Origin of the sequence: Sorangium sp. So ce887 (genome assembly GCF_051521455.1) — a bacterium.
In the GTDB taxonomy this organism is placed as follows: domain Bacteria; phylum Myxococcota_A; class Polyangia; order Polyangiales; family Polyangiaceae; genus Sorangium.
The window spans coordinates 10,158,769-10,215,543 of the sequence record NZ_CP150354.1; the positions used below are offsets into that span (position 1 = coordinate 10,158,769).

General features: G+C 72.7%; 48 protein-coding genes (2 of these 48 cut by a window edge). 28 read left to right on the forward strand and 20 right to left on the reverse strand.

Translation table 11 applies throughout. The features are described from left to right. Both WMF36_RS37960 and WMF36_RS37965 read right to left on the reverse strand, forming a co-directional pair. On the reverse strand, positions 1-40 hold the 5' portion of the coding sequence (locus WMF36_RS37960; protein ID WP_437575712.1) for a hypothetical protein. It extends 1,010 nt beyond the left edge of the window; the window shows 40 of its 1,050 coding nt (coding positions 1-40); the start codon lies at positions 38-40; its stop codon lies off the left edge, out of view. Between the two features lie 81 nt (positions 41-121). Further along, a complete protein-coding gene (locus WMF36_RS37965; RefSeq protein WP_437575713.1) occupies positions 122-1,120 on the reverse strand; it encodes an NAD(P)H-dependent glycerol-3-phosphate dehydrogenase in 999 nt (332 codons plus the stop codon). Between the two features lie 109 nt (positions 1,121-1,229). Between WMF36_RS37965 and WMF36_RS37970 the strand changes: the two genes are divergently transcribed. The 4 genes from WMF36_RS37970 (at position 1,230) to WMF36_RS37985 (ending at position 6,055) form a co-directional block, all read left to right on the forward strand. Continuing rightward, positions 1,230-2,303 carry a hypothetical protein gene (locus WMF36_RS37970; protein ID WP_437575714.1) on the forward strand — a complete coding sequence of 358 codons (1,074 nt, stop codon included), beginning with the start codon at positions 1,230-1,232 and terminating at the stop codon, positions 2,301-2,303. A gap of 213 nt (positions 2,304-2,516) precedes the next feature. Next, a complete protein-coding gene (gene lepB / locus WMF36_RS37975) occupies positions 2,517-3,971 on the forward strand; it encodes a signal peptidase I (RefSeq protein WP_437575715.1) in 1,455 nt (484 codons plus the stop codon). 113 nt (positions 3,972-4,084) lie between these two features. Next, positions 4,085-4,768 carry a hypothetical protein gene (locus tag WMF36_RS37980; protein ID WP_437575716.1) on the forward strand — a complete coding sequence of 228 codons (684 nt, stop codon included), beginning with the start codon at positions 4,085-4,087 and terminating at the stop codon, positions 4,766-4,768. Between the two features lie 117 nt (positions 4,769-4,885). Continuing rightward, positions 4,886-6,055, forward strand: a complete 1,170-nt coding sequence (locus tag WMF36_RS37985) for a zinc-binding dehydrogenase (protein ID WP_437575717.1) — start codon at positions 4,886-4,888, stop codon at positions 6,053-6,055. A gap of 5 nt (positions 6,056-6,060) precedes the next feature. On the opposite strand, the gene kbl is transcribed toward WMF36_RS37985, so the two are convergent. After that, positions 6,061-7,251, reverse strand: coding sequence for a glycine C-acetyltransferase (gene kbl, locus WMF36_RS37990; RefSeq protein ID WP_437575718.1), 1,191 nt, complete (start codon positions 7,249-7,251; stop codon positions 6,061-6,063). A gap of 266 nt (positions 7,252-7,517) precedes the next feature. Between kbl and WMF36_RS37995 the strand changes: the two genes are divergently transcribed. Together WMF36_RS37995 and WMF36_RS38000 are read left to right on the forward strand one after the other, a co-directional pair. Beyond that, positions 7,518-8,582, forward strand: a complete 1,065-nt coding sequence (locus tag WMF36_RS37995) for a hypothetical protein (protein ID WP_437575719.1) — start codon at positions 7,518-7,520, stop codon at positions 8,580-8,582. A 32-nt stretch (positions 8,583-8,614) separates the two neighbouring features. After that, positions 8,615-10,027: a DUF4331 domain-containing protein gene (locus WMF36_RS38000; RefSeq protein WP_437575720.1), complete on the forward strand. Its 1,413-nt coding sequence runs from the start codon at positions 8,615-8,617 to the stop codon at positions 10,025-10,027. 39 nt (positions 10,028-10,066) lie between these two features. Here WMF36_RS38000 and WMF36_RS38005 read toward each other — a convergent pair whose 3' ends face one another. After that, complete coding sequence (locus tag WMF36_RS38005) at positions 10,067-11,080, reverse strand: hypothetical protein (protein ID WP_437575721.1); 1,014 nt, start codon at positions 11,078-11,080, stop codon at positions 10,067-10,069. Here WMF36_RS38005 and WMF36_RS38010 point away from each other — a divergent pair. Beyond that, on the forward strand, positions 11,080-12,621 hold the full coding sequence (locus WMF36_RS38010; RefSeq protein WP_437575722.1) for a tetratricopeptide repeat protein: 1,542 nt from the start codon (positions 11,080-11,082) through the stop codon (positions 12,619-12,621). The genes WMF36_RS38005 and WMF36_RS38010 overlap by 1 nt on opposite strands. A 91-nt stretch (positions 12,622-12,712) precedes the next feature. On the opposite strand, the gene WMF36_RS38015 is transcribed toward WMF36_RS38010, so the two are convergent. Next, positions 12,713-13,174, reverse strand: coding sequence for a hypothetical protein (locus WMF36_RS38015; RefSeq protein WP_437575723.1), 462 nt, complete (start codon positions 13,172-13,174; stop codon positions 12,713-12,715). A gap of 14 nt (positions 13,175-13,188) precedes the next feature. On the opposite strand from WMF36_RS38015, the gene WMF36_RS38020 reads away from it, so the two are divergent. After that, on the forward strand, positions 13,189-14,256 hold the full coding sequence (locus WMF36_RS38020) for an endonuclease/exonuclease/phosphatase family protein (protein WP_437575724.1): 1,068 nt from the start codon (positions 13,189-13,191) through the stop codon (positions 14,254-14,256). A gap of 42 nt (positions 14,257-14,298) precedes the next feature. Here WMF36_RS38020 and WMF36_RS38025 read toward each other — a convergent pair whose 3' ends face one another. Next, complete coding sequence (locus WMF36_RS38025; protein WP_437575725.1) at positions 14,299-15,012, reverse strand: hypothetical protein; 714 nt, start codon at positions 15,010-15,012, stop codon at positions 14,299-14,301. 250 nt (positions 15,013-15,262) lie between these two features. Then, entirely contained in the window at positions 15,263-16,300 is a 1,038-nt protein-coding gene (locus WMF36_RS38030) for a polysaccharide deacetylase family protein (protein WP_437575726.1), read from the reverse strand. Positions 16,301-16,687: 387 nt separating this feature from the next. Here WMF36_RS38030 and WMF36_RS38035 point away from each other — a divergent pair, with 387 nt between their 5' ends. After that, a complete protein-coding gene (locus WMF36_RS38035) occupies positions 16,688-17,338 on the forward strand; it encodes a hypothetical protein (RefSeq protein ID WP_437575727.1) in 651 nt (216 codons plus the stop codon). Here the strand turns inward: WMF36_RS38035 and WMF36_RS38040 are convergent. After that, entirely contained in the window at positions 17,304-18,044 is a 741-nt protein-coding gene (locus WMF36_RS38040) for a ComF family protein (RefSeq protein WP_437575728.1), read from the reverse strand. The two genes, WMF36_RS38035 and WMF36_RS38040, sit on opposite strands and share 35 nt — an antisense overlap. Positions 18,045-18,196: 152 nt before the next feature. Here WMF36_RS38040 and WMF36_RS38045 point away from each other — a divergent pair, with 152 nt between their 5' ends. The 3 genes from WMF36_RS38045 (at position 18,197) to WMF36_RS38055 (ending at position 23,692) form a co-directional block, all read left to right on the forward strand. Continuing rightward, a complete protein-coding gene (locus WMF36_RS38045; RefSeq protein WP_437575729.1) occupies positions 18,197-21,169 on the forward strand; it encodes a GYF domain-containing protein in 2,973 nt (990 codons plus the stop codon). Beyond that, on the forward strand, positions 21,166-22,011 hold the full coding sequence (locus tag WMF36_RS38050) for a hypothetical protein (RefSeq protein ID WP_437575730.1): 846 nt from the start codon (positions 21,166-21,168) through the stop codon (positions 22,009-22,011). Before WMF36_RS38045 ends, WMF36_RS38050 begins: the two co-directional genes overlap by 4 nt. A gap of 211 nt (positions 22,012-22,222) precedes the next feature. Next, a complete protein-coding gene (locus WMF36_RS38055; RefSeq protein WP_437575731.1) occupies positions 22,223-23,692 on the forward strand; it encodes an alginate export family protein in 1,470 nt (489 codons plus the stop codon). Between the two features lie 222 nt (positions 23,693-23,914). Here WMF36_RS38055 and ftsH read toward each other — a convergent pair whose 3' ends face one another. The 7 genes from ftsH to mnmA all read right to left on the reverse strand — a co-directional run bounded on the left by ftsH (position 23,915) and on the right by mnmA (position 33,069). Then, positions 23,915-25,861: an ATP-dependent zinc metalloprotease FtsH gene (gene ftsH / locus WMF36_RS38060; protein ID WP_437575732.1), complete on the reverse strand. Its 1,947-nt coding sequence runs from the start codon at positions 25,859-25,861 to the stop codon at positions 23,915-23,917. A gap of 162 nt (positions 25,862-26,023) precedes the next feature. Beyond that, entirely contained in the window at positions 26,024-27,025 is a 1,002-nt protein-coding gene (tilS, locus tag WMF36_RS38065) for a tRNA lysidine(34) synthetase TilS (protein ID WP_437575733.1), read from the reverse strand. After that, entirely contained in the window at positions 27,022-27,258 is a 237-nt protein-coding gene (locus WMF36_RS38070; protein WP_437575734.1) for a hypothetical protein, read from the reverse strand. Before WMF36_RS38070 ends, tilS begins: the two co-directional genes overlap by 4 nt. A gap of 148 nt (positions 27,259-27,406) precedes the next feature. Further along, a complete protein-coding gene (locus WMF36_RS38075) occupies positions 27,407-28,804 on the reverse strand; it encodes a class I SAM-dependent RNA methyltransferase (protein WP_437575735.1) in 1,398 nt (465 codons plus the stop codon). Then, positions 28,801-31,071 carry a protein kinase domain-containing protein gene (locus tag WMF36_RS38080; RefSeq protein ID WP_437575736.1) on the reverse strand — a complete coding sequence of 757 codons (2,271 nt, stop codon included), beginning with the start codon at positions 31,069-31,071 and terminating at the stop codon, positions 28,801-28,803. Before WMF36_RS38080 ends, WMF36_RS38075 begins: the two co-directional genes overlap by 4 nt. A 190-nt stretch (positions 31,072-31,261) precedes the next feature. Next, positions 31,262-31,912: a hypothetical protein gene (locus tag WMF36_RS38085; protein ID WP_437575737.1), complete on the reverse strand. Its 651-nt coding sequence runs from the start codon at positions 31,910-31,912 to the stop codon at positions 31,262-31,264. Next, on the reverse strand, positions 31,912-33,069 hold the full coding sequence (gene mnmA / locus WMF36_RS38090) for a tRNA 2-thiouridine(34) synthase MnmA (RefSeq protein WP_437575738.1): 1,158 nt from the start codon (positions 33,067-33,069) through the stop codon (positions 31,912-31,914). Before mnmA ends, WMF36_RS38085 begins: the two co-directional genes overlap by 1 nt. Positions 33,070-33,215: 146 nt before the next feature. Here mnmA and WMF36_RS38095 point away from each other — a divergent pair, with 146 nt between their 5' ends. After that, a complete protein-coding gene (locus tag WMF36_RS38095; protein WP_437575739.1) occupies positions 33,216-34,538 on the forward strand; it encodes a response regulator in 1,323 nt (440 codons plus the stop codon). 94 nt (positions 34,539-34,632) lie between these two features. Here WMF36_RS38095 and WMF36_RS38100 read toward each other — a convergent pair whose 3' ends face one another. Then, entirely contained in the window at positions 34,633-35,241 is a 609-nt protein-coding gene (locus WMF36_RS38100; RefSeq protein ID WP_437575740.1) for a CPBP family intramembrane glutamic endopeptidase, read from the reverse strand. A gap of 93 nt (positions 35,242-35,334) precedes the next feature. On the opposite strand from WMF36_RS38100, the gene purQ reads away from it, so the two are divergent. The 4 genes from purQ to WMF36_RS38120 all read left to right on the forward strand — a co-directional run bounded on the left by purQ (position 35,335) and on the right by WMF36_RS38120 (position 38,595). After that, a complete protein-coding gene (gene purQ, locus WMF36_RS38105; RefSeq protein WP_437575741.1) occupies positions 35,335-36,054 on the forward strand; it encodes a phosphoribosylformylglycinamidine synthase subunit PurQ in 720 nt (239 codons plus the stop codon). Beyond that, positions 36,051-36,863 (forward strand): zinc ribbon domain-containing protein, encoded by an 813-nt coding sequence (locus WMF36_RS38110; RefSeq protein ID WP_437575742.1) that lies wholly within the window; start codon positions 36,051-36,053, stop codon positions 36,861-36,863. The genes purQ and WMF36_RS38110 overlap by 4 nt, the downstream gene beginning before the upstream one ends. Continuing rightward, positions 36,841-38,142, forward strand: coding sequence for a DNA methyltransferase (locus tag WMF36_RS38115; protein ID WP_437575743.1), 1,302 nt, complete (start codon positions 36,841-36,843; stop codon positions 38,140-38,142). Before WMF36_RS38110 ends, WMF36_RS38115 begins: the two co-directional genes overlap by 23 nt. A 108-nt stretch (positions 38,143-38,250) precedes the next feature. Further along, positions 38,251-38,595 (forward strand): hypothetical protein, encoded by a 345-nt coding sequence (locus tag WMF36_RS38120; RefSeq protein ID WP_437575744.1) that lies wholly within the window; start codon positions 38,251-38,253, stop codon positions 38,593-38,595. A 50-nt stretch (positions 38,596-38,645) separates the two neighbouring features. Here WMF36_RS38120 and WMF36_RS38125 read toward each other — a convergent pair whose 3' ends face one another. Further along, positions 38,646-39,914, reverse strand: a complete 1,269-nt coding sequence (locus tag WMF36_RS38125) for an NAD(P)/FAD-dependent oxidoreductase (protein ID WP_437575745.1) — start codon at positions 39,912-39,914, stop codon at positions 38,646-38,648. A gap of 123 nt (positions 39,915-40,037) precedes the next feature. On the opposite strand from WMF36_RS38125, the gene WMF36_RS38130 reads away from it, so the two are divergent. From WMF36_RS38130 to WMF36_RS38155, 6 genes are read left to right on the forward strand one after another with little or no spacing between them, the layout of a single operon-like run. Then, positions 40,038-40,349 carry a 2Fe-2S iron-sulfur cluster-binding protein gene (locus WMF36_RS38130; protein ID WP_437575746.1) on the forward strand — a complete coding sequence of 104 codons (312 nt, stop codon included), beginning with the start codon at positions 40,038-40,040 and terminating at the stop codon, positions 40,347-40,349. Between the two features lie 32 nt (positions 40,350-40,381). After that, a complete protein-coding gene (locus WMF36_RS38135) occupies positions 40,382-40,549 on the forward strand; it encodes a hypothetical protein (protein ID WP_437575747.1) in 168 nt (55 codons plus the stop codon). Positions 40,550-40,553: 4 nt separating this feature from the next. Continuing rightward, positions 40,554-41,066, forward strand: coding sequence for a thiamine pyrophosphate-binding protein (locus tag WMF36_RS38140; RefSeq protein ID WP_437575748.1), 513 nt, complete (start codon positions 40,554-40,556; stop codon positions 41,064-41,066). Next, entirely contained in the window at positions 41,063-41,626 is a 564-nt protein-coding gene (locus WMF36_RS38145; RefSeq protein WP_437575749.1) for a thiamine pyrophosphate-dependent enzyme, read from the forward strand. The genes WMF36_RS38140 and WMF36_RS38145 overlap by 4 nt, the downstream gene beginning before the upstream one ends. Beyond that, a complete protein-coding gene (locus tag WMF36_RS38150) occupies positions 41,623-41,805 on the forward strand; it encodes a hypothetical protein (protein WP_437575750.1) in 183 nt (60 codons plus the stop codon). The genes WMF36_RS38145 and WMF36_RS38150 overlap by 4 nt, the downstream gene beginning before the upstream one ends. 53 nt (positions 41,806-41,858) lie before the next feature. Then, on the forward strand, positions 41,859-42,227 hold the full coding sequence (locus tag WMF36_RS38155) for a PDZ domain-containing protein (RefSeq protein WP_437575751.1): 369 nt from the start codon (positions 41,859-41,861) through the stop codon (positions 42,225-42,227). 16 nt (positions 42,228-42,243) lie between these two features. On the opposite strand, the gene WMF36_RS38160 is transcribed toward WMF36_RS38155, so the two are convergent. After that, positions 42,244-42,639 carry a YbjN domain-containing protein gene (locus WMF36_RS38160; RefSeq protein WP_437575752.1) on the reverse strand — a complete coding sequence of 132 codons (396 nt, stop codon included), beginning with the start codon at positions 42,637-42,639 and terminating at the stop codon, positions 42,244-42,246. A gap of 342 nt (positions 42,640-42,981) precedes the next feature. Here WMF36_RS38160 and metK point away from each other — a divergent pair, with 342 nt between their 5' ends. Then, the gene (gene metK, locus WMF36_RS38165) at positions 42,982-44,229 is read left to right on the forward strand and encodes a methionine adenosyltransferase (protein ID WP_437481392.1); all 1,248 of its coding nucleotides are present in this window, start codon (positions 42,982-42,984) and stop codon (positions 44,227-44,229) included. A gap of 343 nt (positions 44,230-44,572) precedes the next feature. Further along, positions 44,573-45,877, forward strand: coding sequence for a hypothetical protein (locus WMF36_RS38170; RefSeq protein WP_437575753.1), 1,305 nt, complete (start codon positions 44,573-44,575; stop codon positions 45,875-45,877). Positions 45,878-45,958: 81 nt separating this feature from the next. On the opposite strand, the gene WMF36_RS38175 is transcribed toward WMF36_RS38170, so the two are convergent. Then, positions 45,959-46,594 carry a phenylalanine--tRNA ligase beta subunit-related protein gene (locus WMF36_RS38175; protein ID WP_437575754.1) on the reverse strand — a complete coding sequence of 212 codons (636 nt, stop codon included), beginning with the start codon at positions 46,592-46,594 and terminating at the stop codon, positions 45,959-45,961. 268 nt (positions 46,595-46,862) lie between these two features. On the opposite strand from WMF36_RS38175, the gene WMF36_RS38180 reads away from it, so the two are divergent. Both WMF36_RS38180 and WMF36_RS38185 read left to right on the forward strand, forming a co-directional pair. Further along, entirely contained in the window at positions 46,863-49,511 is a 2,649-nt protein-coding gene (locus WMF36_RS38180; protein ID WP_437575755.1) for an O-antigen ligase family protein, read from the forward strand. Between the two features lie 59 nt (positions 49,512-49,570). Beyond that, positions 49,571-50,836, forward strand: coding sequence for a hypothetical protein (locus tag WMF36_RS38185; protein ID WP_437575756.1), 1,266 nt, complete (start codon positions 49,571-49,573; stop codon positions 50,834-50,836). 47 nt (positions 50,837-50,883) lie between these two features. Here the strand turns inward: WMF36_RS38185 and WMF36_RS38190 are convergent, their stop codons facing one another. After that, positions 50,884-54,321, reverse strand: coding sequence for an FG-GAP-like repeat-containing protein (locus WMF36_RS38190; protein ID WP_437575757.1), 3,438 nt, complete (start codon positions 54,319-54,321; stop codon positions 50,884-50,886). Positions 54,322-54,719: 398 nt separating this feature from the next. On the opposite strand from WMF36_RS38190, the gene WMF36_RS38195 reads away from it, so the two are divergent. Further along, on the forward strand, positions 54,720-56,775 hold the 5' portion of the coding sequence (locus tag WMF36_RS38195) for a GumC family protein (RefSeq protein ID WP_437575758.1). Its footprint extends 149 nt past the window's final position; only the first 2,056 of its 2,205 coding nucleotides appear in the window; it begins with the start codon at positions 54,720-54,722; the stop codon falls past the right edge of the window.

The window sequence follows — 56,775 nt, forward strand, 5'->3', positions numbered from 1 at the left end:
GGAGCGCGGAGAGGAGACTCACGAGAGGTCGCGTGTGCATCGCGCCGCCACTTTACACGCTCGCAAGGCGAGGCGCGCGGGCCGCGCGAGAAAGCGCCTTCCGGCGAGCCAGCCCCGCGCCTCACTCTTTCGTGAGGGCGCGCGTCATGAGGTCGACCACGGCCTGCGGCGGCGGCTTTCCCTCGTAGAGCACCCTGTACACCTCGACCGTGATCGGCGCGCTCACGCCCAGCTTGTCCGCGAGGTCATACGCGCTCTTCGCCGTCTTCACCCCCTCGGCGACGTGGCCGAGCCCCTCGAGGATCTGCTCGAGCTTCCGTCCCCTGCCCATCTCGAGCCCGACGGTGCGGTTGCGCGACAGCTCGCCCGTGCACGTGAGCACCAGGTCGCCCATCCCGGAGAGCCCCGCCAGGGTGAGCGGGTTCGCCCCCTTCGCCGCCGCCATGCGGCCGATCTCCGCGAGGCCGCGCGTGATGAGCCCGGCGCGCGCGTTGTGGCCAAGGCCGAGGCCGTCGCAGATGCCGGCCGCGATGGCGACGACGTTCTTGAGTGCGCCGCCCACCTCGACGCCCACGACGTCATCGGACGAGTAGACCCGGAACCGATCGGTCGCGAGCATGCGCTGCACCGCATGCGTCTCCTGCGGGCTCCTGCCCGCGACCACCACGGTGGTCGGCTGGCCGGCCGCGACCTCCCGCGCGAAGCTCGGGCCCGACAGGTACGAGAGCCGTGGCTCGGCCTCGCGCCCGAGCTCGTCGACGAGCACCTCGCTCATCAGCATCAGCGAGTCGTTCTCGATGCCCTTCGTCGCGCTGCAGACGAGCGCGTCCCGCGGGATGTGGGGCTCGGCCTCGCGGACCACCTCGCGCAGCGCGTGCGACGGCACGACCACGACGACGAGCTCCGCGCCGCGGAGCGCGCCCTCGAGATCGCTCGTCGCGCGCAGGCTCGCGGGCAGCGCCACGCCCGGCAGGTACCGGGGGTTCTCGCGCTCACGGCCGATGCGCTCGGCGAGCTCCCCCTGGTGCGCCCAGAGCGCGGTGGGGTTGCCCTTGTCCGCCAGCAACTTCGCCAGCGCCGTCCCCCAGGCGCCGGCCCCGATCACTGCGACGTTCGCCATGGAGGCGACCCTACCATCACCCGCGCGCCCCGCCGAAAGCGACGTGCCCCGCCCGCGCGCTGTGTACGCGCGCCGCTCGATCCGCCGGTGTTTCGACTATGCTGCGCCCATGCTCTTCCGCACCGCCGCGCTGCGCGCGCTCGGCCTCGCGCTCTGCCTCTCCCTGCTCGGGACGGTGTGCGGCGCGTGCGGCCAGGGCGCGCTCGGCGTCATGCCGGGCATCGTGAACGATCCGGGGAACCTGTCGCTGCGCAGGGCGATCCTGTCCTTCGCGACGAGCCAGCTCTGCAGCGAGATGCGGAAGCGGAGCGTGCCGCTGCGCCTCCGCGACGAGGATCCGGTGACCGGCCGGTTCTACCCGGGCTCGTGCGTCGCCCAGGAGCTCGCGAACGGCCACCTCTTCCTCCAGTTCGGGGGCAGCGGCGTGGTCTGGACGAACCTGACGAAGCGCATGAGCTTCGATGCGAGCGCCGCCGTCGAGTACGATCACGACTTCCTGATGGATGACGACACGATGTACGTGTACTTCCGTCAGCGATCGACCACGGCGGCGAGCTTCACGACCAAGCTCGTCGAGCAGCCCGCCGCGATCTCGCTCGGCGGCGTGTCGCTGGCCCAGGGCAGCGCGTACGCCAACGCGCTCGGCGCCCAGCTCGTGAAGACCGAGATCGCCCGGGGATTCACGGTCATCCGCGACGACGACGGCGCGGTGCAGTTCGGCCTCGGCATCATCGAGAAGGGGCAGCGGCCCCACGCTCCCTACGCGCGGCGCGAGAACGGCAGGCTGCTCCTGGCGAACGAGCGCACCGAGGTGCACCAGGGCCAGCGCGATTACATCGGGCCGCTGGAGATCACGGACAGCGGCGAGGCCATGACGCTCACGATCGCCGTCGACGGCGCGCCGGGCGTGGACGTGATCCTCGTGCCCCGGGGCACCGGGGAGCAGTGGCTCCAGGCGTACCTGACGCAGCCCGCGCCGCCGCCGCTCTCCGCGGCGCCCCTGCTCGACGAGCCGGTGTACTCCGGCGCCCCCTGGCGGCGGACGGTGCCGCTGCCCGAGGGGCAGTACTACCTGATCATCGACAACACGAACGCCGCTGGGCGGACGCAGCCGACGACATACGCCCGCGACGACCGGGCCGCCCTGGTGAGCTACGCCGTCGAGATCGGGGACGCGCCCTGACGAGGGTGACGACGAGGCTGACGACGAGGGTGACAACGACGGACCGCTCGTCGCCTGCCGCGCCTGCGCACTTGCCGCGGCGAGGAGCGGCGTATACATAAGCTCTCTCTTGCCGCCGCGCCCCGATGAATGCCGCCGCGCCCCGATGAACAACCCCAGAGCGTACCGTCGGTCGCGGCCAATCGGCCCGCTAGCTCGGAGTTCAGACCCTCGATGAGGGGAAACGCTAGCTCGGAGCCCCGCGTCAGCGCGGCCAAGGCGACCGGAGGCGCGGACCCGCGCGGGCCCGGCAGCGCTCCTCCGCCGGGAGGCAGGGACGGCCGGGTGCTGCGCTTCCTGTTCCACCTCGTGTGGATCTGCCTCGTGCCGTTCGCGCTCGCGGTCGTGAACGTCTGGCTGCTCACCCCGTCGTCCGAGAGCGGGAGCACCCAGCCGCTCCGCGTCTTCGTCGGCGAGCAGCAGATCCCGGCCGGCATCGTGCTCTTCACGATCTTCGCGATGATCTTCTGGCGGTTCCGCCACGAGCTGCCGTTCGCGTCGGCGATCGGCGTCGGCGGCCGCAGGGACATCCCGCCGAAGGCGCGCGCCCGCTTCGAGGACGCCGCGGCGCTCCTCGAGGAGGCCCACCGGATCCTGCGCAGCCGCAAGCGCGACGTCGAGCGCGAGCTGACGAGCGGCGAGCGCGAGCAGGTGATGCAGGCGATCGCCGCCCTCGAGCGCACGATGAGCTCCGAGACGTTCGACGCCGACGAGTTCGACGCCGCCCACAGCCGCGCCGATCGCGCGGTCGGCGAGCACCTCGGCCGCTGGCGCAAGGGCGAGATGCGCGAGTACGCCGAGTCGATCGGCATCGCCGTCGCCGTGGCGCTCCTCCTGCGCGCCTTCGTCGTCGAGGCGTTCAAGATCCCGAGCGGCTCGATGATCCCGACCCTCATGGTCGGCGACCACATCTTCGTCAACAAGTTCACCTACGGCCCGCTCATCCCCTGGACCGACCAGCGCCTCTTCCCTCGCCTGCCGCCGACGCGCGGCGACGTGATGGTGTTCAAGTTCCCCGAGAACAAGGAGCAGGATTTCATCAAGCGGACGATCGCCGTCTCGGGCGACACGCTGGAGGCGATCAACGGCCGTCCCATCCTCAACGGCTGGCTCGTCCCCCACTGCCACGTCGGCCCGTACCGCTACGAGGGCCGGCAGGCGGAGCTGTTCGTCGAGTTCCTCGGGGAGAAGTCGTACTTCACGCTCTACGACATGAACCCGGACGAGACGATGTGCGTGGCGAACGACGACTGCACGCCGGGCTCCACGTGCCGGGGCGGCGTCTGCGGCATGCTCCAGGGCCCCTTCAAGGTGGCCGCCGACGAGGCGTGGGTGATGGGCGACAACCGCAACAACAGCCACGACTCGCGCAGCTGGCGCGGCGGGCTCGGCGCGGGCGTGCCCTTCGAGAACATCAAGGGGCGCGCGATGTTCGTGTGGATGAGCTTCGGTCCGGGCGGCGGCATCGCGCAGGATCGCCTCTTCGTGAACGTGATGGGCCGCCCGAAGCTCCCCGGTGCCCACGAGGCGACCCTGCAAGAAGGCCTCGACAAGTGCCTGCGCGAGCGGCCTCCCGTCTCCGAGACGACCCCGCCGCCGGCGCCCGCGCGCGTGCCATCCAAGCGCTGAGGCCGCCAGGACGAGCGCGCGGGGGGAGCTGCGCTCCCCGCGGGGCTCGTGTACGGTGCCCCGGCCTCAGGCCAACGCAGCGAGTCCCCCGGCCCGAGGCGACGGAGGAGACGATGGCACGTGCGGTCGAGATGTGGAGCCTTGTGCTCGCGGGCAGCTTGCTCGCTGGAGCAGGGTGCAACAGGGAGGAAGCCTCGACGACGAGCGCAGCGACCTCGGCGGAACCCCCGGCGCCCCCGGCGCCCCCGGCGCCCCCGGCGGCGCCCGCCGCGACGGACCTCGTCGGGTACGTGGCCACCTACCCGACCATGGAGCCCCAGCCCGGGCGCCGGCGCCTGCTGCAGCAGTTCGCCGTGCACCCGTCGGCGGACGCCCAGTCGAAGGAGCTCGCGCGGCTCGACAGCGGCGCGCTCGTCGACCTCAAGGCGAGCTACAAGGACTGGATGCTCGTCGCCTTCCAGAGCGGGGGCCAGCCCACGCTCGGATGGATCGAGCTCAAGACGAACGACAGCCGCGCGACGACCGCGACGGACGCCGACGTCCACCAGGCGACGGCGACCCCTGCGCCCAAGACGGCCGATGCGGGCGCCCCCACCGGCGGGGCCACCGGCAGCGACGCGGGCACGACCGGCAGCGACGCAGGTGCGACCGGCGCCGGCACGACCCCCGACGCCGGGGCGACCGGCGATGCAGGTGCGGCCGGCACCGCCACGACCCCCGACGCGGGCGCGGCGGACGCCGGCACGGGTCGGCGCAAGATCGAGCTGAAGAGATCGGTAGAGCTGCTGAAGAAGTGAGCAGCCCGAGCGCAATTTTCTGATGGGCGCTCGCTTGTCCACGCGCCACGCTACACACGCCTGAGGCGCCCGAGCGCCAGCTGCGCGCCTCGGAGCCGTGAGACAGGAGCCAGGTGCATGAGCGACGCGATGTGGGCGCTGACGTACAACCGCGAGAGACAGCCGTGGGAATCCACCGTCGGGCTGTCGAAGGACGAGGTCGAGCGCCCGGCGATCGACGAGGCCAAGGACTACCACGACCGCGCGAGCGTCCTCGTGAAGCCGATCATGACGGGCTTCTGCGGCTCGGATCGCGGCATCTGGTTCCGCAGCGCCTTCAAGGACATGATCTTCAAGTCGCTCGATCGCGACCGGAAGGCGGCGCGCACGATCGGCCACGAGCTGCTCGGCCGCGTCGTTGACCTCGGGACCGACGCGCGCCGGACGTTCGGGCTGGAGGTCGGCGACATCGTCTCGACCGAGAGCCACATCGCCTGCGGCGCCTGCTACCAGTGCCGCGTCGGCGACACCCACGTGTGCGCCGACGACAAGATCATCGGGATCAGCGAGGATGGCTGCTTCGCCGAGCTCGTCAAGCTGCCGGCGAAGAACCTGTGGCGCACCGACATCGCCAGGATCCGGCCCGAGGTCGCCGCGGTGCAGGAGCCGTTCGGCAACGCCGTGCACGCTTGCACCAAGGTGAACCTCCGCGGCAAGCGCGTGGCGATCTTCGGCTGCGGCACCATCGGCCTCTTCGCGGTCGCGATCGCGCGCGCGATGGGGGCCATCTACATCATCGGCGTGGAGCCTGCGGAGCGGAACGCCGAGATGGCCGGCCGCCTGGGCGCCGACGCGGTCCTGCGCCCGCACCGGGCGAGCCCCGACCGGCCCCACGCGAGCGATCCCGAGCTGACGGAGCAGGTGCGCAAGCTGACGGACGGGGTCGGCGTCGACGTCGTGCTCGAGATGAGCGGCGTGAACAGCAGCGTGAACAACGCGATCCACGCGGCGAGGCGCGGCGGCGACGTCATCCTCTTCGGCCTGAAGAGCGGCGACGCGGTGATCGAGAACTTCGACCGCCTCATCGTGGACGGCATCAGCCTCCACAGCGTGATCGGCCGCCGCATCTTCGAGACGTGGCACATCACGCGCCACCTGCTCGAGTCGCGCGATCCGAACATCCACGACCTCATCTGGGAGGTCATCCTGAACCGGGGCCAGGGGACGGTGTTCGACTTCCAGGACTACGACGCGGCGGCCTTCCAGGAGGCGATCTCGAGCCACCCGAAGGTGATCCTCCGGTACTGAGCCGGTCAGCCGACGACGCCGAGCTGCCGGCCGACCTTCCGGAAGGCCTCGATCGCCCGGTCGACGTGCGCGGGCTCGTGCGCGGCGGAGAGCTGCACCCGGATGCGGGCCTCGCCCTTCGGCACGACGGGGTACGAGAAGCCGATGACGTAGATGCCCTCGGCGAGGAGCGCCTTTGCCATCTCGTTCGCGAGGCGCGCCTCGCCCAGCAAGATGGGCACGATCGGGTGGATGCCCGGCCTGATGGAGAACCCGGCCTGCGCCATCCCCTGCCGGAACCGGCGCGCGTTCTCCATCGCTTGCTGGCGCAGCGAGGGCTCGGCGTCGATGAGGTCGAACACGGCGATCGAGGCGCCGGCGATCGCGGGGGCGAGCGTGTTGGAGAACAGGTAGGGACGCGAGCGCTGCCGCAGCAGGTCGACGATCTCCTGCCGGCCGGTCGTGAAGCCGCCGCTCGCGCCGCCGAGCGCCTTGCCCAGGGTGGAGGTGATCACGTCGATGCGGTGCAGGACCCCGCAGAGCTCCGCGGTCCCGCGCCCCGTCGGCCCGATGAACCCGGTCGCATGCGAGTCGTCGACCATCACCATCGCGCGGTACTTGTCGGCGAGATCGCAGATGGTATCGAGCTTCGCCAGATATCCATCCATCGAGAACACGCCGTCGGTGGCGATGAGCCGGAGCCGCTTGCCGGCGGTCCTGCGGAGGATGTCCTCGAGAGCGGCCATGTCCCCGTTCGGGTAACGGTGCCGCTCGGCCTTGCAGAGGCGGATACCGTCGATGATCGAGGCGTGGTTCAGCGCGTCCGAGATGACGGCGTCCTCGTCGCCGAGGAGCGTCTCGAACAGGCCGCCGTTCGCGTCGAAGCAGGACGAATAGAGGATCGCGTCCTCGGTGCCGAAGAAGCGGGCAATCCTGGACTCCAGCCGCCGGTGCAGGTCCTGCGTGCCGCAGATGAAACGGACGCTGGAGAGGCCGAAGCCGTGCGAGTCGATCGCCTGCTTCGCCGCGCCGATGACCGCCGGGTGCGACGACAGGCCAAGGTAGTTGTTCGCGCAGAAATTGAGGACCTCGACGCCCCCCTCGGTCCGGATCGCCGGCCCCTGCGGCGTCGCGAGGATCCGCTCTTCCTTGTAGAGGCCCGCCGCACGGATGTCCTCCAACGCCTGTGCGTACAATGACCGAGCGACATCGAACATGGCTGTCGTTATAAAACGGGGCTGTCAGCGGGTCGACGGGGGAACGCCGTACGGCCGTCCCGCGCGGCGCTGCTCACCGGCCTGAGCGCCGGCGGGCGACCCCGGACACGAGAGGCAGGGTGCGCGGGGCTTTGTCGCGCGTGGCGCGGCCGCGGCCTACTCGATCCGGGAGGGCCGTGGCAGAACGGGCGCGTTCGGCGCCGCGCGATCGCCGTGCGGCTCGCGCGAGCCGGGCGCACGAGCGACGCTGCCGGGGAGGAGCAGGCATGACGGAAGCCAGGGGGGACTTCCGGCGGAGCGCCGGTGTGCTGTGCGCTGTCGCGTCGCTTGCGGTCGCCACGGGCAACCCGGGTTGCAGCCGCGCGGAGGACGCGCCTGGACGGACCATCGCGCCCTCCGCCGCGGGGACGGGGGGCGCGGCCACGACGAGCGGTACGGGCGGCGGGGGCGGCGCAGGAGGCGATGCTCCCTATGCGATCTCGACCCTTGCCCCGGCGACGGCGTTCGACGCGACGCCGGACGCCGGCGCGGCGTACGTGTACTTCACGGGCATCGACGCGGGCGGCAGGGCCGGCGTCTTCAGGACCAGCGCGCACGGCGGCGCAGGCTCCACCGAGATCGCGGCTGGACCGCCCTTCGTCGCGCCGCTCGGGATCGCGGCGAGCGCGGACGGCGGCCGGCTCTTCGTGGCCGATCCGGGCGCGAGCAGCGCGGCGCTCGACGACGCGGGCGCCCTGTTCGCGATCGACCTGCCCGGCGGCGCCGTCGCGCCGGTCCGCGGCGGCGAGGGGATGCGTGCGCGCGGCCTGGAGGTCGTCCGCGGCGCGGACAGCGAGGAGCGGATCGTCTTCTCGGGGCGCGATCGCGAGGGGGGCCAGCCCGGCGTGTTCGCCCTGCCGTCCGGCGGCGGCGAGGCCTCCGCGATCGCGAAGGGGAGCCCGCTCGTCGATCCCAGCGGCGTCGCCGTCGCCAGCGGGGGCGACATCTTCGTCTGCGACACCCTCGCGAGCCCCGACAGGACGGCGACCCTCTTCAGGATCGAGGACGGCTTCGTGAGCGTGTTCGCGACCGGGCTCCACGTCGGCTATCCGTGCGGCCTCGCGCTGACGCGCGACGACGCGGCGCTGCTCGTGCTCACGCGCAACGTGGCCCGAGGCGCCGACGAGGTCGTGCGGATCGAGGTGGCGTCCGGGGCCCGCTCGGCGACGGCCACCGGCGCCCCGAGCCACGACGAGCCCGGCGGGCTGCACCGGGCGAAGGGCGCCGACGTCTTCGCGTTCGTCGATCACAGGGCCCAGGAGCAGGGCTCGGTGTTCCTGCTCAGGCAATGAGCCGCAGAGGAGCGATGGGAGGACCCGCACGCATGATCCAAAGACCATCGCGCGCCGCCGCCGTCTTCGCGGCGTGCGTCGCGCTCAGCGCACCCGGCCTTGCTGCAGCGTCGAGCCACCGCGAGGCGCCGGCGATCGCGGGGGATCCGGCCGCCGACAACACCGATCTGTACGCGTGGGTGGAGGGCGGAAACCTCGTGATCCTCGCGAGCTACATCCCGCTCGAGGAGCCCGCCGGCGGGCCGAATTTCCACGGCTTCTCGGACGACGTGCTCTACGAGGTGCACGTCGCCCGCGGGCCGTCGAGCCTCGAGGACGCGCTGACCTACCAGTTCCGTTTCTCGACCACGCCGTACCGCGCGCAGGATCCGGCGGGGCTCACGCCGGCGCCGAGCGGCGGCAACGAGTTCTTCGCGCAGCTCGCCGGCGCGGAGCAGACGTACACCATCACGAAGATCGAGGGCGGGGCGTCGATGGTCATCCTCGCCGACGCCCCGGTCACGCCGCCGAACATCGGGAGGCGGACGAACGAGCTCGCCTATCAGATCACCGGCGGCGGCTACCCTGCCTTCGCGACGTCCTCGAAGTTCCTCAAGCGGATGGCCGGCGGCGAGGGGCGCGCCTGGGCCGGGCCGCGCGACGACGGCTTCTACGCGGATCTCGGCCGGGCGTTCGACCTCGCGGGGCTGTGCCCGCTCCTCTCGGCGCCGAACCCGTCGTGCACCGCGCGCGACAACCTCGCCGGCTTCAACGTGCACACGCTCGCGCTCGAGATCCCGCTGGCGATGGTCAACGGCGGAGCGGAGCCGACGCGGGGGCCGAGCGACCGGCAGACGCTCGGCATCTGGGCCTCCGCGAGCCGACGCAAGGTGCGGATCCTGCGCGCGAACGGCAAGGAGGACGGCCTGGGTCCCTGGGTGCAGGTGTCGCGCGTCGGCCTGCCGCTCATCAACACGTGGATCATCGGCCTGCAGGACAAGGACAAGTACAACCGCGCGCACCCGCGCGACGACCTCGCCCACTTCGGGGCGTACTTCCTGAACCCGATCCTGGTGCGTGACGCCGAGTTCGCGGGCCTCTACCGGGCCGGCCAGCCGCTCGCGGCCTTCGATCCGGAGGCGCTCAAGCAGAACCGGACCGATCTCATCGACAGGTTCAACCTGAAGCCATCGAGCCTCGGGGGACACAGTCTGGAGACCGTCGGCGACGTGCTCCGGATCGATCTGGGCATGCCGTCGGGCTTTCCGAACGGCCGCGCGCTGGTCCCCGGCGCGGACCACGAGCAGACCGACGTCACCGACGCCCTGTTCACGCTCCTCCTGACCGGCGCTCCCGGGGCGACGGCGGGCGACGGGGTCGCGGCGAACGACGCGCGGTTCCTGCCGGCCTTCCCCTACCTCGCGACGGCCTGGGAAGGCGCGACCCAGGGGCATTTCCGGCCCTGAGCCGCCCGGCGCGGCACAGCGCGGCACGCCGCTCGCCTGTCACGGCGCCGCGCACCGCATCCCGCACACGCCGCCTGCGCGCCCGCCCGGTCGAACGCACGCGGCGCGGCACTCGCTGTCGCGCGCGCAGGCCGCGCCCTCGGCCCTGGGCGCGGCGCAGCGCCCGTCCACGCAGCGCGCGCCGGGCGCGCAGAGCCCGCCGAGGCAGGCGGCGCCGGCGGGAGGGAGCGGCGCCGCGCTGCAGCGCGCATCGACGCAGCGGCGGCCCCGCCCGCAGTCGGCGTGCGCCTCGCAGCGGCCGCCGGGCGGGACGTCGTCCGCGCACGCGCGCCCGGCGCAGTGGCCGCGGCACTCGGGGTGCGACTCGGCGGAGCGCGTCTGGCGGGTGACCGCGGCGAGCGCGTCGACGGAGAGGCCGCAGGGGCCCGCGGCGCGCGGGGCGCGGCAGATGCCCGCGTCGGTGGGCCCGGCGCCGTCGCAGCGCAGCCCGTCCGCGCACTCGAGCGACGACCGGCACCGCACCCCCTCGCCGAGCGCCCCCCGCACGATCCCCTCGCAAGCAGGTGGGACCGGGGCGGCGAGCGGAGAGACCCAGTCGCACCCCTCGAGCGATCGCTCCATCGCCTCGACGCAGCGGCTGACCTCGTCGGCCGAAAGCGTCACCGCCTTCGCGCGCGCCGCGAAGCTCAGCGCGCGCGCGCACTCCGCGCCCGCGTGGAAGCCCGCGCCGCCGCCGCAGCACGCCGCCTTGCGCCGCGCGGGGAGCGCGTGCAGCGCCTCGCACAGCCGCGCCGTGAGCGGATCCGGCTCGCCCTCGGCCTTCGGATAGACGGGGGCGATCTCGTCGCCGGCCAGGGTGTCGGCCGGCGCCGTCGTCGCGGAGCCGGCGTCCGACGAGGGCGCGGCGGTCACACCCGCGTCCGGCGAGGGCGCGGCGGTCGCACCCGCGTCCGGCGAGCTGCGCTGCGCGCGCGCGCAGGCGGCGACGAGCTGCAGGAGCAGCGCCGCGGCGCAGCGCCGTCGCAGGCGGTCGCCATCCGTCGAGACAGGCAATGCGATCTCCTCCGCGCCGCGCGCTGCTGGTCGATCGAGCGATGCGCTGGAGCGGCGAGCTTGCCGGCGCAGACCGGCGAGGCAAGCTCTTTCACGACCGGATCGAGGTCGCGACGCCCCGGCGAGAGGCGCGGCTCGCCCCGGGCGGAGCTCCAGCGCGCCAGGAGGTCAGCGCTCCGATGCTGCGACGAACGGGTCTCCTCTTCGCCTGCGCTGCCCTGAGCGGAAGCCCCGGTTGCACCGAGCGATCGCGCGCCGAGGCCGTCCCGGCCGCGCCGGCGTCGCTCGAGCGCCCCGCCGCGGCGCCGGCGCCCTCGAGCCTCGACGCGGCGCGCGGGCTCGCCCTCGCGGCCCCGGCGGGCGCGAGCGCCGTCGATCGCGAGCTCGAGACGCTGTCGCGGCGGCTCACGAAGGCGCCGGGGGGCGCGGATCTCTGGAGCGCGCTGGGCTACGCGTGGATCAGGAAGGCGCGCGCGTCGGGCGATCCGTCGCTCTACCTCCGCGCTCACGCGTGCGCGGAGGTCGCGCTCGCGCTGGCGGACGGCGATCGCGCGTCGCTCAACCTGCTCGGCCTCGTGCTGCTCCACGATCGCCGGTTCGCCGAGGCGCGCGACGCCGCCGAGCGGATCCTCTCGCGCGATGAGGGCGACGCGCTCGCGCTCGGGACGCTCAGCGACGCGGCGCTCGAGCTCGGCCACTTCGAAGCGGCGGCCGCGGCGGCGCAGCGGATGGTCGACCAGCGGCCCGGCCTGCCGTCCTACGCGCGGGCCGCGCACCTGCGCTGGCTCCAGGGCGACGTGGCGAGCGCGAAGCGGATCCTGCGCCTCGCGATCGACGCCGGCGATCCGCGCGAGCCCGAGGCGCTCGCGTGGACCCTGGCGCAGGCGGCCGCGATGTTCTGGCACGAGGGCGACCACGAGGCCGCGGACCGTGGCTTCGAGCGGGCGCTCGCCGCGCAGGACGCGTATCCACCGGCGCTCGCCGGCAGAGCGCGCGTCGCGCTGGCCCGCGGCGCCTTTGGGCGCGCCGTCGAGCTGCTCGAGCGGGCCCACCGGCGGAGCCCGGAGGCGGAGATCGCGTGGCTGCTCGGCGACGCCAGGACGGCAGCCGGCGACCACACCGGCGCGGCGCAGGCTTACGCCAGCGCGGTCGACGCGGGGCGTAGGTCGGACCGCCGGACGCTCGCGCTGTACTACGCGACAAAGGGTCTCGAGCCCGACGAGGCCCTGCGGCTCGCGACCGCGGAGCGCGCCCTCCGCGGGGATGTCTACACCGAGGACACCCTCGCCTGGGCGCTGTACCGCGCCGGCAAGCTGCCCGAAGCGCGCGCGGCGAGCGACAGAGCGCTGGCGCTCGGCACCAGGGACGCGCGCCTGCTCTACCACGCGGGGGCGATCCGGATCGCCCTGGGCGACCTGAAGCAAGGCGAGCAGCTCGTGCGGGCTGCGCTCGATCTGAACCCGGCGTTCGACAGCACAGGGGCCGCCGAGGCCGAGCAGCTCCTTGCGCGGCGCAAGCCCCTCGGCGGCTCGGCCCGCTGACGGGCTCGATGTGGCTGAACACGCGAGGTGCGCCGTGGTCGAGCGCGCGAGTCAGGCCGAGGGAATCTCGACGTCAGCGACGTCAGCGACGTCAGCGGTCGTATTTCACCGTCGACGGGACCACCAGCGGTGGAGGAGCGATTGCGGGCTGCGACGGCGCCGGAGCGGACTCATCGGTGTCTCCCGAGCCCGGCTGGCTCTTGGGTGGTTGGCCGTGGAGCTCGCGGAGCCGGGCGGGCGCGGGCTCGACCGCCGTCGGGGCCTCCTCGGTCCCCTCGCCCTCCCCTGTCGCGACAGGGGGTATGCTCACGGCGGGCGGAGGTGGGACGAACATCCTCGGCACCCGGATGGAACGGGCGATCGACGCGACCTCGGGGAAGCTCGTGGCCATCCGCTCGACAAACGCTGCACGGGCCGCATCATCGGGGGCGGTCGCCGACGCCTTCGCGACCCGCAGCGCCGACCAAAGCTCATAGTACCAGGCGGAGAGGGAGGCATGCGCTTCCAGCAGGTCACGAATGGTATCCTCGGAAACGATGATGTTCTTGCCCATGGGCGAGAGGATACATGACCGAGCGGCGCCTCCCACCTGGTTCGAACGGCACAATCCCCGAGGGCTCGGCGCCGGGCGGCCGCTCCGCGAGCGCTGCGGTGCACGGCGCTCGCCGCGGCGCCGAGGCGCCGGTGGACGGCGGCACGCCGCTCAGGATCATCACCTATAACGTCCGCTATTTCGGGCACGGCACGCGGGGCATCGCCTCGACCAGCGCCGCGATCACCCGGATCGCGACGACGCTGGCGGGGCTGTCCCCGTTGCCCGATCTCGTGTGCCTCCAGGAGGTGGAGACGCAGTCGCTGCGCTCCTCGACGATGAACCCGCGGTGGCACCCGGAGGAGACGCAGATCGAGCGCCTGATGAGCGAGCTGCACGCGGCGCTGGCGCATGCAGAGCGGCCCGAGCGCTACGTCGCCTACTACTTCCCCGCGCACACCTACAGGCTCACCTCGCGGACGAACATCTACACGACCGGGCTCGCGGTGATCGCGCGCGACACGTTCCGCATCGGACACCACAACGCAGAGCGCCCCCACGACATCACCCACCGGCGGAGGGTCAAGAGCCTGAAGCAGACGCGCATCTGCGCGCACGTATCGTTCGAGCACGAGAGCGGGCAGAGCTTCGATGTGTTCAACACCCACCTCAGCCTGCCGAGCGTGTTCTCGAGGGAGTTCTGGACGGGCGAGGCGCGGATGGGGTTCGGACCGAACCAGCTCGAGGAGGCGCGGGTGCTCGCCGACTTCGTCCGCCGCGAGCAGCGGACCGACAACTTCGTCGTGGTCGGCGACTTCAACTCGCTGCCAGGCTCGCCGGTCGATCGCTTCCTGCGCGAGGAGATCGGCTTCGTGGACGCGTTCGCCAGGGTCCGCTGCCTCTCCGAGCGCGAGGCGCGCGCCTTCCCGACGGCCGGCTTCATGAACCTGCGCATGCACCTCGACCACGTGTACTCGTCCGAGCGCCTCGAGTGGATCGACTTCGCGGGCACGCACCCGTTCGGGCACAAGGGCGCGTTCGCCGGGCTCTCCGATCATGTCCCGCTGATCGCGCGCTGCCGCCTGCCGGGCGACTCCGGCTGATCGCCGCGCCGCGCTGCCCGCCCCGAGCGCGGCGCCGGGCGCTCACCCCGGCAGCCAGAGCAGGTCGTCCATGATGGGCTCGAGGCACGCGGAGATCTGCGGGCCGAACTCGCCGCCGCACGCGAGCTTGCCGAAGCAGGCGCGGACCTCCTGACGGCCGCGGCTGTTCATCGCTCCGATCGCCCGCTCGAGCTGCGGGCCGAGCCCCTCCTCCAGGCTCTGCCGGCAAGTGTCGTAGTCGAGGTCTCCGCACCCCGCGAGGCGGCCGCAGAGGACGGCCATGAACGGGGCGAGATCGGAGCGCGGGAGCGTGGTGGCCGTCATCGCCTCGGAGCCGCAGCGGCTCACCTCCTGCGCGTAGGCGGCGGTGAAGGGATCGCCCTCGAACCGCCGCAGCGCTGCCAGCGAGCACTCCGAGGTGGCGCGGAGCATCGCCGGCGAGGCCATCGTCGTCATCTGGGTGCATTGCTCGAACTTCGGCCAGCCCTTCGCCTGCTCGGTGGCCCGCTCGTAGAGCTCCTCGAGGTACACGCACCACGCGCGCTGCGCCTCGCGCTGCTGGCGCTGCTCGACGGTCGCCTTCCGCTCCCCCCGGCCGTCGCGCGCCTCGGGCGCGGGCCGCGCGGGCGCCTTCGCGGAAGCCGCAGGCGGCGGTGAGCCACCGCATCCCGAGGCGAGGGCTGCAGAGATCAGCGAGGCCGCGCCGAGCATGGAGAAGGCGACGCGGGAGCTGCGACCACGGATTGTGCCTTTCACGAGAGCCTCCTTCGTCGGACAGGCTGCGAAGCAGCTTTCCTGGCCATCGAGGCCATGCGCGTGCAGAACCGGCCCAGCGACGGTGCACGTGCACAGCCCAGGCCACGCGCGCGCCGGTCGACGCGGCCGCGAGCGAGCGGGAGCGCTCCGGGAGCGCCGCGGCGGACGCGGCGAGCGCCGCGGCGGACGCGGGAAGCGCCGCGGCGGACGCGGGGAGCGCCGCGGCGGAGCGGCGGGGGGCTTTGCTCGATCAGCGGCCGGCCCGAGAGCCGGGCCGCTGGCCGATGAGCAGCTTGAGCTTGAAGAGGGCGCCGATCTGCCCGCGGTCCATGGCGATGCGCGGGAAGTTCAGGGGGTCGAAGGACGAGAGCATGCAAAGGCCGGAGTTGTTGGTGAAGCCGATCTCGAAGCCGGCCTCCTTCACGGCGCGATGGAACGCGCCGCACAGGCTGTATCCGACGGGGTACGCGACCGCGTGCACCGCCTCGTTCAGGGCCTCGGAGAGGACGCGGCGGGAGCGCGCGAGGTCGCGCGTGGCCTCGTCGGGCGACAGGGTCTGAAGGACCCGGTGGCTGTGGGAGTGCGACTGCACGTCCATGCCCGCCCGCCGCAGCGCCGCGATCTGGTTCCAGTCCATGATCGTCCTGGCCGCGAGCGCGCGCTCCTCGCAGAGATCGATCGACACCCCCGTGGCGCGCTCGATCTCGTCCCACAGGCGCCCGATGTCGACGCCGGACGTGCGCTTGAAGGTCTGGCAGACGCGCGTCGCCGCGGCGATCGGGTCGCGGAGCGGCTCGAGCACGAGCGTCGTGGGGTAGGCGATCTCGACGCGCGCTCTCCGGCACCGGTGCATGAGGAGCGCGACGCGGTCCCACCAGAAGAGGCGCCCCCTGTCAGGGTACTCGGTGGCGATGAAGAACGTGGCCGCGACGCCGGCGCGCTGGAGGAGGGGCAAGGCGACGTCGTGGTTGTCGCGGTAACCGTCATCGAACGCGACCATGACGGGGTTCGGCGGGAGCTTCCGGCCCTTGGCGAAGAGCCGCACGTCCCGGAGCGACACCACCGTGCAGTGCGCCTTGATGACCGCGAGCTGCTCCTCGAACTCGCGCGCGCTCACCTCGGCGACCCCCGGATCGAGCTCGTCCACGTCGGAGAGCTCCGCGATGCGGTGGTAGGTGAACACGGAGAGCACGGGCAGCCGGAGCTTCGCGCGCAGCCACAGGAAGCGATCCAGGAGCCCGAGGGTGTCGAGCACCCCGGCGGCCAGCGCGCGACGACCGCGCGGCATCCCCCTGCGAATCCACGTCAGTGGATGTGCGGCGACGTACACGAATGTATTCCAGCACACAAACAGCGTCGGTGCTTGCTTTCCGGAGCGGCTCCGAAGGAAACGCTCCTGTGCGCCGTCTGGTGGGCCGCCGAGCGGGAGAGTTCGGTTCGGCAGCGGACGATGCGGCTAGACTGACGGCCGATGTTCTCGACGGACGCGCCCCAACCTGATTCGGCCGAGAAGGCGTCCCAACCTGGGTCGGCTGGGGACGCCCCCCAACCTGGGTCGGCTGGGGACTCGCCCCAACCTGGGTCGGCTGGGGACGCGCCCCAACCTGGGTCGGCTGGGGACGTGCCCCAACCTGGGTCGGATGGGGACGTGCCCCAACCTGGGTCGGATGGGGACGTGCCCCAACCTGGGTCGGCTGGGAACCATCCGTCGAAGCCGATCTCGCCGCTCGGCACCATCGGAGTTGCGCTCACGACGGCAGCCGTCGTGTTTGCGCTGGGGATTTACGCGGTCGAGACGAGCCTGACCGGGCTGGAGACGCGCAGCCGAGAGGCTCTGCCGGCAAAGACGGCGGTCGGCGGCCCTGCGCGCGCCATCGCCGCAGCATCGAAGCAAGCGGCCGCCCCCGAGCAGCTGGCAGCCCCGCCCCCGGCGAGCACGACCGAAGCTGCGGCACAGGCCGCACCACCGCCGTCGGGCGCCGAGCCGCCGGCGCCTCCACCACCACCGAGCGCCGAGCCGCCTGCGCCTGCAGCACCGCCGAGCGCCGAGCCGCCTGCGCCTCCACAGCAGCCGGCCGTCGAGACCGGAGCGAGCGCTCCGCCGATCCCACGCCCCGGCTACGGCTTCCTCAAGCTCAACTCCTCCCAGAACGCGATCGTGTACGTGCTGGGCGTGGCGGTGGGGCCCAGCAATCAGCCCATCGAGGTGCGCTGCGGGCGCCGCTTCGTGCGGATCGGGGAACCGACGCCCGACGGCACGCGATGGCTCACCGAGGGCAGGAGCGTCCGCATCAAGTGCGGGGCGCTGACGGAGGCGAGCTTCTGAGCTCGTCCGCGCCGCTCTCGGCGGTGGCGAGGACGAGATAGGTGACCGAAGCAGCCCCCGCGCCGAGGAGCGCTTCCCGGCACGCCGCGAGCGTGGCGCCGGTCGTGGCCACGTCATCCACGAGCGCGACCCTCCGGCGCTGGACGCGCTCCGGCGCGCGGACCCGGAATGCCCCCGCCACGTTCTGCAGGCGGAGATCGCGCGAGAGCTGCGCCTGCTGCGCGGTGGACCGGACACGGCAGAGGGCCCGCGGGGCCAGCGACGCCGGAAGTCCATCAGCGACGTGCGCGGCCAGCAGGGCCGCCTGGTTGTACCCCCGCTCGGCGAGACGGCGCGGATGCAGCGGCACCGGGACCACAAGGTCGACGCTCATCCCCGCCTCACGCGCCGCGCCGAGCAGCAACCGGCCGAGCGGACGCGCGAGATCCGGGCGATCTCCGTACTTGAAGCGCCGGATCCCCTCCGCGAGCGACCCGCCAAACGGGGCGAACGCGACGAGAGCGGCACCCGCGGCGGCGCTGGAGCCCACCGCCTCTCGCGCCGGGCGCTCCGCGTAGGGCACGGCGGTCCGCGCGCAGTCAGAGCAAAACACCGCGGCATCTGCGATGAGCGCGTCACAGCCAGCGCAGGACGGCGGGCTGAGCGCACGCGCAGCGGCGGCGGCCAGGAAACGGACGGCGGCGACGAGGGCGTGGGAGGGGCTCATGGGCTGCCAGCCCCATCGTCGTCAGGAGCGGGCGCGCGGTTGCGCGAGCGGACGAAAGAAGATCTCTTTGCAAAGAACGCGCGGTACGATCGCGGAGCCGTGGATCACGTCCTGAAATTCAGGCGCTCTCGCAGGGGGAGGAGGGGCCGCCGTTGAACGCGTGGCGATGGACGGATGAGCGCGGCGTCCAGCGGCTCGTGAGCACCGCCGAGCTGCGCAGCGCGCTGGCCACCGGGGTCATCCCGGGCTCCACGCTCGTGTGGCGCCAGGGTATGGAGGTGTGGGCGCCGGCTTCCAGGCTGCCGGAGCTCGCCGACGCCGCGCAGCTCCGGCGCACGCCGGAGGCGAGCGCCGCTGCGCTCGAGGAGCCGCGCGCCGGGGAGTCGGCTCGCGACAGCAGCGCGACGCTGGAGCTCGAGCTCGTCGAGGAGCTGGACCCGGCGCCCGCCCACCCCGGTCAGCGCACCGGCCCAGCGTCCCCGGACAGGTCCGCGAACGAGCGGAGACCGGCGGCGCAACCGAGCCGTGCCACAGCGCGCCCGCAGCCGCCGCCCCCGCCGCCGCGGAAGCGCGAGTCCATGAGGACGCTCACGGGGGTCGATGTTCCGGCGAGCGCGCCAGCCAGCGGACAGAGCGCTCCGATCGTCGTGCCAGCGGCGGGCGGAACGTTCGACGCGGGGGTCGCTCGCGCGATCACGCAGCTGCCCCGCTACGACGGTTCCTCGACGGGCGACGAGGGAGCGCCCGCTATCCCGCGCGCGCCGAAGCTCCCCTCAGCGTCGGAGGAGCACGAGGACACGTCGTCCGGTCAGCGTCCGGCCGGCGACACAGACGTGGCCGCGGGCGGCGCCGGCGCGACGAGGGACGGCGACGAGCCCCCGGCGCCGAAGCGCGCGCCGGGCGCGGCAGCACCCAGCAGGCCGGGCGCAGCGCCGAGAGCCGCGGGCTCGTCGCCGCGCGCTGCGAGACCGCCCCGGCCCCCGCCTCTCCCTGTCGGCCGCGACGCAGCGCCCGCCGGCGCTGCGCCGCAGAACGATGGGCGCAGCAGCGCGGATCCGGGCGCGGTCAAGCCTCTCTCGGCAACGCCGCCCGCGCCGTCGAGCTCCAGCCGCGGCACGAAACGGCCCGCGCCAGCGGTGGGACGCACCGTGCCGCCGCCGCCCGTGCCGGTCCGGTTCCCCGCGGTTCCGGCGAGGAGGCCTTCGGGCGCGCAGGCGCCCGAAGCGCAGGCTCGGACGGCGGCAGGCGCGAAGGCCCTCGTGCGCCTCGGCTCGCTCCCCGCGCCGCCGCCGCGCCCTCCCGCGGAGGCTCCCCACGCGACGCCAGTGGCGCCTCCGCCGCTGCCCGTGCAGCCGGCGATAGCGCTCCCGTTGCCCCCGGTTGCCCCGAGCCCCCCGGCCGACGCAGCGCCCATCTCGAGCGCCGTCGCCACCGCGGCGCTCGATGCCAGTGGACCTCGCCTTGCGACCCCCGCGATGTCCGGCGACGCTCTCCTGTCCCGCAGCGCCGAGAGCACGTCGGTCGACGACGGCCGGGATCCCTCGGCGAGCCGCGCCGGCAGCGAGGCCCCCGAGCCCTCCACCACGACGGTACCGCACCGCGAGGCCAAGGAGCACTCCGCTGCGCCCGTGCCCAGCGAGACGAAGCGCTCCCCCCTGCCCGGCGATCCGTCGACGGGGCGCCGCGAGTACGCGACGATCCCTTCGGCCGGCGTCGGCGCAGGCTCGCCGCAGGGGAGCCCGGCCGCGCGCTCATGGCCAGGCTTGCTGCCCGGGCTGCAGAGCTCGCAGCGCGGTCCGGCAGCCGCCGACGCGCCGCTTTCGCCGGGCCAGCGCTCCGATCGCGGCTCCGTTCCGGGATCGAGCGGCGACCCGCCCGCGCTCGATCCGCGCGCGCTCGCGGCGCGACGCGCTCAGCCGCCCCTCGCGGGCTCGTCGAGCACGCTGGCGCGGGGCGATGGCAAGCGCTTGTCCACGGCGGTGTCCGTGCCGGTCTCGTCGCTCATCGGCATCTGCGGGGCAGCGGTGCTCATGAGCGTCGCCACCTTCTTCGCGGGGCGCCACTCCGTCGCAACCCCACGGCGGCCGCCGGTCGCGACGGCGCGCCCCGCGCTCGGCGCCGCGCAGGACGTCGCGCGCTCGGCCATCCCCGTCCCGCTGAAGCCCTGCTGGGTGGCACGCCAGCCGCAGCAGTGGGCGCCGCTCGTTGCGAAGAGCATCCCCTTCGAGGTCACGGCGACGAAGGGCGGCAAGCTCCTGGTGGGCTACGCCAAGAGCGCCCTGGAGGCCGTCGGCCTCGAGGTCGATCCCGCGACCGGGGAGCGGAGCGAGCGGTTCTCGAACCGAGAGGCCGCCGACATCGTGAGCATCTCGCCGGTCGAGGACGCCTTCACCGTTCTCACGTCAGCGCAGCAGGCCATCCGCTCCCCGGTCAACGTCCCGGGGCCACGGCCATTCGTCGTCGGTCTGGCGGACGGCGCCGTGGTGGCGGCCGACAACCCCGGCGCCACGCCTTCCCGGCTCTGGCCGGTGCAAGGCGACGAGCCGCTCGAGTCGCCGCGCGCGCTCGCGGCCGGGGCCCGCGGTTACGCCGTCGCGTTCCGCCGCGAGAAGACCGTGTGGACAGGCTGGCTCGACGCCGAGCGCAGGCCCGCCGGCGAGCTCACCCGCGTGACGGGCTCCGGAGGCGCGATCGGCAAGCCGTCGCTCGGATGGAACGAGCGCGCGCTCGCCGTCGTCTTCGCCGATCGGCCGATGGACGGGCGATGGGAGATCCGCGCCGGGCAAGCCGCGTCGGGCGATATCCCCGCGTCGACCCAGGTGATCCCGCTCCCTTCCGGCGGCCCCGGCGGCGACGCGTTCGCGCCGGACATCGCGGGGCTCAGCGATGGCCGCTGGCTCCTCGTGTGGACCGAAGGCCCTCCAGGGAGCCGCGCCATGCGCGCGCAGACCTTGGCGCCCAATTTCTCCCCGATTGGAGATCCGATCGCGCTCTCGCCCCCCGCCGGGAACTTCGGCCAGGGCGTGCTCGGCGTCTCGCCGCGATCGGGCTACGTGGGCGTGGTGTTCCTCTCGAAGCCCGCCGCGAGCTACGAGCTCTGGGGGGTCATCCTCCAATGTGGATGACGAGGACCTCGGACGGCGCGAGCCGGCTCCGGGCGGCGGCGCTGGCGCTGCTGCTCGTCGCGCCGCACGCGCCAATGATCGCGTGCGCCGCGCAGATATCGCAGATCGAGCAGGGTCGGGCCCTGCGCACGGGCAAGCAGCCCTACGACGAGTTCTTCGAGGCCGCGCGCGCGCTCCGCGAGGAGTCGCTGAAGGCCGAGGAGCTCGCGGACGCGGCGCAGACCGAGCTCGCGCGCGCGCTGGGGGTCGATCGGAGATCGGCCGACGATGCGATGCTCGACGCGGCGCGCGCGCGCGCGGCGAAGCTCCGCGCGTCGGGCGTGCGGCTCCACGTCGAGCTCGTGCCAGAAGCGCGGCTCGTGAACGCCCGGGGCGGGCGCTCGCCCGACGCGGACGACAGGGGCGTCATCGAGGCGTTCGAGGCGTCCTTGAAGAGCTCCCTCGCGGCGGCGAAGCAGCTCGACGAGCTGTCGAGGCGCGCCGCGGAGCTCGAGAAGAAGCGGGCGTCGCTGGCAGCCGAGTCGGCCGAGGTCATGGCGGGCGATCCGCAGCGCCGCGATGTGAAACGCGAGCTCGCGGCGGCCGAGCGCGTGCTCGCCGAGGCGGGCGCATCCGCCGAGCGGCACGCCGGCAGGGCGTCGAAGCTCGCGCTCGATCTGGTGCTCGCGGTCGATGCGGGCAGCGCGAGCGGCGCACCGGCGCGGCGAGGCTCGGCGAGGCGACCCCTGTCGAGTCAGCCTGCCGGCAGCGCCAAGGCGCCGCCGCAGCGCGGGAGCGGCGCAGGGGCCGCGCCGAAGCCGCCGAAGCCGCCGCCGCACGGCGAGGACGATTTCGATCCCTGACGCCGCCGGCGCGGCGGCTCGCCTTGCCCGACGCCTCGCCTTGCCCGACGCCGGCACCGCCGAACAGGAGCGGCGCTGCTTCCCCACTTGTCCGACGAGCGTCGGGACGCCTATCCTCCGCGAGCGATCCAGGAGCGCGGCCCGCCTGAACGCCGCGCGCCGGGCCGCGTATCTGCCGTTCGACGACCCCGCGCTCCGGCCCTCCTCGCTGATGATCCGATCCCTGCCGTTCGCCTCCATCGCTCTGGGATCGGCGCTCCTGGCGATCGCGCTCGCGCCCCGGACTGCGGCGGCTCAGGCGCCGCCGCAGTCGGAGGGCGTGCCCCTCGGCGGGTTCACGTTCCGCCCGTCGGTGGAGCTCCGGCTCCGCGGCGAGTTCCGCCGGTACCCCGTGGACACGGGCGGCGACGTCTACAGCTCGAACGCTGTGCTCGCCGAGGGCTTCGGGGGCGCGCTGCCGCCGCTCCTCGACACCGGCAACGTCGTCAAGACCCAGTGGTTCTTCGCCCAGCGCGCGCGCCTCGGTCTGGCCGTCGATCACGGGCCCGTCACGGGCGTCCTCACGCTGCAGGACGCGCGGGTGTGGGGGAGCGACGACGCGATCTTCGTCGGGGCGGGCGAGCCGTCCCTCCCGGAGACGGCGCCCTACGAGGCTTACATCGACCTGCACACGCGCTCGGGGCGCCGCGCCTTCGTCCGGCTGGGCCGGCAACGGATCGCGTGGGGCGACGGTCGCCTGATCGGGGCGGACGACGAGACGCTCACCGCGCGCTCGCTCGATGGCGTGCGCGCAGGGGTGCAGCTCGGCAACGTCGACCTCGAGGCGATGGCCGTGCTCCTCGCGGCGCCTGGCGGCGCTCCGCCCGAGGTGGCCGGGACGCGCAAGCCCATCTCCGCCGGGACGGGGACGCAGCTCTATGGCCTGAACGCGATCTGGCGCGTCGCTCCCCTGCTCCACCTCGAGGCCACGGCGCTCGCGCGTATCGCCCGCGAGCCTCGGCCGAGCTGGCTCACGCCCGGAGATACCGTGGTCCTCGACGCGCGCGTCTCCGGCGAACGTCGGGGCTTCCGCTATGCGCTCGAGGGGGCCTACGAGCTCGGCCGCGTCGCCACCTTCGGGGCCGACCGCCCGCTCGGCGCGTTCGCGGCCGCCGCGCGGGCAGCGCTCGAGACCTCCCTCCCCGCCCGCCTCACCTTCAGCGCCCGCGGCGCCTACGCGACGGGCGACGACGGCGCGCTCGAGGAGGGCGAGACGCAGCGCCGCTTCGATCCGATCCTGCCCGACGCGCAGGACAACCACGGCCCCATGGGGCTCTACGCGTGGTCCAACATGATCGAGGCGGGCGGAGGCGTCCGCGCCTCCCCCCTCGACGCGATGACGGTCGCCGCCGGGTATACGTTCGTCGGCCTCGCCTCGTCCGGGGGCAGGTGGGTGACCGCGCGCCTCCTTCCAGTCGGCGCCGCCGCTGACAACGAGAGCCGGACGCTGGGCCACGAGATCGACATCTCGCTCGCCTTCCAGCCGTGGGAGCCGCTGCGCTTCGCGCTCGGCTACGGCCTGTTCATCTTCGGCGACGGCGCCCAGGCGATCGTCGGGAAGGCGAACCGCGCGCACGACGACGGCCGCCCGGTAGACCTGCAGCAGTGGGCGTTCTTGCAGACAACCCTGAGCGCCCCCTGAGACGAGCCAGCGCTGCGCTGGGCCGCGCGCACCGCCGTGCTGAGCGCCCCCTGAGACGAGCCAGGGCTACGCTGGGTCGCGCGCGTCAGTGTGCCGCGTACGCCGCCGTTCGGAGGTGAGGGGGATTCGAGGCGTCTCGAGTGCCGCGCCGTGCCGTGTGGCACCGCGGCGGTGCGGGGGGCTCGCCCTGTTGGCCGGGCGCGGCCCCCGCGCGCTTCGCGATCAGGTGCTCGGGGCAGGCTTCGGGGTGCCGAAGATGCTGGCCGCGCGGCGCTTCTCCTTGGCTGCGCGATCGCGATCGCTGTAGCTCGGGATCACGACGCGCTGGCGCTGCGGCAGCTCGCGGCCGGAGACGATGGCGTCGACCTCCTCGGCGTCCAGCGTCTCGCGCTCGAGGAGCGCCGTGGCGAGCCGCTCGAGGATCTCGCGGTTGTCGGTGAGGAGTTGCCGCGCCTCGGCGTGGGCGTCGAGGATGAACCGCCGCACCTCATCGTCGATCTGGTTGGCGATCGTCTCCGAGTAGTCGCGGCGCCGGCTCGTGAAATCGCGCCCGAGGAACACGCTCTCCTCGTCCGAGCCGTACGAGATCGGCCCGATGACGTCGCTCATACCGAACTCGGTCACCATGCGCCGCGCGAGGTTCGACGCCTGCTTGATGTCGTTGCCCGCGCCGGTCGTGAACTGGCCGAAGATGATCTCCTCCGCGACGCGGCCGCCCATCAGCACCGAGAGCCGCGCCTTGGCGAAGTCCCGCGACATGCTGAGCCGGTCCTCCTTCGGCAGCTGCTGCGTGAGGCCGAGCGCCGGGCCGCGCGGGATGATCGTCACCTTGTGGACCGGATCCGAGAACTTCTCCAGGAGCGTCGCGACCAGCGCGTGCCCGGCCTCGTGGTAGGCCGTGGTCCGCTTCTCCTCGTCGCTGATGACCATGCTGCGGCGCTCGGCGCCCATCATCACCTTGTCCTTGGCCATCTCGAAGTCGCTCATCGTGACGACGTCCTTGTCCTGACGCGCCGCGAGGAGGGCCGCCTCGTTGACCAGGTTCTCGATGTCGGCGCCGACGAAGCCGGGCGTCCCGCGCGCCAGGATCTCCATGTCGACGTCCGGCCCGAGCGGGACCTTCTTCGTGTGGACCCGGAGGATGCCCTCGCGGCCACGCACGTCGGGGCGGTTCACGACGATGCGCCGATCGAAGCGGCCAGGCCGCAGGATCGCAGGGTCGAGGACGTCGGGGCGGTTCGTCGCGGCGACGATGATCACGCCCTCGTTCGACTCGAAGCCGTCCATCTCGACGAGCAGCTGGTTCAGCGTCTGCTCGCGCTCGTCGTGACCGCCGCCGAGGCCCGCGCCGCGGTGGCGGCCGACCGCGTCGATCTCATCGATGAAGATGATGCACGGCGCGTGCTTCTTGCCCTGCTCGAACAGGTCGCGCACCCGGCTCGCGCCGACGCCGACGAACATCTCGACGAAATCCGAGCCGGAGATCGAGAAGAACGGCACCCCCGCCTCGCCGGCGATCGCGCGCGCGAGGAGCGTCTTGCCCGTCCCGGGGGGGCCCATCATCAGGACGCCCTTCGGGATCCGGCCGCCGAGCTTCTGGAACTTCTTCGGGTCCTTGAGGAACGCGATGATCTCCTCGAGCTCGTCCTTCGCCTCGTCGATGCCCGCGACGTCGGCGAACGTCACCTTGTTCTGCGCCTCGCTGAGCAGCCGGGCGCGCGACTTGCCGAAGCTCATCGCCTTGCCGCCGCCGGCCTGGAGCTGGCGCATGAACAGGTAGAACATCACGAGCAGGAAGATCGTCGGCAGGAGGTACATGATGGCCCCCGGCCAGAACGGAGAGGCGTCCTCCTTCTCGAAGAACACCGCGACCTTGTTGTCGACGATCGTCTTCGTGATCTGGTCGGCGTTGTCAGGGCCGATCGTGACCTTCTTCGTCTTCGCCCCGCTCTTCGGGTCCTTGACCCAGAAGGTGTACTCGCGGTCCTTGATGGTGACCGACTCGACGTGCGGTTCCTGGTCCTTGGCCTCGACCTGGACCTGGGCCATGAACTCGCTGAACGCGACCTGCGTGGCGGGCCGGGAATCCGGGCTCAAGAACTGCCAGATCGCCAAGAACATCATGATCAGCAGAACCCAGAGCAGCAGCGTCTTGTGCGATTGCTTCACGAGGACCCTCTAAGCTCGCGCGGCGAGCCGGCGTGTACCGAAATTGTACGCGTGTTCCAGTCAGCATGCCACCCGTCAGCTCGGTCGTCGACCGCGGGTCTTCCCCGCGGTGACACGGCGAAAAAGGGAACTCGACAGGGGGCGCGGGTAGGGTGCATGCGGTCAGGCCCCGCGACGTACAGACCTGTCCTCGATAAGCACGCTGGACTCCTCTGGAAAGCCCACGGCAATCTCTCCGCCGCCGCGAACCCGGACGCGCAGCGGCCGCCCGAGCTTGCGAGCCCGCTCGATCGCGAGCCGCTGCGCCCGGCCGAGCGGCACCGAGAGCGGCTCGCTGCCGCTGAGGACGGCCGGCTCTCCGCCGGAAGGCCGATCTTGGCCGGCAACGAGCATGTCCGAGAGCGCGCAGAGGTGCTCGACGATCGCCGGCGACAGGTCCTCGAGGAGCGGGAGGAGCTCGCGACGAACGCGAACGCGGGTGAAGCGGGGGTCGCCGTTGCTGGGATCCTCCGCGAAGGCCAGATGATGTCGGCCGAGGTGGGCCAGCACGTCGGCGCGGCGGGCGAGGAGCAACGGGCGGATGAGCTCGACGCCGGCTGCCGAGCCCGGCTCCACACCGCTGCACGCCGCGCCGGCGGCCTCAGGCCAGAGCGGAGCGCGCGGCGGCAGCACGGCCAACCCACGCGGCCCCGCGCCTCGCAGCAGGCGCAACAGCACCGTCTCGGCCCGGTCGTCCGCGGTGTGACCGGTCGCGATCGCGCGGGCGCCGTGCGCCGCCGAGGCAGCCGCAAGCGCGGCGAACCGGGCGGCTCGCGCCCTGGCCTGGAGATTCGCGCCGGGCGCCACGTCCACACGGGTGCTGGCATAGGGGACGCCGAGCCGCTCGGCCAGGTCGCGCGCGATCGCGAGCTCGGCCGCGGCCGCCGCGCGCAGGCCGTGGTCGACGCCGTGCGCGACGACCTCGTGGCCGATCCGCCGCCGGAGCAGCGCCAGGACGTGCAGCAGCGCCGTCGAGTCGGGGCCTCCAGAGCAGGCGCAGAGGACCACGTCGCCGCGAGCGAGCAGCCGCTCGTCCCGGATCAGCCGCTCGGCGAGGCGGATCAGCGACGGGGGGTGCGACCGGCCCCGCCTGGGCGGCGGGGCCGGTCCGGGGGACGGGCTCATCGCAGCTCGAACGCCTTGCAGAAGATGATCTCGTCGCGGTCGTCGAGCGACGGGCTCACGTGCGGCGCGACCGGGTAACCGAGCGAGCAGCGCGGCGCGCGCTCAGGAGGCGCGGCGACGCCCTCGTCGCGCTCGGTCTCCGCCGGATCGAACGAGGCGCAATCGGGGCAGGCGAACACGAGACGATAGCGCCGCGCCTCGTCGCGGAGGCGCTCGTCGAGGTGGTGAATCATCCCCGCAGCGTAGCGCAAGCCGCTGGGCGGAGGCGCCGTGCGGCCGCCCAGCGGCCCTCGGTCCGGGCTCGGCGGCGCTGCCTGCAGCGCGACGGGCTGACCGGTGGGACCGCGCAGCGCGGCGAGCTGCCCCGTGAGACCGCGCAGCTCAGCGAGCCGACCGGCGGGCGCGGGTGAGGCGGACGATCGATTCGATGTGGCTCGTCTGAGGGAAGAGCTCGACCGCCTCGATGTCCGTGATCTCGAAGCCGCCGCGGAGAATGACGCCGAGGTCGCGCGCCAGGGTGGCCGGATCGCACGAGACGTAGACGACCACGCGCGCGCCCGAGGCCGCGATCGCGCGCGCCGCGCCGGGCGCCCCGCCGCGCGGAGGATCCAGCACCACGACGTCGGAGCGCGCCGGGATCGGGACCTGATCGGCGTCCGCCTCGATCGCCTTGCCAGCGAGGCCGCGGGCGGCGAGATTCTGACGCAGGCAAGCGACCGCGTCGGGCGAGAGCTCCACCGCCGTGAACGACGCGAGCCCTGGAGCCCCCGGGGCGGAGGCGTCGGCAGGCGCGGCGACCGGGGAAGGTCGCGGCGCGCCGCGCGCGAGGAGCGCCGAGAGCGTCCCGCTGCCGGCGAACAGCTCCAGGACGTGCGGCGGCCGGGTCGAGTCGAGGTGAGCGAGCTCGGCGACGCGGCGGGCGAGCACGGCGCCGCCCTCCTCGGACGGCTGCCCGAAGCCGCCCGGCGCGAGGAGCAACGGCAGGCCGTCGGCGCCCAGGATCGCCGGCCGCGGATCACCGAACGACGCGGCCTCGCGCGCGCCGTCCAGCGTGACGCGGGCGCCGGCCCACGCGCCGCGGGCCGTGCGCTCGTCGAGCAGCTGCCACGCGGCCGGCGGGAGCTGGCCGCGCCACAGGATCTCGACCACCGGGCGGCCCGAGGCGCCCTGCGAGATGAGGACATCGCCCTCCCCCACGGCCCCGCGGAGGACGCCGGGCAGCTCGCCCGCGAGCGGCGCGATCGCGTCGACCAGCACAAGGCAGCGGTCGATCGCCACGACGGCGTGCGTCCTCGGCGCGCGGTAGCCCACGCGCACCTCGCCGCGCTCCGCGCGCGCGAAGAGCCGCGCGCGCGATCGGTAGCCGAGCGGCTGGGGCGCGGGATGCACACGGATCGGCGGCAGATCGGCGTCGGTGAGCGAGGTCGCCCGCGCGATCGCTTGCCGGAGGATCTGCTCGTGCGCGGCCTGCTGCGCCTCGACGCGGACGTGCATCCAGTCGCAGCCGCCGCAGGCGTCCGCGAAGCGGCAGGGCGGAGCGATGCGGTCGGCGCTCGGCTCGACCACGCGGAGCAGCCTGCCCCTCGCCGGGCGCGCGCTCCGATCGAGCTCGACCTCCACGAGGTCCCCCGGCGCCGTCGCGGGGACGAAGACGACCTCGCCCGCGAGCCGACCGACCCCCGCGCCGCCTGCGGCGAGCGCATCGATGCGCAGCTGAGCTCGCTCGCCGGCGCGGGGCCGCGCCCTGGCACCGCTCGAGCGGCGCTGAACAGTCTTCATCCCTTCATCGTAACGCGCCGCAGGCCCGTCGGGTCGCGGTGGACGAGAGAAGCTTCGCCGACGAGGGCGAGCTCGCGCTCGCGCCGGTCCCCTGCGGACCCCACGTACGCACCGGAACGCGGCTGGCCGGTGGTGGTCGCGCCGGTCGAGGCGGGCGGCGCAGCATCGACGCCCCTGGAGGGCGAGGGCTGCACGGTCATCGTCTTCATGTAGATCAGCGCTCCGATGCCGATGACGCACAGCGCGGTGAGGGCGATGACGGCGACGAGCACGAGCGTGTTCCTGCCGTTTCCCTTGGACACCGCGTCCTGCGTGGCGGCCCAGATGGCCGCCGGATCGGGGCGCGGCAGGGAGAGCGCTGTCTCGATCTGCGACTGGGGAGGCTGCGCCGGCGCGGTGGGCGCGAACAGCTGGGCCTGCCCCGAGGTCGTCGATACCGGCGGCGGGAACGCCGGTGCGGGCGGGCCGGCGAGAGGCGGAGGAACCTGGGCATAGCCCTGGCCGTTGAACGGCAGCGCGTACGGGACGGCAGCATGCCCCTGCGGCGGCGCGTCGAAGGCAGGGGTCCTGCTCACCTGCCGGTAACGCAAAGCATCGCTCGGGCCATGGGGGACCTGAGCTGGGGTCCGGGGCGGAGCCTGCTGCGGGAGCGCGATCGTGGACGCGAGCGAATCGTCCAGATCGCTGTCCAGGAGGTCCCCCTTGGGGAGAGTGATCCGATCGTCCGTGTCGAGGTCGAGCGGAGGAGTTGGATTCGCCGGGATCGGCGGAGGCGGAGCCATGGGATGGCCGCCGGGCGTGCGCGGTGGGCTCGCGTACCCGGGCGGCGCGCCGGGACGCACCGTGGGAAGAGCGGACCGGACGCCGCGCTGAGAAGGCGGCGCTGGCGCCCGCTCCGGCACCATGCCGGCCGCCGGGCGCAGCATCGGGCGCTCGCCGTGCGGAAGCGACCGCACCGGCTCGGCGTGCTCGCGCGTCGCGACCGTCGTCGGGACATCTTCGTCGTCGTCCATCAGCGACGTGGCCACCATCTGCCGGCCGGCCGCGTCCCGCTGCGGCGTGCTCCCGACCGGCGCGATCCCGCTCGCCGGCGCGGCGTTCTGTCGCAAGACCTGCGGCGGCGTGAGCCGCTCGTGCGGCTCAGGCTCCCGGCCGCGGCCGCGAAGCCCGACGCTGTCCGTGGCCGTGGTCGAGCTTCGCCCGCGCACCTGCTCGACGTTGATCGTGGACGTCACCTCCGCGGCCCATGCGAGGTGCGCCTCGCGCTTCTGGATGCGGTCGACAAACACCTGCTGCACGAAGTGCGCGACCTCTTCGGAGCCGACGAAGATCCCGCTCCTCATCAGGAAATTTTGCAAGGCCCGTGAAAATTCGCGCGCCGTCTGGAAGCGGTCCTGCTTGTGCTTGGCGAGCGCCTTCATGACGACGCTCTCCAGCTCGATGGGGTAGTCGGGCACGATCGTGGACGGCGGCGGGACCACGCAGGCCTGCACCTTCTCGAGGGTGTCGAGATCCGTGTCCATCCGGAAGAGACGCTGGTTCGTCGTGAGCTCCCAGAGGACGACCCCGAGCGCGAACACATCGGTCGTGCGATCGACCTCGATGCCCCGCACCTGCTCGGGAGACATGTACGCCAACTTGCCTTTCAGCGTCCCCGCGCGGGTGGACGACAGCCGATCGGCGACCTTGGCGATCCCGAAATCCACCACCTTGGTGTAGCCGTCGTAGGTGAGGAACAGGTTGTGCGGCGTCACGTCGCGGTGCACCAGGCCGAGCAGCTGGCCGTTCTTTCCACGCAGCTCGTGGGCGGCGTGAAGCCCCTCTGCCGCATCCGAGCAGATGCGCGCAGCGAGCTCAGGCGAGAGGCGCAGCCGGCGCTCCTCTGCGCGGCGCATCACCTCCCGGAGCGGCTCGCCGTGGAGATACTCCATGGCGATCCAGTAGGTGTTGTCGTCCTTCCCGAGGTCGAAGACCTGCGCGACATTGGCGTGGTTGATGCCAGCCGCGATGCGCGCCTCGTCCAGGAACATGTCGACGAACTGATCGTCCTCGACCAGATGAGGGTGGATCCGCTTGATCGCGACCCATTTCTGGAAGCCGCCCGGACCATCCATGCGGGCCAGGTGAACGCTCGCCATTCCGCCCACCCCGATCTCGTCGACCACGCGGTAACGACCCAGGAAGTAGGTCCCCTGCTGCTTCTCGGACTCCTTCGCGCGCGCTTCTGGCGATGAATGGGTCGACCCGGGGCTGTGAGGTCCGCCCATTCGTGATGCGGGTCGCGGCGGGGGTTGGGGCATGAGCGGTCACTACTTTACCGCGAGTTCGCGGCGCTTTGCCATGTCGTCTCGGCCGGGAGACCTGGCAGATGGTCAGCTTCAATCCACCTGGGTGCTGAAGGTTCCTGTCCCGACAGGTGGGACGCCACCAGAGACCCAGGACGGAGTGGCGACGGGCTCAGGGGAACGGTTGCCCAGGTTGACCTCGCTCGAAGTAGAACCGGAAACTCCCGGTGACCCGCGAGAGGAGCTCCTGCGGGATGGCGTCCGCTGGATGGCCGAGCCCGGCGTCGCGAGGATCACCGACCCAGATGTCGAACGTCGCGTCCGTGTACTTGTCGACCGCGGCCGTCTCGTTGGGATCGCCGCTGAACAGCGCATGGAACTTGATGGTCCCATCGACGGCGTAGAGCACGATGTTCTGGTTGTGGCACGACCGCTGGAGGTAAAGCGCCATGTGGACGAGCGGGGCGAGCCCCTCCGGCTTCGGCGTCGGCGGAGGCGAGCCCGGCAGCTCGACGCCGGGCGGGAGCCCGACGCTCAGGTCGACGTCGAGCTTGTTCACCTGCTCGTCCCCGCGGATGAGGCCGACGTCGTCGATCAGGACCGCGAGGCCGTCCGAGACCTCCTGGAGATCGCTGCCCCGCTGCACCCGGATCAGCAGCGTGGAGCGGTAGGGGACCGCGGCGAAGAAGTCGGGGCGCATGTCATAGCTGTCGTCCCAGCAGCCCGCCGCCCGCAACCGCGAGCTGTAGACCTCGCCGTCCCCCTGCCCGAGCGAGCACCCCAGCGAGAGAGCGCAGGCAACGGGCACGAGCAGGCGAGCCATCACGACGCCGCCCCCGCGCGAAGGGCGGCCTGGATGCGGCCGCCGCCGAGGACGCGGTCGCCCCGGTAAATCACGGCCATCTGACCGGGAGAGACGGCGCGCACCGGGCTGGCGAACCGCGCCACGAAGCTCTCCGCGCCCGTCGCAGGGTCGCGCCGCCGCTCGATGACGCCGGGCGCCCCCTCGTGCCGCGCGCGGACCCGCACCTCGGCCTCCAGGGGGAAGACCGCGTCGTCGCACCACACGGCGTCGGTGATCTCGGCGCCCGCGGCGTAGAGGTCGCCCTCGTCGCCGAGGTGCACCGCGCCGGACCCCGCGTCGAGGCCCACGACGAACGCGGGGCGGCCGAGCGCGACGCCGATGCCCTTGCGCTGGCCCACCGTGAACCCGTGCACCCCGCCGTGCGACCCGACCACGCGGCCGTCCCGATCGACGATGGGGCCGGGCCGGAGCCTGTCCGCCGCGCGCTCGGCCACGAAGGGCGCGTAGCGGCCGGAGGGGATGAAGCAGAGCTCCTGGCTCTCGCCCTTCTCGGCGCCCGGGAGCCCGCGGGCGATCGCCTCGGCGCGCACCTCCTCCTTGGTCGAGTCGCCGAGCGGGAAGAGGAGCCGCGACAGCTCGTCCGACCGGAGCATGTGCAGGAAATAGCTCTGATCCTTGTGTCGATCGCGGCCGCGGTAGAGCCGGGCCCCGCCCTCCTCCACGACGACCCGCGCGTAATGGCCCGTCGCCACCCACGAGACGCCCAGCCGCTCCGCCAGCGGGAACAGCTCCCGGAGCTTGACCGAGCGGTTGCAGGCCACGCACGGGCTCGGCGTCTCGCCCGCGAGGTAGGCGTCGACGAACGGATCGACGACGTGCTCGCGGAACAGGGCGCGGCGGTCGAAGGTGTAGTGCGGGATCCCGAGGTGGTCGGCGACCCGGCGGGCGTCGTGCTGATCCTCGGGCGCGCAGCAGCGGCTCTTGACGCTGCCGTCGTCGGGGTAGTCCCAGAGGTGCAGCGTCACGCCGACGACCTCGTAGCCAGCGTCGCAGAGGCGCGCCGCGGCGACCGCGGAGTCGACGCCGCCGCTCATCGCGATGAAGACGCGAGCCCCCGGGGAGGGCCGCTCACCGGGCTGCGCCGTACCGTCGGCCTCTCGGACAGGAGTTGCCATTTCCGTTCTTATAGCGTGAATCGCTCGCCGCGGTCGGGCGCCACGGGCGAACACGCGCGGGGCAACAGCGCGCAGCCGGAGGATCAGACCGGCTCGCCGCCATTCACCCTTGGCCACGCGAGCGACGCGCGTGTACCGTCTGCCAGATGCCGAGCGGGGTCGTGCTCGTGATCGAGGACGAGGAGTATGTCGCGGACCTGCTCGCCACCGCGATCCGCGAGGCGGGTTACGAGGTCATCTACTGCGCCACCGCGGAGGCCGGGCTCTCGACCGCCTGCACCCTGGAGCCCGAGTGCATCGTCTGCGACGTCGGCCTGCCCGACCACGACGGCTACTGGGTCGCCCGCAACGTCCGCACCCAACCGTCGCGGGTGTCCGTCACCCCCTTCCTTTTCCTCTCCGCCCTCGACGACCAGCAGTCCCGCCTCGAGGGGTTCCACGTCGGCGCCGACGTCTACATGACCAAGCCGTTCCGGGTCGGCGAGGTCGTCGCGCAGATCGGAGCCCTCGTGCAGATGGCGTCCCGCCTCCGCCAGCGGCGGGACAGCCTCATGTCCATCCCTGCCTCCGTCGACCAGACCGCGATCGAGGGCGACCTCAGCCAGATGTCCATCGCGACGGTCCTCACGGTCCTCGAGATGGAGCGGCGGTCGGGCGTGTTCGAGGTGAGCAGCAAGAAGCGGCGCGCGCAGCTCGACATCGCCGAGGGGTGCATCGTCCACGGGACCGTGGGCGGCACGCGCGTCTCGGCGCTCGCCGCGCTCCGCACCATGCTGGCCTGGAAGGTCGGACGGTTCGCGTTCATTCCGGGCAGCCGTCCCGTGCCGTCGGAGCGAAAATCCATCGCCGCCTACCTGCTCGAGGCCACCCGGCTCGAGGACGAGAGCACCCGTGTCGAGCTGCAGCTCTCGCCGTCGCGGCGCCGCCCGGAGCCCCGGATCGCGACGACGGCGCTCGGCGGGCCGTCGTCCCTCCTGGACGACGTCGCGCCGCCGTCGTCGCGCGCGCCGCTCGAGGAGCGCCTGCGCCGCGGGCCCGGCGTCACGCCGCGGAAGGCGGCCGACGGCGTCCTGACCCTCTCCGATGTGCCGCCGTCGCTCGAGCTGAGCTTCGAGCTCGAGGCTGCGTCCCCGGGGGCGCCTCCGACGCTGCGCTCGCTCGCCCGCATGGCCGCGAAGCCGCCGTCGAGCCGGCGCGGCGCGGTGGAGAGCGAGCCTCCCACGCTCCCGCGCGGCAAGAGCTGGCCCTCCCCGTCACGACCGCCGGCCCGCCGCTCGACCGAGTCGCCGCCTTCGCCGGCCCGCGTGGGCGAGGGGCAAGGCGCCGTGGAGACGGACGACCTCTCCCGCGGGACCCTCGCTCCTTCGACAAGCCAGCCGGTGAGCGACGAAGGTCCGCCGCGCACGAGCCCGGTCCCCCAGCGACCGGTGCCCGCCAGGCCCCCCCGCCCCGACGCGAAGAAACGTTGAGAGCGGGGAGTCGACCCCCCTCCCCCTCGGCCACCCCGGACGGGGGTCGACCGCGAGCCGATCGGGCTCCGCGAAGGCGCCAGGCCCCAACCGACTAGAGCGTCGCCTGCCGCTCCGCCTCGCCCGGATCGTGGTCGCGCAGGTAGCTCAGGTTCACAGCGTTCACGACGGCGTGCGCAAGGAACGGCCCGACGAGCGACCCCGTCGCGGCGAAGATGGCGCCGAGCCCCGCGCCGACCACCATGGCCCACCCCACCCAGACCCAGCGGCTCGGCCCGCGTATCTGGTGCGCCAGGCCGAAGACGAGCGCGCTCAGCAGCACGCCGAGGAGCGGCGTCAGGAGCCCGCGGAAGAGCAGCTCCTCCCCGAGGCTCGAGAGCCCCGCGAGGAGCAGGACCTGGCCGAGCGAGAGGTCCAGCGCGACAGGGCGGAGCTCGCTGTGCAGCCGCCGCGCCCAGTCGAACCGGGCCACGGCGATGCGCGTCATCACGACGACCCCGGCCGCCAGCGTGAGACCGAGCGCCGCGCTCATCAGCGACGCGGCCAGCGGCGGCAACGACAGCCACGGGCTCGGGTGGATCCACGGCAGTCCATCCCGCAGCACAAGGGCCAGCGCGATCGCCAGCGCCGCGAGGACGAGGTAGCCGGAAGCCGCGCGCATCGTCGCGTCGGTCCGGCCGGTCCGCGCCCATCGCGAAGGCATGTCCCATCATGGCACGCCGCCAGAAGCCGGTGAAGCGGCGCGCACCCTCACGACCCCTGGCCGAGCGGCTGCAACCGGACTACGTCGACGGCCATGCACGCGACCGTGGTCATCTTCCCGGGCTCCAACGCCGATGCCGAAATGATCCATACGCTCCGCGACGTGCTCCAGGTCCGCACGTCGACCGCCTGGCACCGCGACGCCGAGCTCCCCGCTGGCACCGACCTCGTCGCGATCCCCGGCGGGTTCTCCTACGGAGACTACCTGCGCTGCGGCGCCATCGCGCGCACGAGCCAGATCGTCCCCGCCATCCGGCGGCACGTGGAGCGCGGCGGCCTGGTGCTCGGCGTCTGCAACGGGTTCCAGATCCTCACCGAGGCGGGGCTGCTCCCGGGAGCCCTCACCCGCAACGCGCACCTCCGCTTCGAGTGCCGCGACATCTTCGTGACGCCGCGCGCGGAAGGGCCGTTCACGAGCGGCCTGCCTCGGGTGCTCCGCCTGCCGATCGCCCACGCCGAGGGGCGGTATCAGGCGGATCCGGAGACGCTCCGCAAGCTCGTCGAGGATCGCGCCATCGCGCTCCAGTACTGCAACCGGGAGGGGCTGGTCGGCGGGGACGCGAACCCCAACGGATCGGCGATGGACATCGCCGGCATCTACGGCGGGCCCCGGCGCAACGTGCTCGGGCTGATGCCCCACCCCGAACGGATGAGCGTGCCCTTCCAGGGCTGCGCGGACGGGCGCGCCCTGTTCGACGCCGTGCTGCACCACGTGAACGGCGCCCGCTCGGTATCCGCCGCGAGCGCGCCGTGAGCCAGGCGTCGGCCGGCGACGCCCGCTGCCGTGTGTGCGCCGCGGCGCTCACACCCGGGAGCGATCGCTGCCCCCAGTGCGGCGCGGACCAGCGCGCCGAGGCGTGCCCGCACTGCAGCGGCGTGGCCGGCGTCTCCGCGCACCCCGAGCTGCGCTTCCGGTGCGATGTCTGCGGCGGCCCGCGCGTCCCGGTGACCGACGCCCGCGTCAAGCGATCCGGCCGCGAGCTGCCGCTGCTCCAGAAGGCGCGCGCCGCGGCCTCGGCGCGCTCGGTCTGGCGGGCCGCGGGCATCGCGGCCAGCGCGCTCTTCGGCTTCGAGGTGTTCCTCTTCGCCGTGCTGCTGCTCGTCCTCGACGCGAGCGTCGGGCTCTTCGCCGCCGGCCTCCTGACGATGGCGCCCGTCGCCGCCTTCGCCCTCTTGTCGTTCCGGCGGGCCAAGTCGCGGAGCCGGGACATCGCGCCCGCGCTCGACGCCGCGTGGGTCTCCGTCGCGTCCGACGTCGCCCGCCAGACCGAGCGCCCGCTCACCGCCGGCGGGCTCGCCTCGACCCTCCGGATCGCCGAGCCCCAGGCCGAGGAGCTGCTCGCGCTGCTCGAGGTCAACGACGTCGTGCGCGGCGCGGTGAGCCCCGCGGGCGAGTTCGGCTACGCGCCGAAGCTCCGCGTCGGCGCCTCGCCGGCGGGCGAGCTCGGGGCCGGCGAGGCCGGGGCCGAGAGCGCGGCGCACGCCCTCGCCGCCGAGGACGAAGCGCTCACCGCCGAGCCCCTGACGCAACGGACCGCCCATGTCGAGCCCGCGAAGCGCTGATCCCAAGCCGAAGCCGGACGCCCCGCGGCAGAAGACCCGCGCGATCGGGCCTGCGCCGCAGGCGCGCCGCGCCCTGACCCACGTCGGCGGCGCGACGCGGCTCGAGGGCGACCCGGCCGACGCGGCGATGCTCGCCCACGCGCTCGACGTCGCCAGCTCGAGCACGGCGGAGGAGGCGGCCCGCGCCCACGTCCACGGGTTCCACAGCTACCCGGCGCGGATGCATCCGGACACGGCCCGGCGGCTCATCGAGGCGCTCTCCAGGCCGGGCGAGCGGGTGCTCGACCCGTTCTGCGGCAGCGGCACCGTCCTCGTCGAGGCCCGGCTCGCGCGCCGGGCAGCGATCGGCGTCGACGCGAACCCCCTCGCCGTGCGCCTGGCCCGCCTGAAGGTGCAGGACAGCACCCCGGGCGAGCGCGAGCGGCTCGTCGCCGCGGCCCGCGAGGTCGCGTCCGCCGCCGATGAGCGCCGCAAGGCGCGCGCCGGCCCGAGCCACCGGTACGGCCCCGAGGACGTCGCCCTGTTCGAGCCGCACGTGCTGCTCGAGCTCGACGGGCTCCGCGTCGGCCTCGACCGCCTCGCGGGCCACGGCGCCGACGCGCTGCGCGCGGATCTCGAGCTCGTCCTCTCGGCCATCCTCACGAAGCTCAGCCGCCGCACGTCCGACACGTCGGAGCACGAGCTGCCGCGGCGGATCGCCGCCGGCTATCCGGCGCGGCTGTTCATCCGCAAGGCCGAAGAGCTCGCCCAGCGCCTCGCCGATGTCGCCGCGCCGCTGTCCGCGAGCCCGCCCGCGTTCATCGAGGAGGGCGACGCGCGCGTGCTGCGCGGCGTCGAGCCCGGCTCGGTCCACCTCGCGGTCACGTCGCCGCCCTACCCGGGCGTCTACGACTACCTCGCCCACCACGAGGCGAGGCTGCGCTGGCTCCGGCTCCGGAGCGCCCGCTTCGAGCAAGACGAGATCGGCGCCCGCCGGCACCTCGATCCGCTCGGCCCCGACGCCGGCCGCGTGCGCTGGCGCGAGGAGCTCGGCGGCGTGCTCGTCGCGCTCGCGCGCGTCCTGCGGAGCGGGGCGCCGCTCGTGCTGCTGCTCGCCGACAGCGTGGTGGCCGGCGCGCCGGTCTACGCGGTCGACGTGGTCCGGGCCGCGGCGTCCGGGGCGCGCTTCGCGGTCCGCGCGGTCGCCTCGCAGCCGCGCCCCCACTTCCACCGCCCCACGGCGCGCGCCTTCCAGCGACGCCCGCGCCACGAGCACGCCATCCTGCTGATCCGCGCCTGATCCGCCGAAAATTGCCCCGCGGCGCGGGCCCATGGCAGGGTGCCCCGGCCTCGAGCAGGGCGTGACGCGGCCGGCACCGGCCGCCGGCGACGCCCCGGGCGCGCGACGATGGCAAGAGCACTCCTCGGACTTCTCCTCCTGTGTGGCACCTCCGTCCTCGGCTGCGGCACGGCCGGCGGCGAGGCCGGGAAAACCGATCTCGACAGCACGGGGGTCGACGCGTGCGACGGCTACCTGGCCACGATGACCGCCTGCGCCAGCAAGCTGCCCGCGGAGACGAGGAAGGGCCACGAGGCCGCGATCCGGATCGCGCGCGACGTGCTCGAGGCGAAGGCGGAGGCCGACGACGAGGCGCTGAAGGGCGACGCGAGGGCGGAGGCGCGCGGCGCGCTGTCGGCCGCCTGCAAGCAGATGAGCGACGAGGTCCGGGGCCGCGCCGCCTGCGACCGCTGACCGAGCGCGCGGCCACGCGCTGAACGGCGCGCGGGGCCGCTCGCCGCGCGTCACGTGAAGGTGGGCACCTCCGGCGGATAGTACTGCTGGAGGAACGACGCCCACTGCGGGCGCCGCTCGGCGTGGAACACGTCGCCCGCGAGCATGCTGGTGATGAGCTTGCGCATCGTGGGCCGCTGGTTCTCCTCGAACAGGGTCTCCCGGAAGTGGCCCTTGTAGAAGCCCTGCACGACGCCCAGGAAGAGATCGACGGCGTAACGGACCTCCGCCTCGTAGCCCGCGAACGCGGCGCGCGAGGTGTCCCCGGCCTCGAGCGCGCGGTGGATCGCCGTGGCCGCCAGATCGGCGCCCTTGATGGCGAGGTGCGCGCCCGTCGAGAAGAGCGGGTCGAGGAAACCGCCGGCGTCGCCCACGAAGAGCCAGCCGTCTCCGGCGAGCTGATCGATCCGGTACGAGAAGTCGGCGAGCGCTCCCACCGGCCTGGTGCGCCGCGCGTTCGCGAGGAACTCCCGCGCCCAGACGCTCTCGGCGACGGCGCGATCGAAGAGCTCGTCCAGGCTCTCCCCCTTCCTCCGGCTCCGGAGCCAGCTCGACGACACGACCGCGCCGACGCTCGTCACCTCGCCGCGGAACGGGATGAACCAGAACCACCCGTGCTCGAAGATGACCACCTGGATGTTGCCCTGGTGGATCCCTTCCTCGCGGACCACGCCCTCGTAGTGGGCGAAGAGCGCCGTCTTGTCGAGCTCGGCCACCTGCGCCTTGCGCCGCATCCTCGAGGCGAGGAGCGTATCCCGCCCCGTCGCGTCCACGATCACCGGCGCGCGGAGCTCGACGGCGTCGCTCGAGTCGGCGAGCGCGGCGTCGCCGGACCGAGCGCGAGGCCGCGCGCGCACCCCGACCGCGCGGGAGCCGTCGAACAGCACCTCGACGGCCTCCCACGACTCGCGCACCTCCGCCCCGAGCTCCGCCGCGTGCCGCAGCAGCAGCTGGTCGAACGCGTCGCGCTGCACCTGGTAGGCGAACTCGAACTTCGGCTCGAACGCGTCGGCGAAGCTGTACGTCCGCATCCGCCCCGTCGACGAGCACAGGAACCGGGCGCCGTATTTGCGGAGGAAGAGCGCGTCCAGCTTCTCGTCCAGCCCGAGCCGCTCGAAGATCTCGCGCGAGCGCGGCAGCAACGACTCGCCGATGTGAAAGCGAGGAAACCTCTCCCGCTCGAGCACGAGGGCCCGGCGGCCGAGCCTGGCCAGCGACGCGGCGAGCGTCGACCCACCCGGCCCGCCGCCGAGGATGATTGCGTCCCAGCGATCCGTCATGCGCCCGTCGTATAGTGCGTGGAGACGCCCGCGAAAATGCGCTCTCGGCGCCAGCGCCGGGAGCCGACGCGCCCCCGCCGCTCGGGCGGTGGCCCCGCGGTCACGGTGCAGGAGGAAGCGGCGATGCCCACGGTCGTGTTCGAGGCCAGCGCGCTCGGTCCCGCCGTCTCCGCGGAGGCGGGGGCGGGCAGGCTCATCGATGTCTGCGACGACGCGCGCGCTCCGGTCGTGTTCTCGTGCCGCGACGCGCGCTGCGCCACCTGCCGCGTCGAGGTCGTCGAGGGGGAGCAGCACCTCGAGCCGCCCACGCGCGGCGAGCGCGATCGGCTCGAGCGCCTCGGCGCCCCGCCGCGCCTCCGCCTCGCCTGCCAGGCGGTGCTCCGCGCCGGCCCGGGGCTGGTCCGGTTGCGCGGCGTGATCGACGGCGACGGCTGAAGCTGCCCCGGCATTGGCGGGGCTGGCCAACGGTGTTAAGGCAGCAACAGCCACGGCAGCGCCGTCAACGGAGCTTCACCGACCTGCTCCAGGAGCTCGACCGCGGCGCGGACGTGCAGGGGATCGACGTCACCCAGGGGTGGCTCGAGGTCGACTCGTTCGAGGACTACCGTCGCGCCTGGGCGCTCATCAAGGAGTGAGCTGATGTCTCACGGTTCAGGCAGATCGTACGCGCCCGAGCTCGTCGCCGCGCTCAAGGAGGCGGGGTTCGACTTCTTCGCGGGCGTGCCCTGCTCGCTCCTGAAGGGCCTCGCCTCGCTGCTCGACGGCGACAAGGGCGCCCGCTACATCTCGGCGACCCGCGAGGACAGCGCGATCGGGATGGCCGTCGGCGCCTGGCTCGGCGGCCGGCTGCCGATGGTCCTGATGCAGAGCTCCGGGCTCGGCGTCTCGGTGAACGCGCTGGCCTCGCTGAGCACGATGTACGAGGTGCCCACGCTCCTCGTCATCTCCTGGCGCGGCGAGGGCGGCAACGACGAACCGGAGCACGTCATGATGGGCGAGATCATGCTTCCCCTGCTCGATCTCATGAAGATCCCCCACCGCGTGCTCTGCGCCAGCGAGCCGATGGGGCCGCAGGTGCGGTGGGCGAAGGACGTCATGCTCTCCACGAGGCGGCCGGCGGCGCTCATCGTCCCGGCGGGGGTGCTCGAATGAACAAGCTCGAAGCGCTCGCGGTGTTCACGGCGGCGGTCGGGGAGGACGACCTCGTGGTCTGCTGCAACGGCATGATCGGCCGCGAGCTCTACGCGACGCGGGACCGGCCCTCGAATTTCTACATGATCGGGTCGATGGAGCTCGGCCTGTCGATCGGCCTCGGCCTCGCGCTCGCGCAGCCGCGCAAGCGGGTCTTCGTGCTCGACGGCGACAGCAACGTCCTCATGGGCATGAACGCCCTCGCCAGCGTCGGGAGCGAGCGGCCAGCGAACCTCCTGCACGTCGTCCTCGCCAACCGCCCCCACGCCTCGACGGGCGGGCAGCGGACGATCTCGGGCGACGTGAAGCTCGAGTCCGTCGCCAGCGCCGTCGGTTACCGCGCCACGCACCGCGCCGACTCCGTCGAGTCGCTCGACGCGTCGCTGCGGGCCGCGCTCGTGCAGCCGGGCCCGGTCATGGTCCTCGCCCTCGTCGAGGGCGGCGCCGTGAAGGGCATCGGCCGCGTCGCGGAGACGCCGCCGGAGCTCGCCGCCCGGTTCGCGGCCGAAGCGCGCCGATGAGGGCGCTCCTGCTCGCCGCCGGCCGCGGCGGGCGCATCGGCCGGGACGCGCCCAGGTCGCGGAAGGTCGAGCTCGTCAAGGACCCGCGATTCGTTCACGGGAGCATCCTTATCGCCCAGAGCGCGACGCTGAAGCGCGTGAGCGGCGATGTCTCCTCCCGGATCAGCTGCTTTATCTGATCTGCGCTGGTCGAGGGGCGTACGGGAGGCCCCGGGGGCGCTATGGTGTCGCCGTGGCAAGCAGATCCTGGAGCGCGGCGCTCCTCCTCATGGCCGCCGGTTGCACCGCCAGCGTGGGATCCATCGGGGCCGTCCTGGGGAGAGACAACGAGTCGCAGGCGCTCTACGTGCGCGACGTGCCGCGAGGGCTCGCCGCCGAGCGGGCCGGGCTGCTCCCGGGCGACGAGCTCGTGATGATCGATGGCGTCTACGTCCGGGATCTCTCGTCGGCCCAGCTGCGCGATCGGCTCCGCGGCGCCGTCGGGAGCGCCGTCGAGATCACGGTCGTGCGCGGGGGCGACGTGCGGCGCGTCCGGGTCGTGCGCAGCGAGCTGAAGGCGCACGAGGGGCTCAAGCCGAGAGAAGAGCAGATCGTGCCATGACGCGCCGGCGGGCGCCTCATGGCGCGGCGAGCTCCAAGAGCTCGGCATAGTGCTTGTTCGCATAGAAGGAGAGCACGTCGACGGCGTCGCGCACCTCGCTCGGATCGAGGTCCTGGAGGCGATACTCGACACTGAGGATCACGTCGCCCTCCTCGTCGGCCGAGAGCTTGGCCATGTTGATCTCGCGGTTCAGCTGGAGGAGGCGCCGCACGATCGCGTCGCCCTCCTCGAGATCCATCGGGAGCCGCACGAACGGGATCACCGCGAAGACGACGAAGGGAGGTGAGAGCCGCACGAACAGAGGGAAGGACCGCTCGGCCCCCTGGAAGTCGCTGCGCAGCGTGTCGGTGGACACGACCTCCACAGCCCAGCCTTCACGCTCGAGGCAGGTCTTGATCTCGTCGAACGTCATGCGTGGCATCATAGCCGCTGGAGACGCGCCTCCGGGAGTGCGCAGGACGGGAAGCGGGAGGCGGACGCGCCGCGATCGCCCGATCTCGCGGGCCGCCCGGCGAGATCCCCGTCGGCGGCGCAGCTCCTTCGTCTGGCGCCGGCCACGGAGGCGCGCCGGCAGGCCACGTGCTGCCCAGGCAGCAGCGCGCGCCGACATCGCGCTCGGGCCGCGCGGGCCGGCCCAGCCGGCAGCGCGTCCGGCCGGCGCTTTTGTCCCCGACCGGCCGCGGCCCGCGTTGACGGTTCCCCGCGCTCGAACTATGCGAGAGATCCGTTTTCGAGCCCGCCGAAGGAGCGATTCATGCGCCGTTACCAGTTCACTTCCGAGTCCGTCACCGAAGGTCACCCCGACAAGGTGTGCGACCAGATCTCCGACGCGATTCTCGATGGCATCATCGAGAAGGATCCGACGGCCCGCGTCGCCTGCGAGACCCTGGTGAAGACGGGCATGGCCGTCGTGGCCGGCGAGATCACGACCTCGGCGTGGGTCGATATGCCGGTCGTCGTGCGCAGCACAATCAAGGACATCGGCTACACCGACGCCTCGATGGGCTTCGACTACGAGACTTGCGCGGTGCTCACGGCGATCGAGAAGCAGTCGCCCGATATCTCCCGCGGGGTCACCGAGGGCGAGGGCCTCTTCAAGGAGCAGGGCGCCGGCGATCAGGGGCTCATGTTCGGCTTCGCGACGGACGAGACGCCGGAGCTGATGCCCGCCCCGATCACCTATGCCCACCGCCTCGCCCGGAAGCTCGCCGATCTCCGCAAGTCGAAGAAGCTCGATTGGCTGCGCCCCGACGGCAAGACCCAGGTCACGATCGAGTACGAGGAGTACACGCCCATCCGCGTGAGCGCCGTCGTCGTGTCGACGCAGCACAGCCCCGAGGTCAAGCACAAGACGATCGTCGACGCCGTGCGGAGCATGATCATCGAGAAGAGCATCCCGGCGAAGCTGATGGATCGGAACACGAAGGTGTACGTGAACCCGACCGGCCGCTTCGTGGTCGGCGGCCCGTTCGGCGACGCCGGCCTCACCGGCCGCAAGATCATCGTCGACACCTACGGCGGCATGGGCCGGCACGGCGGCGGCGCCTTCAGCGGCAAGGACCCGACGAAGGTCGATCGCTCCGCCTGCTACTACGCGCGCTATGTCGCGAAGAACGTCGTCGCGTCCAAGCTCGCCTCGCGCTGCGAGGTGCAGATCGCCTACGCCATCGGCGTCGCGCAGCCGGTCGGCGTGCACATCAACACCTTCGGCACCGGCCGCGTAGGTGACGAGGTGCTCGAGAAGTACATCATGCAGAACTTCGACATGCGGCCGAAGGCGATCATCGAGCAGCTCGACCTGCTGAAGCCCATCTACCGCAAGACGGCGGCGTACGGTCACTTCGGGCGCGACGAGTTCAGCTGGGAGAAGACGACCCGCGCCGCCAAGATGGCCGAGGATCTGCTGCGCCCGACGCTCTCCGCGGTGCCCGTGACCGTGAACGGCTCCGGCAAGAAGGAGTCGAAGCGCAAGAGCAAGAAGGAAGTGGGCGCCCAGGCCTGATCGTCCAGAACGTCCCGCCCGGCGCAGGTGGCGCGGGGCAGCAAGTTCTGGCGGCCCACGTCCCTCGCGGGGACAGAGAGCGCCGGCGCTGTAAAAGCGCCGGCGCTCTCTGCTTTGTCGACGATCTGTCGCTGCGGCTCGCCTCCCCTGAAACGCGCTGGACGCTGGCGCCTGTCCCGGGAGCCGCTGCCACGATGTGCGAATCCGACTCACAAAAAAGCACCGCGCTTCGCCGGGATGGGCTGACTGTTGCTGCGGCTTCTGCTGATAAAATCATCGTCGACTCCCGTATCGCCGGCTCGCCCTGAACCGCCCTGGTTCCATGCGACCTCGAGGAGCACCGATGACACGTTGGTTGAATTTCTTGAGCTTCATGACCGCGGCGGGATGCATGGGCGTGGCCTGCACCGGGAACATCGGACCGGTGGGCGGCCTCGCCGCTGGCGGGGAGGGCGGCGCCGGGAGCACCTCGGGCGCCGACGTGATACCGCCGCCCGCGACGACCGACGCGGTGACCACCACCACGGGGCCTGAGGGCGCGGGGGCAGCCGGGGGCGCGGACTGCGGCGGCTCGCCGGACGACGACGCGGACGACGACGGCTTCACGGAGAGCCTCGGCGACTGCGACGACTGCAACGCGCTGGTCAACCCGGCGGCGCTGGAGCTCGCGACGGTCGGCGGCGAAGGGGGCGCCGCGCCGGAGCCTGTCGACGACGACTGCGACGGCTTCGCCGACAACGTGCCCGCGCCGTGCGACGACGGGATCGCGATCGACGACGAGGATCCGCTCAACGCCGCAAGGGCGGCCGAGCTGTGCAAGATGTCGTCCGGGCCCGGCGACTGGGGGGTGGTCTCGGCCGCCTGGGTCATGGTCGACGGCGCGCCGCCCCCGGAAGGGGAGGAGCAGCGCGCCAACTTCCACCTCGGGCACGGTATCCTGCCCGGGTTCGGGCGCAACGTCCCGCCGAAGGCAGGCGCGCGGCTGCTCGCCCTCTCGAGCGGCACGGCGCGGCAGCAGGACGACGAGGGCTTCGAGAGCCCGGTGGGGTTCAACAAGAAGTACGAGGGCGAGTTCCCCCAGGGCTTCCCGAAGGACCCGCATGGCTGCGAGGGTCTCGTGCCCGCGAAGCCGTCCGACCCGACCGCCATCGAGATCACGATCCGGGTCCCGTCGAACGTCCGCGGCTTCGCGTTCAACAGCTATTATCTCACCTACGACTGGCCGCGTGCCTGCAACGATTTCAACGATTACTTCGTCGCCCTCCTCACGCCGCGGCCAGCCAACCTCATCGATGGGCACATCCTCTTCGACGACAAGAAGAACGCGATGAGCATCAACAACACCCTGATCGACGTCTGTGCCTGCGAGGGCGGCCCGCCCTGCGATCTCGACGTCCGGGTGTACGCGTGCACGAGCGGGACGAGCCAGCTGCTCGGGACGGGGTTCGAGAGCCGCGCTGGGACGGGCTGGCTCGTCACCTCGGCGCCCGTGGAGCCGAACCAGGAGATCAAGATCCGGTGGGGAGCGTACGACGCCGGCGATCACGAGCTCGATTCGACCGGGCTCGTCGACAACTGGGTGTGGCTCACCGAGAAGGACGAGACCGTGGTCACGACGCCCGTCGATCGGCCTGCGCCGGCGCCGTAGGGCGCCTCGCGCCGGCGGCGCGCCGCTCGCCGAGCGCGACGGCGTGCGCGCTGGCTGAGCAGCCCGCGCGTTCCGGGCGGCTCAGGCCGCGACCGGCGCGTCCGAGGTCGCGGCGCCGACGCCGGCGAGCAGCTCCCTGTACCAGGCGGCCGCTTCCGCCGCGCGGCCCGGCAGCGCGCGGCTGCCCCAGAGGACCGAGAGCGTGCGCGTCGTCCCGGCGTGCGTCTTCGTTCGCTGCGAGTCCTTCACGGCGTTGGCGCACGGGCCTTCTGCATCGAAGACGCAGAGGAGCCCCTCGACGTCGATCTCCTGCCCCGAGGCGTTGAACACGTAGCGGGCGCCGGCGGGCGCGACGTCGATGCGGAGCGGGGGCCTTGCGCGGTCGAGATCGATCACGCTGATGGGCAGCCCGGTGTGCAGCGACACGGCGTTGCACGCGTCCACGGCCGCGTTGATGGTCGCCAGCGAGCCCGCCTCGGCGGCGCGGATGAGGTACTCGGAGGCCGGCTTGCCCCGGCCGGTCGGCTTGTAGCCGCCGTGCCGGAGCAGATCGCGGACCGCCGACCGCACGGCGTCGTCCGAGCGGAACGGGGCCGAGGCCTTGTCGGACAGGAGGCCGCGGAGCGCGTCGCTCACCGGCAGCTCGCCGAGCGGCGCGGGGAACGTCGTGACGAAGGCGGCGGCTTCGAGCAGAGGATGTGCCGAGATCGTGAGCACGCGGCGCACTCTACACCAGCGGCGCGGCCGCGCGAGCGGCATCCGCGGCAGACGCGCGAGCGTCGATATCGGCGAGCTCCTCGCCAGAGGCGTAGCTGGGCGCGAACTCGATGAGTGCCTTGACCCACCCCTCCAGATCGTCAATCCCGGCAGCGCGCGCAGATCGAGCCCTTGAATGCCGTGGTCAATCTCGTCCGCTCGCGACGAAGATCGACTACCCTGGCGGGCCGTGGATCCGGACTACACACGCTCGAAGCCGAGGTCGCCCATGGAGCGCCGGCGCTCGGTGGGCGCCGCGGCGTGGGGCCGACCAGGAGGCGCCGCGGCGCCGCTCGCCGAGCGCGTGATCCCATGGCTGCTCGGGGCCGCCGTCGCCGGGTCCGTGCTCGCCATCGGCGCGGTCCATACGCCCACGCTGGCATGGGTATCCTCGGTCACAGCGATCGCTGCCGCGCTCTCTCTCCGCGCCGGCGCCCTCACCGACGGGCCGTCTTCTGTGAAAACGCTGCCGGTGCTCACGCTGCTCGGCTTGACCGCTTATACGCTGCTGCAGACCGCGCCCCTGCCGCTCGCATGGCTCGAGAGGCTCTCGCCGGCGAGCGCCGACGTCTGGTCGCGCGCCCTGATGCCGCTCGGCGAGGCGGCGCCGCGGTACGCCAGCATCTCGCTCGATCCAGGGGCGACGCTGGTCGAGGCCGTGAAATGGCTCACGTATGCTGGCATCTTCATCACCGCGGCGTTCGTCGGCGTCAGGCACGGCGCGAAGCTTGGAATCACCCTCGTCTTCGGCAGCGCGTTCCTCGCCGCGCTCACGACGATCGCCCACGGGCTGCTCGGCGCGACGAAGGTCTTTGGCCTGTATCAGCCGCGCTTCTCGGTCGCGTCGTGGCACATCGGGCCGCTGCTCAACCCGAACAACCTCGCCGGTTATCTGAACCTCGGAATCCTCTCCGGGGTCGGGCTGCTGCTCACGAGCAGGCCGCTCCTGCCGGCCTGGGTTGCCGGGGTCGGGCTCACCGCGATCGTGGGGGTCGGTATCATCGCGTCGTCCCGCGGAGGGCTGCTCGTGCTGCCGCTCGGCCTCGCCCTCTTCGCGCTGCTCTCGCGGCAGAGGCGCGGCAGGCGGCGCTCGGGCGCCCGCGCGCGGGGCCCGGCGACCTGGCTGCTGAGCGTAGCCATCGCCGGCGGCGCGGTGCTGGCCGCGCTCGCCGCCACGAACCGCACCCTCACGGAGATCGCGGACGATAACCTCGACAAGCTGTCGTTCTTCTACTCGACGCTCCCGCTGCTCGCGGATCACTGGCTCCTCGGCATCGGGCGCGGCGCCTTCGAGACGGGGTTCCCTGCTTACCGGCAGTCACCGGGGAACATCGTGTTCACGCACGCGGAAAACTTCGTGCTCCAGTGGGCGGCGGAGTGGGGCATTCCGGCCGCGGCGGCCGCGCTCGTCGCGCTCGGATTCGCGTTTCGCCCTGGCAAGCTCGCGTTGCGCGGGAGCACGGCGGCGCTGGCCGCGTGGGTCGGCTGCATGGTGCTCCTCCTCCAGAACCTGTTCGATCTCGGGCTCGAGGTGCCCGGTGTCACCATCGCGCTCGCGGCGACCCTGGGCTCGCTCTGGGGTGGGGCCCATCGCGAGCGCCCGCGGCGCGATGCTCCGGCAGACGAGCCCGTCGCCGGACGGTGGCGACCGTGGCAGGCGGCGGCGTGCGCCGCGGCCGCCGGGCTCACGCTCGTCGCGCTGATGGTGCGCTTCGGCTGGCGCGACGTCGACCACGACCGCCGGGCGTTGCGCGCTCTGAGCGACGCCGGCGCGGCGAGCGGCGCCGGCTGGCCGCGTTTCCGCGAGGAGCTCCGCGCGGCGATGCTCCGTCACCCCGCGGAGCCGTACTTCCCGTTGCTCGGCGCGGTCACCGTGCTGCAGGGCCGGAGCGAGACCCCGATCCCGTGGCTCCAGCGCACGCTCGAGCGCTCGCGCCGCCACGGGCGCGCCCACCTCCTGCTCGCGGAGGTGCTCGCGTCGCGCGGCGCCAAGGAGCAGGCGCTCCTGAGCCTCCGGCTCGCGGTGGAGGACGATCCCGACGTGGTCGGCGCGGCCGCGAGCCTCGCGCGGCAATGGACCCAGCGCTGGGACGAGCTGCTGCGGGCCGTGCCGGAGGGAAAGGCCGGGGTCGAGATGCTCGAGCGGATGGCGGCCGCGGGGGACCGCCGGGAAGAGCTGGATCTGCGCCTGCGCTGCGCGGAGGAAGCGATCGCGCGCGCTCCGACGCGCGTCGGCGCGCGCTGGGCCGCGGGCAACGCGCTGCTCGCGATGCTGGAGGATCCGAGCTCCGCCCGCTGCGGCGGCGCGGGAGGCGACGAAGCGCAGCGGGGCGTCTGCGAGCGGCAGATCGAGGCGCACGCGGCGGCGATTCAAGAGTCGAAGGGCGACTCGTTCTACGCGGTCCAGCTGCGGGCGCGGCTCCTCCTGCTGCGCAAGAAGAGCGCGGAGGCGGAGCTGCTGCTCGCGGGGAGCTGCGAGCGGCTCGACAACCGGCTCGGCTGTCTCCGCCTGCGGGTCGTCGCGGCGGCGCAGCTGGGCTCTTCCGAGCGGCTCCTCCCTGCGATCCGCGACCTGATGCTGGCGTCGTGCAGCTCCCACACGGCGTGCGCGTCGGCGGCGACCTGGGTCGGCGACCTGCTCGTCGCGCGCAAGGACTACTCGTCTGCCGTGACCTACTACGCGCGGGCGGCGCAGGACGAGCCGACGGAGGAGCGCCTCCTCAAGCTCGCCGACGCCGCGGGCGGGGCGGGCGCGCACGTCGAGGCGGCGGCCGCGCTGGAGCGCCTGCTGCAGCGCCGCGGCGGCCACGACGCCGAGCTGCGCAAGAGGATCCTCGACGAGCGGGCCAAGGCCCTGGCGCCTTCGCTCGCGCCGTAGGTAGACTGCGCGCCCCCTGTGGCCATGCGCGCCTCTGTCCGCCTCCAGCGAAGCGCCTTGTGAAGCTGTCGTCGTTGCCGCGCGCCCTGATGCACGGGGGCACAGGGGTCGCGTTCGCCGTCCTCCTGCCGCGCGCCGTCTCGCTCGCTGCCCAGTGGGTGCTCGCGCTCTCGGCCCAGCCCGCGGCGCTCGCCGCGCTCGCCAACTACACGTCGCGAGGGATGGTCGTCGTCTCGCTGGTCGCCGCCGGCCTCGCGCCCCTCCTGGCGCGCCGGACGCGCGCGCTCTCGACGAGGGCGGGCCGCGCGCTCGCCGGCGGCGCGCTCGCGATGATCGCCGCGATCGCCTTCAGCAGCACGCTCGCCCACGAGCTCGCCTTCGGGCTGGGCGGCACGGCGGGGCTCGTCACCGCGTTCTTCAGCGCGTGCACGCTGCTCGCCGCCGCCTCGCCCAGCATCTGGCCGCTCTTCCAGCGCGAGGGCCGATACCTTCAGGCGCTCGCGGTGCTCCTCGTCTTCTCGCCTGGCGCGTCCATGCTGGCCGCGCTGAGCGGCCGCCCCTGGGCCGTCGCGACGGCCATCGGGCTCGCCGGCGCCTCGCCCGCGCTGCTCCTGCTGCGTCCGACCCGGCTCCGGCGCGCTGCCCGTTATGCGATGCTCATCATCCGGCGCGCTGCCCCGCACTCCATCGCGAACTTCTCGACGGTGGTCGTCTATCCCATCTCGCTCAGCGTGAATCTGAAGTACATCGGCGAGCATCGGGTCGGGCAGCAGGTGCTCTACTGGTCCTTTGCCCTGGCCCTCACGAACGCCTCCCAGGCGTTCGCCGCGCGCGCCGTCGCGGGCGCGAGCGGATCGGGAGACGAGGCGACCTGGCACACGCGCGCCCTGCGCGCGTGGCTGCCGCCGGCGGTCGCGCTCTCGGCCGCCGGTGCGCTCATCTACGCGCTCTTTGCGATCCCGATCCCCTGGCTCCCTCATACGGGGGCTGCGCGTGACGCCATGACCGCGACGATGCTGGTCTCCGCGATGGGTCCGCTCATCACCGACGCCCTGTGCGTCTACTTCTCCGGCCCGCGTTCGCGCCGCGCGCTCCCCATCGGCAGCGTGCTGAGCAGCGCCTGTGTGGCCGGGTGCCTTCTCCTGGCGCCGGAGCCCCTGGTCCGGCATTTCGGCGTGTTTGGCCCGTCGGTGCTGGTCGGCGTGGCGCGCCTCGCCTTCGTGCTCGACGCGCCCATGCGACGGTACGCGCTCGGAGCGATGGTCCTGCTCATCGCCGCGTTCGCCGTCGCGCTGGCGCTCGGGCCGGGCGTGAGCCTCCGGTAACTCGCTGGGCACCGCTGGCCCGTGTCAGGCAGCTATCCACGTCGAGGCTAGGCTCGCGCGGTGCTTCCGCGGCGCGCCGCGCGGTGGCTCGCCGGAGCGGCCGCCGTGGCCCGGGCCCTGCCGAGGGCGAGGAGCGCGAGCGCGATGCCGCCGAGGCCGGCCGTCCACGAGGCGCCGGGTTGCCCGGGCGCCTCGGAGCAGACGCAGCCCCGGCCGTAGAGAAGCGTGTCCCCCGGCAGCGCCAGGTCAACGCCGCCCACGCCGACCCCGCCACCGCCGACCCCACCGGCCCCGGCCCCGGCCCCGGCCCCGCCAGCGCCGACCCCACCGACCCCGGCCCCACCGGCCCCGCCGATGCCGACCCCACCGGCCCCGTCTCCACCGGCGCCGCCTTCGCCCTGCGGCATGCGCACGATCACCCCGTCCGAGCTGCGATCCGGGGAGAGCCCGGCGGCGGAGACCGCGCGGACGCCGACGTAGTACTTCGCCCCGTCGAGGAGCGGCAGCCTGCTGATAGAGGCCTCGGTGACGTCGCCGACTTCCCGCCACGCCGGCGAGCTCACGTAGTTCCCCTCGCCGCCCACGACCGCCACCTGGTAGGACGTGGCCGTCGGGACCTTCGACCACGCCACGTACAGCGTGTCCCGGGTCTCGATCTCGTCGACGTCCTCGCTGGAGCCGCTCGTGCTCGGGTCGATCTCCCAGACGAAATCGGGGGCGGGCAGGTTCTCGTGCCGCAGGTTGTAGAGGTAGCCGTCCGCGACGCTCACGACAATGTCGTCATGGCCGTCGCCGTCGGTGTCCGCGAGGATCGGCGCGCCGACGGGCTCGCCGAAGGCATAGGACCACAGGAGGCGCTCCGAGCACGCGTCGACCGCGTAGAGAAAGCCGTTCGTGGAGCCGACCACGACGGTGGGGCCTGCGGCCGCGAGCCCGGTGAGGTTCTGCGAGATCGCGGCGTCGCCGAGCTGGCCCATGATCGCGCCCGCCTGCTCCGCCGCTTGCTCGTCGGCGAACGAGGCGTCGCCGGCGAGCACGACGAAGCTCGACCGGCCAGCGCCGGGGCCGTCGAGCTTGGTGAACGAGAGGCGCGCCGGGTGCACGAACGAGCCCTCGACGAGGAGGGGCCTCCCGTCGCACCTGGCGATCGCGCCGTGCGGGAACGGGCGGCTGCCCACGGGGCCCTTCCAGAGCGCGGCGCTCAGATCGTGCGGCAGCGTCCTCTCGGGGTGATACCCCCCTTGCAGCGTCATCTCGAGCCGCTCGTCTCCCGACACGTCGGCGAGGATCGGCATGAAATAGGGCAACCGCTCCGTGCCCTCGCGGAGGGCGCTGCCGTCTCGGCCCGACAGCACGCGGGCGGAGTTGATCGCCACGGCGACGTCCTCCGCCCCGTCTCCGTTCCAGTCGGCGATCGCGACGGCCTGGGTCCCGACCGAGGCGTTGATGTCATGCTTCCATCGCATCCCGCCGCTCCGATCGAGCGCGAGGATCTCGGTGCGATAGGTGGGATCGACCGTGAGCGCCACGAGCTCGGGCGCGCCGTCGCCGTCGAGGTCTCCGTGCAGCACGTCCCACGCGGGCGGCTTCTGCACCGCGGTCTCGCTCGTCTGTCTGCCGTTCGCGTCGAGCGCCACGACAGCGTACCTCGGCGGATCGACGAGCGGGTGCCGCCGCCTGAAGCACGCGAGGGTCGCCGGCGAGCGGTCGTCGGCGGGCCAGAGGGAGGCGCCGAACGCGTCGATGACGCGCCAGGCCGCCTTGGCCGGCGCGACATTGCTCGCGTCCTCGGACGCGATCCGGAGGAGATCACCCCGGCTGTCGACGACGACCACGCTGGCGGCCGCGTCTCCCGGCGACAGCTTCGCCGCGATCGGAGCGCGGCCGAAGTCCACGTACGCGCCGGGGCCTGTGCTGTAACTGCCAACGCGCAGGCCCGGCACGACCTCGCGCCCCTCGTGCATGAGGTTCGTCGGCGCGAGCGAGGCGTCGAGCAGCGCGACGAACCCGTCTTCGCGGGAGACCATGAGCCGCGGCGCCGCCGGAGACGTCGACGCCGGCACGTCGAGCGCCGCGACGCCGACGCCGAGGTCGACCCGGTAAACCGCGGCAGGCGAGGCCCCGGCCGCGCGCGTCTCGTAGGCGGTGAGCGCCACCGGCGCCGAGGTGGCTTCGAGCACGAGCTCACCGCGCCCGTCGCCGTCGAGATCCGGCGTGACCAGCGCCTGGCTGAGCCCCGTCTGCTGCGCTCGCCCCCAGTCGAGCCGCGTGCGGACGAGCTCCCCATCGAGCGACCAGAGCCGCTCGACGCGCTGTCCGGCTGCGCGGTTGAACCGGAACGCCGACACGCGGTCCTCGCGCGAGGTGATGATCCACTGCCCGACGCCGTCCTCCCCGGGGATCGCGCCCTGCGCGATCTCCTCGGGGAGGACGGCGAGCTCGGCGCCCGTGGCCGCGTCGAGCACGAGCGACGTCCACGCCTCGCCCGTCTTGCCGCTCGCCAGCACCTCGAGCGCGCCGTCGCCGTCGAGATCCCAGGCGAGGCGCGTCGGGGCCCGGGCGTCGCCGCCGTCGTTGGGGCTGAGCGTCTTTCGCCAGACGACGGCCAGCGATGGGCTCTCGCCCGGCCTGTACGCGAGCAGGGAGACCTCGCGCGCCCCCTCTACGCCGAACACCCGATTCTGAAAGCAGAGCGCTCGCTGGGGGCTCGAGGGGTCGCCCAAGGTCACGGCCTCGCACGACGCGCCGCCGAGGTGCGCTCCGACGATCGCGGACTCCGCGAAGACGTCCCCAGCCCCGGAGACAAATAACAGTCTGTCTTGAGAAGACACGAGAAGATCGGCTGTTCCGTTCCCGTCCCAGTCGCCCACGGTGTCGATCGAGGCGTTGCAGCGCGCGCGTTTCGGCGGGGAGGGCAGCCTCTCCACGGCGCTGAACCCCCTCGCGAAGCTGTAGATGACGCCCGGGCTGTCGGTCCGCACCGAGCAGCAGCCGCACTCGTCGAGGAACAGATCGAGGTGGCCGTCATCATTGAAGTCTGCGAGGCGCGCCGCGCCGAGCACGCCGAGCTCCGAAGCGTCCTCCATCCAGAGGATGACCCCGCTCGCCCCATCGAGCACGGCCGCCCCCGCGCCGGTCAAGACGATCACCTCGAGCAGGCCGTCTCCGTCGAGATCCTCGACGGCCTGCAGCGTCCGGAAGCCCAGCGAAGGGGTCCTCCAGCGGGTGAAGCCCTGCGGATCGGAGAGCGTCACGCGCCCTCCGGAGGCGAAGAGCACGTCGAGCTCGCCATCCTGGTTCACGTCGCCTGTGAACACGCTTCTGGACGAGAGCGCTCCGCCCAGGTACGAGCGCCAGTAGGGCGCCGGCTTGACGATATTGCTCGTGGACGGCGTGGCGCCCGTGCGCTGCGGGTCGTGACGGGCAGAAGGCCAGTCTGCGAACGCGTCATTCCCGGCGAAGAGGAGCGCGGAGCACGCTGCCATCGCGCCTGCACGCATGACCATCGATGACCGTGTCATTCTGCTTGTCCTCAGCGAGCGAGCGAGCGGAGCGCGGAGCACGCGGCCGAAGTGTAGTCCATCCCGGCGGGGCGGCAGCAGCGAGCAAAAGTCCTCCCGGCTGGCACCTCTGCCGCGCCCGCGACCGGGCATTCGGGCCGTAGACAGCCCGAGATGCGCATGTTATACTACATCCGCTCCCAATTCGGAACGCCGGCTTGAATTTTGGGGACCTGGGGCGCACCTTAGCCCTCCGCGCGGACCCCTACCCTGGGAAACGCGCCTCAATCGCACGACTTATGGCTGACGAACTCAGAGCCCCCTCGACGTCCCTGTCCCCAAACGACGCTTCCACCGAGCGCTCGTTCGATCTCGTAGCGGCCTTGCGCATCGTTAGCAAGCACTGGGCCACCGCGCTCTCGACGCTGCTCTTCGTCGCCCTCAGCGTGACGTTCTACACGCTCGGGCAGAAGAAAATTTATCAGTCGACGACGACAGTACAGTTCGATCCGAATCCTCCGAGGCCGCTCGGCCGCGGAGTCGACACCGTGGTCGACATGGGCGCTGGGTCGTACTGGAACAACCGAGAGTATTTCGAGACCCAGTACAAGGTCATCCGGTCGATGCGGGTGGCGCTCGCGGTCGTCGCCCGGCTCAGCCTGCAGAGCGACGCTTACTTCCTGCAAGACCTCCCGAGGGAGGCGGCGGCTCCCGCGCCGAAGACCGTGACCGCTGAGGAGGCCGCGGAGCTCCTGCTCGAACGGCTCTTGATCGAGCCGGTGAAGGACAGCCGCCTCGCGGTCGTGCGTTACAACGATGCGGATCGCGAACGGGCTCAGCGCGTGCTCTCGACGCTGATGGATGTTTACATCGAGCAGAACCTCGATGACGCGCTCGCCTCGACGAACTCGGCGGTCGACTGGCTGAGGATACAGCTCGACAAGCTGAAGAACGACCTGGAGGCGAGCGAGACCTCGCTCCACGAATACAAGCTCAGCAATGACATCCTCGACGTGGATTTCGAGGACAAGACCAACATGCTTCGTGAGGAGATGAAGCAGATCAACGACGCCCTCACGTCGGTGCGCACGCGGCGGGAGGAGTTCTCCGCGAGGAACCACGAGCTGTCGAAGGTCGACCCGAACAACCCGACCGACCTCCCCGCCTCGGAGCTCATCCAGAGCCCGGTCCTCCAGATGCTGCGCGCGCGCCAGGAGGAGTGCGTCCGCGAGCGCGACGCGCTCCTCGGCTCTGGCAAGGGCGATAACCACCCGGACGTCCGCGCCGCCAACGAGCGGATTACCGCCAACCGGAGCGCGCTCATCGCCGAGGTCAAGAATGTTCAGGGCGCGGTGAGCCGCGATCTCGCCATCGTGAAGCGCCAGGAGACGGGCCTCGCGGCGCTGCTCGATGACTCGAGAAAGCAGGCCTTCGGGCTGAATTCTCTGAAGATCGAGTACGACCGCCTCCGCAGGACGAAGGACAACACGGAGAAGCTCTACCAGCTCGTCCTCGAGCGCACGAAGGAGAGCGATCTGCAGCGGATGATGCGGGTGAACAACATCCGCGTCCTCGACAGGCCGAGCCTCGCGCTCACCCCGCTGCGTCCCCGCGTCGGGACCAACATCGCGGTCGGCATCTTCGCCGGGCTGCTCCTCGGGATCGGGGCGGCGCTGGGGCGGGCGTTGCTCGATCGCACGCTGAAGACGCCGGATGAGGTGGAGCGGGAGCTCGGTCTACCCCTCCTGGGCCTCCTGCCGGAGTTCGACAAACGGGGCAAGCAGGAGGCTGAGCTCCGCAAGGCGAACCGCCGCGGCAGGCGCGCTGCCCAGCCGGGCCGGCGCGAGCTCGTCGTCCATGATCAGCCGAAGAGCGGGATCGCGGAGGCGGCCCGCGCGATCCGGACCAACCTGCTCTTCATGTCGCCCGACCACCCCTACAAGACGCTGCTCGTCGCGAGCGCCGGGCCCGCGGAGGGAAAGACGACGGCGTGCTGCTGCATCGCCGTCGCCATGGCGCAGGCAGGACAGAAGGTCGTCCTCATCGATTGCGACCTCCGCAAGCCGCGCCTCCATCACATCTTCGGGAAAGGCATGGAGATCGGCGTCACGAGCGCGCTGCTCGACGACTCGGTGGTCGACGACGAGAGCGCGCTCAGGACGGAGGTGGAGAATCTCTATGTCATCCCCGCGGGCCCCATCCCGCCGAACCCGGCGGAGCTCCTGCACAGCGATCGCTTCAAGGCGCTGCTCCGCAAGCTCCAGGGCCGCTTCGACCGCGTGCTCATCGACAGCCCTCCCCTGCTCGCGGTGACCGACGGCACCGTGCTGTCCACGCTGGTCGACGGCACCGTGCTCGTCGTACGAGCATCCGTCACGACGCGCGACTTCGCGCGTCATGGGATCCGGGCGCTCTACGACGTCGGGGGCAAGACGGTGG

Excerpts from the sequence above, each read along its gene's own strand:
- WMF36_RS38150 (WP_437575750.1), top strand. The coding sequence starts at position 41,623 with ATGAGGGCGCTCCTGCTCGCCGCCGGCCGCGGCGGGCGCATCGGCCGG.
- WMF36_RS37970 (WP_437575714.1), top strand. The coding sequence starts at position 1,230 with ATGCTCTTCCGCACCGCCGCGCTGCGCGCGCTCGGCCTCGCGCTCTGC.
- WMF36_RS38170 (WP_437575753.1), top strand. The coding sequence starts at position 44,573 with ATGACACGTTGGTTGAATTTCTTGAGCTTCATGACCGCGGCGGGATGC.
- WMF36_RS38115 (WP_437575743.1), top strand. The coding sequence starts at position 36,841 with ATGTCGAGCCCGCGAAGCGCTGATCCCAAGCCGAAGCCGGACGCCCCG.
- WMF36_RS38190 (WP_437575757.1), bottom strand. The coding sequence starts at position 54,321 with ATGGCAGCGTGCTCCGCGCTCCTCTTCGCCGGGAATGACGCGTTCGCA.
- WMF36_RS38120 (WP_437575744.1), top strand. The coding sequence starts at position 38,251 with ATGGCAAGAGCACTCCTCGGACTTCTCCTCCTGTGTGGCACCTCCGTC.
- WMF36_RS37995 (WP_437575719.1), top strand. The coding sequence starts at position 7,518 with ATGACGGAAGCCAGGGGGGACTTCCGGCGGAGCGCCGGTGTGCTGTGC.
- WMF36_RS38125 (WP_437575745.1), bottom strand. The coding sequence starts at position 39,914 with ATGACGGATCGCTGGGACGCAATCATCCTCGGCGGCGGGCCGGGTGGG.
- WMF36_RS37985 (WP_437575717.1), top strand. The coding sequence starts at position 4,886 with ATGAGCGACGCGATGTGGGCGCTGACGTACAACCGCGAGAGACAGCCG.
- tilS (WP_437575733.1), bottom strand. The coding sequence starts at position 27,025 with ATGAGCCCGTCCCCCGGACCGGCCCCGCCGCCCAGGCGGGGCCGGTCG.
- WMF36_RS38070 (WP_437575734.1), bottom strand. The coding sequence starts at position 27,258 with ATGATTCACCACCTCGACGAGCGCCTCCGCGACGAGGCGCGGCGCTAT.
- WMF36_RS38040 (WP_437575728.1), bottom strand. The coding sequence starts at position 18,044 with ATGAGCCCCTCCCACGCCCTCGTCGCCGCCGTCCGTTTCCTGGCCGCC.
- metK (WP_437481392.1), top strand. The coding sequence starts at position 42,982 with ATGCGCCGTTACCAGTTCACTTCCGAGTCCGTCACCGAAGGTCACCCC.
- mnmA (WP_437575738.1), bottom strand. The coding sequence starts at position 33,069 with ATGGCAACTCCTGTCCGAGAGGCCGACGGTACGGCGCAGCCCGGTGAG.
- WMF36_RS38130 (WP_437575746.1), top strand. The coding sequence starts at position 40,038 with ATGCCCACGGTCGTGTTCGAGGCCAGCGCGCTCGGTCCCGCCGTCTCC.
- WMF36_RS38050 (WP_437575730.1), top strand. The coding sequence starts at position 21,166 with ATGACGAGGACCTCGGACGGCGCGAGCCGGCTCCGGGCGGCGGCGCTG.
- WMF36_RS37980 (WP_437575716.1), top strand. The coding sequence starts at position 4,085 with ATGGCACGTGCGGTCGAGATGTGGAGCCTTGTGCTCGCGGGCAGCTTG.
- WMF36_RS38145 (WP_437575749.1), top strand. The coding sequence starts at position 41,063 with ATGAACAAGCTCGAAGCGCTCGCGGTGTTCACGGCGGCGGTCGGGGAG.
- WMF36_RS38095 (WP_437575739.1), top strand. The coding sequence starts at position 33,216 with ATGCCGAGCGGGGTCGTGCTCGTGATCGAGGACGAGGAGTATGTCGCG.
- WMF36_RS38075 (WP_437575735.1), bottom strand. The coding sequence starts at position 28,804 with ATGAAGACTGTTCAGCGCCGCTCGAGCGGTGCCAGGGCGCGGCCCCGC.
- WMF36_RS38140 (WP_437575748.1), top strand. The coding sequence starts at position 40,554 with ATGTCTCACGGTTCAGGCAGATCGTACGCGCCCGAGCTCGTCGCCGCG.
- WMF36_RS38180 (WP_437575755.1), top strand. The coding sequence starts at position 46,863 with ATGGAGCGCCGGCGCTCGGTGGGCGCCGCGGCGTGGGGCCGACCAGGA.
- WMF36_RS38100 (WP_437575740.1), bottom strand. The coding sequence starts at position 35,241 with ATGCCTTCGCGATGGGCGCGGACCGGCCGGACCGACGCGACGATGCGC.
- WMF36_RS38000 (WP_437575720.1), top strand. The coding sequence starts at position 8,615 with ATGATCCAAAGACCATCGCGCGCCGCCGCCGTCTTCGCGGCGTGCGTC.
- WMF36_RS38020 (WP_437575724.1), top strand. The coding sequence starts at position 13,189 with ATGACCGAGCGGCGCCTCCCACCTGGTTCGAACGGCACAATCCCCGAG.
- kbl (WP_437575718.1), bottom strand. The coding sequence starts at position 7,251 with ATGTTCGATGTCGCTCGGTCATTGTACGCACAGGCGTTGGAGGACATC.
- WMF36_RS38015 (WP_437575723.1), bottom strand. The coding sequence starts at position 13,174 with ATGGGCAAGAACATCATCGTTTCCGAGGATACCATTCGTGACCTGCTG.
- WMF36_RS38080 (WP_437575736.1), bottom strand. The coding sequence starts at position 31,071 with ATGGGCGGACCTCACAGCCCCGGGTCGACCCATTCATCGCCAGAAGCG.
- WMF36_RS38010 (WP_437575722.1), top strand. The coding sequence starts at position 11,080 with ATGCGATCTCCTCCGCGCCGCGCGCTGCTGGTCGATCGAGCGATGCGC.
- WMF36_RS38030 (WP_437575726.1), bottom strand. The coding sequence starts at position 16,300 with ATGCCGCGCGGTCGTCGCGCGCTGGCCGCCGGGGTGCTCGACACCCTC.
- purQ (WP_437575741.1), top strand. The coding sequence starts at position 35,335 with ATGCACGCGACCGTGGTCATCTTCCCGGGCTCCAACGCCGATGCCGAA.
- WMF36_RS38160 (WP_437575752.1), bottom strand. The coding sequence starts at position 42,639 with ATGACGTTCGACGAGATCAAGACCTGCCTCGAGCGTGAAGGCTGGGCT.
- WMF36_RS37965 (WP_437575713.1), bottom strand. The coding sequence starts at position 1,120 with ATGGCGAACGTCGCAGTGATCGGGGCCGGCGCCTGGGGGACGGCGCTG.
- lepB (WP_437575715.1), top strand. The coding sequence starts at position 2,517 with ATGAGGGGAAACGCTAGCTCGGAGCCCCGCGTCAGCGCGGCCAAGGCG.
- WMF36_RS38055 (WP_437575731.1), top strand. The coding sequence starts at position 22,223 with ATGATCCGATCCCTGCCGTTCGCCTCCATCGCTCTGGGATCGGCGCTC.
- WMF36_RS38085 (WP_437575737.1), bottom strand. The coding sequence starts at position 31,912 with ATGGCTCGCCTGCTCGTGCCCGTTGCCTGCGCTCTCTCGCTGGGGTGC.